General features: G+C 65.1%; 50 protein-coding genes (1 of these 50 running past the window's edge). 18 read left to right on the forward strand and 32 right to left on the reverse strand.

The genetic code is table 11. The features are described 5' to 3' along the window. Positions 1-60 precede the first annotated feature (60 nt). Complete coding sequence (locus NX782_RS22090) at positions 61-945, reverse strand: LysR substrate-binding domain-containing protein (protein WP_258847649.1); 885 nt, start codon at positions 943-945, stop codon at positions 61-63. A gap of 110 nt (positions 946-1,055) precedes the next feature. On the opposite strand from NX782_RS22090, the gene NX782_RS22095 reads away from it, so the two are divergent. Then, on the forward strand, positions 1,056-2,438 hold the full coding sequence (locus tag NX782_RS22095) for an MFS transporter (protein WP_258847650.1): 1,383 nt from the start codon (positions 1,056-1,058) through the stop codon (positions 2,436-2,438). Continuing rightward, positions 2,435-2,815, forward strand: coding sequence for a DUF4440 domain-containing protein (locus NX782_RS22100; protein WP_258847651.1), 381 nt, complete (start codon positions 2,435-2,437; stop codon positions 2,813-2,815). The genes NX782_RS22095 and NX782_RS22100 overlap by 4 nt, the downstream gene beginning before the upstream one ends. A 95-nt stretch (positions 2,816-2,910) precedes the next feature. On the opposite strand, the gene NX782_RS22105 is transcribed toward NX782_RS22100, so the two are convergent. The 5 genes from NX782_RS22105 to NX782_RS22125 form a co-directional block, all read right to left on the reverse strand. Beyond that, on the reverse strand, positions 2,911-4,605 hold the full coding sequence (locus NX782_RS22105; RefSeq protein ID WP_258847652.1) for a methyl-accepting chemotaxis protein: 1,695 nt from the start codon (positions 4,603-4,605) through the stop codon (positions 2,911-2,913). Between the two features lie 207 nt (positions 4,606-4,812). Beyond that, on the reverse strand, positions 4,813-7,506 hold the full coding sequence (locus NX782_RS22110; RefSeq protein ID WP_258847653.1) for a DNA topoisomerase III: 2,694 nt from the start codon (positions 7,504-7,506) through the stop codon (positions 4,813-4,815). A gap of 274 nt (positions 7,507-7,780) precedes the next feature. Further along, the gene (locus tag NX782_RS22115) at positions 7,781-8,251 is read right to left on the reverse strand and encodes a Smg family protein (protein WP_258847654.1); all 471 of its coding nucleotides are present in this window, start codon (positions 8,249-8,251) and stop codon (positions 7,781-7,783) included. A 107-nt stretch (positions 8,252-8,358) separates the two neighbouring features. Further along, positions 8,359-9,471 (reverse strand): DNA-processing protein DprA, encoded by a 1,113-nt coding sequence (gene dprA, locus NX782_RS22120; protein ID WP_258847655.1) that lies wholly within the window; start codon positions 9,469-9,471, stop codon positions 8,359-8,361. Positions 9,472-9,541: 70 nt separating this feature from the next. Then, positions 9,542-10,675: a LysM peptidoglycan-binding domain-containing protein gene (locus NX782_RS22125; protein ID WP_258847656.1), complete on the reverse strand. Its 1,134-nt coding sequence runs from the start codon at positions 10,673-10,675 to the stop codon at positions 9,542-9,544. Positions 10,676-10,940: 265 nt separating this feature from the next. Here NX782_RS22125 and def point away from each other — a divergent pair, with 265 nt between their 5' ends. Further along, positions 10,941-11,477: a peptide deformylase gene (gene def / locus NX782_RS22130; protein ID WP_258847657.1), complete on the forward strand. Its 537-nt coding sequence runs from the start codon at positions 10,941-10,943 to the stop codon at positions 11,475-11,477. An 11-nt stretch (positions 11,478-11,488) separates the two neighbouring features. Beyond that, positions 11,489-12,436: a methionyl-tRNA formyltransferase gene (fmt, locus tag NX782_RS22135; protein ID WP_258847658.1), complete on the forward strand. Its 948-nt coding sequence runs from the start codon at positions 11,489-11,491 to the stop codon at positions 12,434-12,436. Positions 12,437-12,511: 75 nt separating this feature from the next. Here the strand turns inward: fmt and NX782_RS22140 are convergent, their stop codons facing one another. After that, complete coding sequence (locus NX782_RS22140; RefSeq protein WP_258847659.1) at positions 12,512-12,742, reverse strand: BrnA antitoxin family protein; 231 nt, start codon at positions 12,740-12,742, stop codon at positions 12,512-12,514. 331 nt (positions 12,743-13,073) lie between these two features. Between NX782_RS22140 and metH the strand changes: the two genes are divergently transcribed. Continuing rightward, a complete protein-coding gene (gene metH, locus NX782_RS22145) occupies positions 13,074-16,841 on the forward strand; it encodes a methionine synthase (protein WP_258847660.1) in 3,768 nt (1,255 codons plus the stop codon). Between the two features lie 119 nt (positions 16,842-16,960). On the opposite strand, the gene NX782_RS22150 is transcribed toward metH, so the two are convergent. From NX782_RS22150 to rsmB, 10 genes are all read right to left on the reverse strand, one after another. Continuing rightward, positions 16,961-18,244, reverse strand: coding sequence for an ABC transporter permease (locus tag NX782_RS22150; protein ID WP_258847661.1), 1,284 nt, complete (start codon positions 18,242-18,244; stop codon positions 16,961-16,963). A gap of 7 nt (positions 18,245-18,251) precedes the next feature. After that, positions 18,252-19,193, reverse strand: a complete 942-nt coding sequence (locus tag NX782_RS22155; RefSeq protein ID WP_258847662.1) for an ABC transporter ATP-binding protein — start codon at positions 19,191-19,193, stop codon at positions 18,252-18,254. A 13-nt stretch (positions 19,194-19,206) separates the two neighbouring features. Next, positions 19,207-20,523 carry an EAL and HDOD domain-containing protein gene (locus tag NX782_RS22160; protein ID WP_258847663.1) on the reverse strand — a complete coding sequence of 439 codons (1,317 nt, stop codon included), beginning with the start codon at positions 20,521-20,523 and terminating at the stop codon, positions 19,207-19,209. Between the two features lie 113 nt (positions 20,524-20,636). Beyond that, positions 20,637-21,407, reverse strand: a complete 771-nt coding sequence (locus NX782_RS22165) for a class II glutamine amidotransferase (RefSeq protein WP_258847664.1) — start codon at positions 21,405-21,407, stop codon at positions 20,637-20,639. A gap of 71 nt (positions 21,408-21,478) precedes the next feature. After that, on the reverse strand, positions 21,479-21,736 hold the full coding sequence (locus tag NX782_RS22170) for a BTH_I0359 family protein (RefSeq protein ID WP_230020237.1): 258 nt from the start codon (positions 21,734-21,736) through the stop codon (positions 21,479-21,481). Between the two features lie 149 nt (positions 21,737-21,885). Then, positions 21,886-22,278, reverse strand: coding sequence for a GTPase (locus tag NX782_RS22175; protein ID WP_258847665.1), 393 nt, complete (start codon positions 22,276-22,278; stop codon positions 21,886-21,888). After that, positions 22,275-23,009 (reverse strand): response regulator, encoded by a 735-nt coding sequence (locus tag NX782_RS22180; protein WP_258847666.1) that lies wholly within the window; start codon positions 23,007-23,009, stop codon positions 22,275-22,277. Before NX782_RS22180 ends, NX782_RS22175 begins: the two co-directional genes overlap by 4 nt. Positions 23,010-23,080: 71 nt before the next feature. Continuing rightward, on the reverse strand, positions 23,081-25,411 hold the full coding sequence (locus tag NX782_RS22185; protein ID WP_258847667.1) for a sensor histidine kinase: 2,331 nt from the start codon (positions 25,409-25,411) through the stop codon (positions 23,081-23,083). A 3-nt stretch (positions 25,412-25,414) separates the two neighbouring features. Further along, a complete protein-coding gene (locus tag NX782_RS22190) occupies positions 25,415-25,978 on the reverse strand; it encodes a DUF4390 domain-containing protein (RefSeq protein ID WP_258847668.1) in 564 nt (187 codons plus the stop codon). Positions 25,979-26,017: 39 nt separating this feature from the next. After that, complete coding sequence (rsmB, locus tag NX782_RS22195) at positions 26,018-27,592, reverse strand: 16S rRNA (cytosine(967)-C(5))-methyltransferase RsmB (protein WP_258847669.1); 1,575 nt, start codon at positions 27,590-27,592, stop codon at positions 26,018-26,020. Positions 27,593-27,749: 157 nt separating this feature from the next. Here rsmB and argS point away from each other — a divergent pair, with 157 nt between their 5' ends. The 7 genes from argS to NX782_RS22230 all read left to right on the forward strand — a co-directional run bounded on the left by argS (position 27,750) and on the right by NX782_RS22230 (position 34,846). Continuing rightward, positions 27,750-29,462, forward strand: a complete 1,713-nt coding sequence (gene argS / locus NX782_RS22200; RefSeq protein WP_258847670.1) for an arginine--tRNA ligase — start codon at positions 27,750-27,752, stop codon at positions 29,460-29,462. A gap of 22 nt (positions 29,463-29,484) precedes the next feature. Next, on the forward strand, positions 29,485-30,210 hold the full coding sequence (locus NX782_RS22205) for an SPOR domain-containing protein (protein WP_258847671.1): 726 nt from the start codon (positions 29,485-29,487) through the stop codon (positions 30,208-30,210). Between the two features lie 5 nt (positions 30,211-30,215). After that, a complete protein-coding gene (locus NX782_RS22210) occupies positions 30,216-31,001 on the forward strand; it encodes an SDR family oxidoreductase (protein ID WP_258847672.1) in 786 nt (261 codons plus the stop codon). Continuing rightward, complete coding sequence (locus tag NX782_RS22215; RefSeq protein WP_258847673.1) at positions 30,998-31,762, forward strand: biotin--[acetyl-CoA-carboxylase] ligase; 765 nt, start codon at positions 30,998-31,000, stop codon at positions 31,760-31,762. Before NX782_RS22210 ends, NX782_RS22215 begins: the two co-directional genes overlap by 4 nt. Positions 31,763-31,778: 16 nt before the next feature. Further along, positions 31,779-32,510, forward strand: coding sequence for a type III pantothenate kinase (locus tag NX782_RS22220; RefSeq protein ID WP_258847708.1), 732 nt, complete (start codon positions 31,779-31,781; stop codon positions 32,508-32,510). 9 nt (positions 32,511-32,519) lie between these two features. Next, positions 32,520-33,260, forward strand: a complete 741-nt coding sequence (locus NX782_RS22225; protein WP_258847674.1) for an SPOR domain-containing protein — start codon at positions 32,520-32,522, stop codon at positions 33,258-33,260. A 170-nt stretch (positions 33,261-33,430) separates the two neighbouring features. After that, positions 33,431-34,846: an FAD-binding oxidoreductase gene (locus NX782_RS22230; protein ID WP_258847675.1), complete on the forward strand. Its 1,416-nt coding sequence runs from the start codon at positions 33,431-33,433 to the stop codon at positions 34,844-34,846. 1 nt (position 34,847) lies between these two features. Here NX782_RS22230 and NX782_RS22235 read toward each other — a convergent pair whose 3' ends face one another. The 6 genes from NX782_RS22235 to NX782_RS22260 form a co-directional block, all read right to left on the reverse strand. Beyond that, positions 34,848-35,858: a septal ring lytic transglycosylase RlpA family protein gene (locus NX782_RS22235; protein WP_258847676.1), complete on the reverse strand. Its 1,011-nt coding sequence runs from the start codon at positions 35,856-35,858 to the stop codon at positions 34,848-34,850. A gap of 46 nt (positions 35,859-35,904) precedes the next feature. After that, entirely contained in the window at positions 35,905-37,023 is a 1,119-nt protein-coding gene (gene rodA, locus NX782_RS22240) for a rod shape-determining protein RodA (RefSeq protein ID WP_258847677.1), read from the reverse strand. 3 nt (positions 37,024-37,026) lie between these two features. After that, on the reverse strand, positions 37,027-39,015 hold the full coding sequence (gene mrdA, locus NX782_RS22245) for a penicillin-binding protein 2 (RefSeq protein ID WP_258847678.1): 1,989 nt from the start codon (positions 39,013-39,015) through the stop codon (positions 37,027-37,029). 9 nt (positions 39,016-39,024) lie between these two features. Beyond that, positions 39,025-39,540 carry a rod shape-determining protein MreD gene (gene mreD / locus NX782_RS22250; RefSeq protein WP_258847679.1) on the reverse strand — a complete coding sequence of 172 codons (516 nt, stop codon included), beginning with the start codon at positions 39,538-39,540 and terminating at the stop codon, positions 39,025-39,027. Then, positions 39,540-40,817: a rod shape-determining protein MreC gene (gene mreC / locus NX782_RS22255; RefSeq protein ID WP_258847680.1), complete on the reverse strand. Its 1,278-nt coding sequence runs from the start codon at positions 40,815-40,817 to the stop codon at positions 39,540-39,542. Before mreC ends, mreD begins: the two co-directional genes overlap by 1 nt. A gap of 129 nt (positions 40,818-40,946) precedes the next feature. Next, the gene (locus NX782_RS22260) at positions 40,947-41,990 is read right to left on the reverse strand and encodes a rod shape-determining protein (RefSeq protein ID WP_047827025.1); all 1,044 of its coding nucleotides are present in this window, start codon (positions 41,988-41,990) and stop codon (positions 40,947-40,949) included. Between the two features lie 333 nt (positions 41,991-42,323). Here NX782_RS22260 and gatC point away from each other — a divergent pair, with 333 nt between their 5' ends. From gatC to NX782_RS22285, 5 genes are all read left to right on the forward strand, one after another. Continuing rightward, positions 42,324-42,623: an Asp-tRNA(Asn)/Glu-tRNA(Gln) amidotransferase subunit GatC gene (gene gatC, locus NX782_RS22265; RefSeq protein ID WP_258847681.1), complete on the forward strand. Its 300-nt coding sequence runs from the start codon at positions 42,324-42,326 to the stop codon at positions 42,621-42,623. A 24-nt stretch (positions 42,624-42,647) separates the two neighbouring features. Beyond that, positions 42,648-44,123, forward strand: coding sequence for an Asp-tRNA(Asn)/Glu-tRNA(Gln) amidotransferase subunit GatA (gene gatA / locus NX782_RS22270; protein WP_258847682.1), 1,476 nt, complete (start codon positions 42,648-42,650; stop codon positions 44,121-44,123). Further along, a complete protein-coding gene (gene gatB, locus NX782_RS22275; protein ID WP_258847683.1) occupies positions 44,123-45,682 on the forward strand; it encodes an Asp-tRNA(Asn)/Glu-tRNA(Gln) amidotransferase subunit GatB in 1,560 nt (519 codons plus the stop codon). The genes gatA and gatB overlap by 1 nt, the downstream gene beginning before the upstream one ends. A 197-nt stretch (positions 45,683-45,879) precedes the next feature. After that, a complete protein-coding gene (locus NX782_RS22280; protein WP_258847684.1) occupies positions 45,880-46,167 on the forward strand; it encodes a helix-turn-helix domain-containing protein in 288 nt (95 codons plus the stop codon). 5 nt (positions 46,168-46,172) lie between these two features. Further along, a complete protein-coding gene (locus tag NX782_RS22285) occupies positions 46,173-47,513 on the forward strand; it encodes a HipA domain-containing protein (protein WP_258847709.1) in 1,341 nt (446 codons plus the stop codon). Between the two features lie 7 nt (positions 47,514-47,520). Here NX782_RS22285 and pyrE read toward each other — a convergent pair whose 3' ends face one another. After that, a complete protein-coding gene (gene pyrE / locus NX782_RS22290) occupies positions 47,521-48,180 on the reverse strand; it encodes an orotate phosphoribosyltransferase (RefSeq protein WP_258847685.1) in 660 nt (219 codons plus the stop codon). A 35-nt stretch (positions 48,181-48,215) separates the two neighbouring features. Then, positions 48,216-50,813 (reverse strand): ATP-binding protein, encoded by a 2,598-nt coding sequence (locus NX782_RS22295; protein ID WP_258847686.1) that lies wholly within the window; start codon positions 50,811-50,813, stop codon positions 48,216-48,218. A 166-nt stretch (positions 50,814-50,979) separates the two neighbouring features. On the opposite strand from NX782_RS22295, the gene NX782_RS22300 reads away from it, so the two are divergent. Continuing rightward, positions 50,980-51,750: an exodeoxyribonuclease III gene (locus NX782_RS22300; protein ID WP_258847687.1), complete on the forward strand. Its 771-nt coding sequence runs from the start codon at positions 50,980-50,982 to the stop codon at positions 51,748-51,750. Here NX782_RS22300 and NX782_RS22305 read toward each other — a convergent pair whose 3' ends face one another. From NX782_RS22305 to NX782_RS22335, 7 genes are all read right to left on the reverse strand, one after another. Further along, a complete protein-coding gene (locus tag NX782_RS22305; protein ID WP_258847688.1) occupies positions 51,751-52,701 on the reverse strand; it encodes an RluA family pseudouridine synthase in 951 nt (316 codons plus the stop codon). It lies immediately after the preceding gene. Further along, the gene (locus tag NX782_RS22310; RefSeq protein WP_258847689.1) at positions 52,685-53,581 is read right to left on the reverse strand and encodes a M48 family metallopeptidase; all 897 of its coding nucleotides are present in this window, start codon (positions 53,579-53,581) and stop codon (positions 52,685-52,687) included. The genes NX782_RS22305 and NX782_RS22310 overlap by 17 nt, the downstream gene beginning before the upstream one ends. Before the next feature lie 60 nt (positions 53,582-53,641). Beyond that, positions 53,642-54,259, reverse strand: coding sequence for a methionine biosynthesis protein MetW (gene metW, locus NX782_RS22315; RefSeq protein WP_258847690.1), 618 nt, complete (start codon positions 54,257-54,259; stop codon positions 53,642-53,644). Continuing rightward, the gene (gene metX, locus NX782_RS22320; protein WP_258847691.1) at positions 54,256-55,410 is read right to left on the reverse strand and encodes a homoserine O-succinyltransferase MetX; all 1,155 of its coding nucleotides are present in this window, start codon (positions 55,408-55,410) and stop codon (positions 54,256-54,258) included. Before metX ends, metW begins: the two co-directional genes overlap by 4 nt. Positions 55,411-55,422: 12 nt before the next feature. Continuing rightward, a complete protein-coding gene (ptsP, locus tag NX782_RS22325; RefSeq protein ID WP_258847692.1) occupies positions 55,423-57,180 on the reverse strand; it encodes a phosphoenolpyruvate--protein phosphotransferase in 1,758 nt (585 codons plus the stop codon). A 163-nt stretch (positions 57,181-57,343) separates the two neighbouring features. Continuing rightward, a complete protein-coding gene (locus NX782_RS22330) occupies positions 57,344-57,613 on the reverse strand; it encodes an HPr family phosphocarrier protein (RefSeq protein WP_258847693.1) in 270 nt (89 codons plus the stop codon). Positions 57,614-57,645: 32 nt separating this feature from the next. Continuing rightward, on the reverse strand, positions 57,646-57,671 hold the 3' portion of the coding sequence (locus tag NX782_RS22335; protein ID WP_258847694.1) for a PTS sugar transporter subunit IIA. 379 nt of this gene lie beyond the right edge of the window; only the last 26 of its 405 coding nucleotides appear in the window; its start codon lies beyond the right edge, outside the window; the stop codon is at positions 57,646-57,648.

Here is a 57,671-nt window from a genome sequence, read left to right on the forward strand (position 1 = left end):
GCGTTTACAACAGCCTCATCCCGGAAACCCGCGATGAACCTTTTTTTATGCCCTGCACTCTTAGATTCGCTTGCGTAAAAAGTCGATGAAAGCCCGGACCTTTTCCGGGACATGCCGGGTGTCGGGATAAACCGCATAAATGCCCTGTTGCGGAAATTCGAACTCAGGTAATACATGGCACAGTTTTCCGCTTTTTACCGCTGAGTTCACGAGCCATTCCGGAAGCAGCGCGACGCCGCCTCCTTCCAATGCGAACGCCATCAGTGCGGAAGCGCTGTCGGAAGTGAACATTGCCGACTTCGCTATTTCAAGCGCATACGGCACCTGTCCCGGCCCGCTGAGATGCCAGCGAAAGGGATTGTTCAGACGAGTGTGAATTCCCCAGTCGGCCTGTTCCAGCATCTGCGGCGACCTTATCGGATTGTCTTCGAGCCAGCCTGGCGATGCCACCAGCAGTATCCGAAACCGCGCCAATAGCGCGGCACGGTGAGAGGAATCCGCCAGGCTGCCCAGGCGAACCGCCAGATCGAAGCGTTCCGAAATGAGGTCTTCATGCTGCGATGACGAGACGTGGCGGACTTTCAGCGCGGGATGGAGGCGTCTGAATGCCGCCAACGCGGGAACGATCACACGAGCGCCATATTCCGAGGTGCTGGTTATATGCAGCTCTCCCGACAGTCCCCGATGTTCGCAGCGAACATCGTCCACGATCGCTTCCGCTTCTTTCAGGAGCCGTACGCTGCGCCGGTAAAAGCTTTCCCCGGCTTCCGTCAGCGTCAGGCGACGCGTGGTACGTAAAAGCAGCGCCACGCCAAGCTCGGCTTCGAGCTGACGGACATTAAAGCTGACGACTGCTTTCGTCTGGCCCAATGCCCCTGCCGCGGCCGTGAAACTTTTCGCGTCCACAACCGCGACGAACGCGGCAACCCGCTGCAAGTTCAGCAAAGCTTCCCCACCATTTGTCAAAATTATTTTGACAGTATATCAAGCCATCGCCTGTTTATTCGAACGGCCGGCGGGCATACATTACGTCTCCTGCAATCCGGAGAAACCTGATGTCCTATCGCCGCAAGGTGGCCGCTGTCTATCTGCTTGGCTTTTTTATCGACTTGATCAATATGTTCATCGCTGGGGTCGCTTATCCGGCAATTGGCGAAAGCCTGCATGCCTCCGTGGCCGAGTTGGCATGGGTAAGCAATAGCTACATCATGGGCCTGACCCTGGTGATTCCGCTCAGCGCATGGTTGACGCAACGCGCAGGTGCGCGCCGCGTCATCCTGCTTTCCCTCTCGCTGTTTACATTCGCTACCGCTGCATGCGGTCTGGCGAATTCGCTTGGATCGCTCATTTTCTGGCGGCTGGTCCAGGGCGCCGGCGGCGGCTTGCTCATACCGGTGGGTCAGGCGCTCGCCTGGCAGCTCTATCAAAAGCATGAACGGGCCAGACTCTCATCGGCCGTGATGCTGGTCGGCCTGATTGCGCCCGCGTCCTCGCCCGTCATTGGTGGATTGTTGATCCAGGCGCTCGGATGGCGCTGGACATTCTTTGCGAGCCTCCCGGCCGCCGCGATCACGCTGGGACTCGCTTTCCGTTGGCTCCAGGCCGATAAAGCGGACGCCAAAGCAAAACCGCTCGACCATATGGGACTTCTGCTTGGATGCAGCGCGCTGGCGCTTGCCCTGGTCGGCATGGCAAAGCTGGGAGAAGGCGGAAACGAAACGCTCGCTGGCGCATGTCTCGTCACATCCCTTGTTCTCCTGGCCCTTTTCATACGACATTGCAAGCTGCATCCTTTTCCCCTTGTCGACATAAGGCTGTCCAGGGATCCGCTGATGCGTTTTTCCATGCTGGTGTATCAATGCGTACCGGGTATGTTCACCGGCATCAGCTTGATCGGCATGCTTTATCTGCAGGACTTGCTATCGATGTCGCCGACGGCCGCGGGGAGCCTGATGCTGCCCTGGACTTGCGGTTCTTTCCTCGCCATCTGGTTCGGCGGAAGAAGCTTTGGCCGGCTTGGCCCCCGCCCTTTGATCATTGCCGGATGTCTTATACAAGCATCCGGAATCATGCTGCTGACACTGGTCGGCCAGGGCGATGCACACGCCCGCCTGATGGCCGCATTCGCGCTGATGGGAACCGGCGGCAGCCTTTGCAGCAGCACCGCGCAAAGCACCACCTTCCTTAACGTAAAAAATGCTTCATTACAGGACGCTACCGCTGTTTGGAACATCAACCGCCAACTCAGCTTCTGTTTTGGCGTGGCGCTGCTCGGCATGCTGCTCAATCAGTTTTCCAGGCATGCGATGCTGCTGCAGGCTTATCACTGGACTTTTTATTGCGCAGCTGCCGTTACCCTGGTGCCTATCGTGGCCAGCATATTTATCAGAAACAGCTCAGTGAAACTGGGTCTCGCCTTTGAACAGGAAAAAGGATGAACATTTATTTCAAGGAAGTGTTGAACGCGCACACGGCAATCGAGAACTGGCTCGGCAAAGGCACAGGCGCCCTGCAAGACGTTTTAGGCCGGTTCAGCCCTCGCTTTTCGATGATTACGCCCACAGGAAACTGCCTCGACCATGAGGCGCTGAGCCGGCTGTTCACAGCACAGCGGCATGGCAGGCCGGGCCTCGTTATCCATATCGACAGCATGATCCTGCTCGAAGAATGGCCTCACGGCGCACTGGTCAAATACCGTGAACACCAGCATTCATCGCAGACCGGGACAACCGTGCGGTGGTCGACCGTTGCGTTCGTCATGGAGAATGGCGGGCCGCTATGGCGTCATCTGCATGAAACCTGGGCATGCAGTTGAAACTGCTGAGTTTCTGCTGGGGCGTAACACGCCGCTATCGGCAATACTGATGGGTATTGCCGATTTATCGGTTTATCTTCTGAATCGCTAAACGCTCAGAAGGTTTCCCACTCGTCGCCGGCCGGCATCTTCTCCACCCTGGTGCTGGCGCTGCGGACCGGCTGCGCGGCCCGCACCGGCGCTACTGCGCGCGAGGCGCTGACTTGACGCGCTTGCGCCAGGGCAGCCGCCGTACGGCCCTCATCGCCGGTACGGAAAGTGCCCACCAGCGCGGCCAGCCCGGCCGCCTGGTCCTGCATCGACTCGGCGGCCGCTGCCGCCTCTTCGACCAGCGCCGCATTTTGCTGGGTCACCTGGTCCATCTGGGTGACGGCCTCGTTGATTTGCTCGATGCCGGCGTGCTGCTCGTCGCTGGCGGCGGCGATTTCGCTGACGATGTCGGACACACGCTTGACACTGCCGACCACTTCTTCCATCGTCCTGCCGGCCTGGTCCACCAGGCGTGAGCCGGTGTCGACCTTCTCGACCGAGTCGCCGATCAGCGCCTTGATCTCCCTGGCAGCGGTGGCCGAACGCTGGGCCAGGCTGCGCACCTCGCCGGCGACGACCGCGAAACCGCGGCCCTGCTCGCCCGCACGGGCCGCCTCGACGGCAGCATTCAGCGCCAGGATATTGGTCTGGAAGGCGATGCCGTCGATGACGCCGATGATGTCGGCAATCTTCTTCGACGAAGCGTCGATCGCGGCCATGGTGTCGACCACCTGGGCCACGACCTCGCCGCCGCGCATGGCGGTCTCGGAGGCGGTCGCCGCCAGCTGGTTGGCCTGGCGCGCGTTGTCGGCATTCTGCTTCACGGTCGAGGTCAGCTCTTCCATCGACGAGGCGGTTTCTTCCAGCGAGCTGGCCTGCTCCTCGGTGCGCGTGGACAAGTCCTGGTTGCCGGCGTTGATCTCGCTGGAGGCGGTGGCGATGGTGTCGGTGCCGGCGCGCACGCGGGTCACGATGTCCAGCAGCGCGGCGTTCATGTCCTTGAGCGCCCCGACCAGCTGGCCGGTCTCATCCTTCGAGCGGACTTCGACCCGGGCCGTGAGATCGCCTTTGGCGACACGCTGTGCAAGCTTGACCGCATACCTGAGAGGATCGGTAATGTTACGCGCCAGCCAGATCGCAACCCCCAGCGCCAGCAGCACGGCAACGATGCCGCCAATGACCAGGGTACGTGCCATGGTCGTGCCCAGCGTTGCTACGGCCTGGGCGCGCTCGCCCATCAGGCTCGATTCCTCGGCCTTGATCTCGGCCACCAGTTTGCGCATGGCATCCATTCCCCGCTTGCCCTTGCCTGCCTGTACGGCAGCGACGACAGCCCCCATGTCGCTGTCCTGGGTGTTGCGGCGCAGTGCGATCACCGGCTCGATCGCGGTGTCCATCCATTTCTGCTGCTCCTCGGCCACGCGTTGCAGCCGGGCTTGCTGGCGCGGATTGTCGGCAGTCAGCTTGCGTGCCGACGCCAGGTGCTGGCGAAAGCCTTCCTTGCCAGCCAGATAGGGTTCCAGCGACGGTTCCTTGCCGGTCAAAGCAAAGCCGCGCTCGCCTGTTTCGATGTCGCCCAGACTCATCAGGATACCGTCGACTTCGCCCAGCACCTGGTAGGTGTGAATGTTCATGTCGTTCGCCGTGCCCAGGCGCGTGAAGTTGGCGTAGGCCAGGCTTACCAGCACGATGAGAAGCGCCACGACGACGCCAAAGCCCAGGTATAGGCGATTAGCAATTTTCAGATCAGAAAGTTTCATGATGAATGTGCGAGGGGAAATATGCGTCGATGCGAACTGCATCCGGGGTGAAATTGCTACCTGGAAATATACACGACATTGTTTCGAAACTTTACATTTCTTGCTCTTCTCACCATGCCGACTGTGGCCTCCATGGCACACAGGGGCGAAAAAAAACCGCGAACCAAAGGTCCGCGGTTTTTGTCAGGCAGGAAGCCCTCGATGCCGTTATTTTGCCGTGCTGGCTGCGCGCTTGGCAGCCGGCTTCTTCGCCGCCACGGTCTTGGTCGCGCTCTTGGCAGCGGTTTTGGTGGCCGCCGTCTTGGTGGCGGTCCTGGCGGCAGCCTTGGCCGGCGCCTTGCGGGCCGTGGTCTTGGCAGCAACTGCGACGTCGCCCTCGCCTTCATCGGCAGTTGCGGCAGCCTTGCCCTTGGCGGCAGCGCCCGGCTTGGCCTTGCGCTCCTCGAACTCGAAGCTGATCTTGCCATCCTTGCCGCGCACGAGGAAAGCCTTGAAGGCACGACGCGTACGTTGCGACACGAAGCCCGGCAGCAGATCGGTCTTGCCGTCGTTCAGCAGCTTGGCCATCTGCTCGGGCAGGATTTCCTGCTGCAGGATGATGCGGCTGCTGCGGAAGTCGCAGGTCTTGGGCTTGGCCACGCTGTTTTCGCACACATAGGCCAGGGGCATCTCGTAGACGCCGCCGAAACATTTCGGGCAGGGGCCGAGCGCGGTCTGGCCGGTGAAGTCGACGCCTTCGCCGTCCTCGCCCTCGTCCTTGTCCTGGCCGAAGTCGAATTCCAGCTTGTAGTTGTGGATGTCCTCGTCGCGCACGATGCGCAGCACCGCCGCGAACGGACGGCCCATCTTCGAGCGGAAGCCCTGCAGCGGGCCGATGGTGCGGTTCTGCAGCAGTTCTTCGACTTCCTCGATCTCGAACTGGCGGCCGCCCGGCACCTTGCTCATCGAGAAATCGCACTTGGTGCAGGCGAAGCGGCGGTAGTTTTCCTTGACCACGCCGGCGCAGTTCGGGCACGGCGTCTTCAGGGTCGCGTACTCGCCCGGGATCGTGTCGTTGTCGTATTCCTTGGCACGCTTGACGATGATCTGGGTCATCTGGGCGATCTCGCGCATGAATTCCTCGCGCGAGATCTGGCCCTTTTCCATCTGCGACAGCTTGTATTCCCACTCGCCGGTCAGTTCCGGCGCCGTCAGTTCGTTCACGCCCAGGCCGCGCAGCAGCGTCATCAACTGGAAGGCCTTGGCGGTCGGGATCAGCTCGCGGCCTTCGCGCAGCAGGTATTTCTCGGTCAGCAAGCCTTCGATGATGGCGGCGCGGGTCGCCGGCGTGCCCAGACCCTTGCCGGCCATGGCGTCGCGGAGTTCGTCGGAGTCGACCAGCTTGCCGGCGCCTTCCATGGCCGACAGCAGCGTCGCTTCGTTGTAGCGTGCCGGCGGCTTGGTGACCAGGCCGTTCGGCGTGACCTTGTCGGCCAGGACCTTTTCGCCCTTGGCGACCGGGACCAGGCTGGCGCCGTCCTTGTCGTCGCCGGTGGTGTCCTTGCCGTACACGGCCAGCCAACCCGGGTTGGTCATGACCTTGCCTTCGGTCTTGAACTGGTGGCCCGAGACTTCGGTGAAGCGGGTCGTGACCAGGAACTCGGCGGCCGGGAAGAACACGGCCATGAAGCGGCGCGTGACCAGGTCGTACAGTTTCTGTTCCGGCTCGGACAGGTTCTTCGGCACCACGCCGGTCGGGATGATCGCGAAGTGGTCCGAGATCTTGCTGTTGTCGAAGATGCGCTTGTTCGGCTTGACCCAGCCTTTATCGAGGATCTGCTTGGCGAACTGGTGGTAGTTCGAGTTCCCCTTCAGCACTTCCAGGGTCTGCTTGACCGTGTTCAGGTAGTCTTCCGGCAGCGCGCGCGAATCGGTACGCGGGTAGGTCAGCACCTTGTGCTTTTCGTACAGCGCCTGGGCCAGGCCCAAGGTGTTCTTGGCCGAGAAGCCGAAGCGGCCGTTGGCTTCGCGCTGCAGCGAGGTCAGGTCGAACAGGGCCGGGGCCATCGAGGTGGTCGGCTTCGATTCCTCGGTGACGATACCCTGCTTGCCTTCGCAGGCGACGACGATGGACTCGGCCGCGGCCTTGCTCCACAGGCGTTCCGGACGCTTTTCCGGATCGTTCTCGTCCTTCTTGAATTTGGTGTCCAGCCAGCGCCCTTCGTAGACGCCGGCGGCGCAGACGAACTCGGCGCGCACTTCCCAGTAGTCGCGCGGCACGAACTTGCGGATTTTTTCTTCGCGCTCGACCACGATCGACAGGGTCGGCGTCTGCACGCGGCCGACGGTGGTCAGGAAGAAGCCGCCCTCCTTCGAGTTGAAGGCGGTCATGGCGCGGGTGCCGTTGATGCCGATCAGCCAGTCGGCTTCGGAGCGGCAGCGTGCGGCATCGGCCAGCGGCATCATCTCTTCGTCGCTGCGCAGATGGGCGAAGCCGTCGCGGATCGCGTTCGGCGTCATCGATTGCAGCCACAGGCGCTTGACCGATTGCTTGGCCTTGGCGTTCTGGGCGATCAGGCGGAAGATCAGTTCACCTTCGCGGCCCGCGTCGCATGCGTTGATCAGGGTGGTGACGTCTTTGCGCTTGATCAGCTTGTTCAGCACCTTGAGGCGCGATTCGGTCTTGGCGATCGGGTTCAGCGCGAAGTACGGCGGGATCATCGGCAGGTGGGTGAAGCTCCACTTGCCGCGCTTGACGTCGTACTCTTCCGGCACCGCGATCTCGAGCAGGTGGCCCACCGCGGACGACAGGACGTATTCGTCGGATTCGAAATACTCATCGTGCTTGGTAAAGCCACCGAGCGCCTTGGCGATGTCGTTCGCCACGGAGGGCTTCTCGGCAATGATGAGGGCTTTGGTCATATGGTTTCTCTATGTGTTCGATAGTCGCGGCTCGCGCATCATACATGACGGCGGCCAGACGGCTCGGGATCGCTGCTCCGCGATGCCCCGTCCGTTGGTAGCTTATTGGTAACAATTGGCGCAGTGCGGCAAATGATAAGCGGGTTGCATCGCACTCCGCAAGTAGACTGTGCCTGCGGTACGCAGAGGCAAAATACGCCTCAGCTTGCTTTATTGCAAGAAAAAACGGGGCCGCAGCCCCGTTTTAGTCATGACATTTGTAAAATCTCAATGCTTAATGCAAGAGGCGCGGTTCCGCATCCTCGTCGTCATCTTCGGCGCCGAACAGGTCGTCGAACATCAGCGCGTCCGGCTCCTTGCCCTGGCTCCACAACAGCATCAGGATGATGATCTTCAGCTTGCCCAGCGTAACCGGCGATTCGTCCAGCGCCAGCGCGCGTTCGATGACGATCTCGCGCTGCGAGGCGGTGAGCAGACCGGCCAGCTCGAGGAACTGGATGAAACCGACGGCGGAAGTGCCGAGGGTATCGAGTTCCTGCGATACATAGAAGCGGGTGCCGCTGGATTCAAGGGCGGGGTTGGTGGTGCCCGCCATTTCGGTGAGGCCATTCAACCAGTCCAGCGCTTCGGTAATCTCGATATCGTCGAAACCGACAGCGGAGAGCTTGCGTGCAAGCGCTTCCGGCTCGGGGCAGGCATCGGGACGGTAGTACGTCTCGTAAAGGTAGACTAGGATGTCGAACATGGTGACGCTACTGTAGCAGCTAAGTTCGCCCCGGCACAAGTGCGTCACAAAGTCAGCTGCCCTCCAGAAACATCAGCGTTGTTTATCGGCCTTATTCGCTTCTCTACTCACTTCGCCACTCTTTGCACCCTGCCACCGGGCCGGCGTTCCAGCATGCCAACAAGCTCGAGTTCGAGCAATTGGCTGCTCAATAAGGCCGGGCTGACGGCGAGCGATGCCAGCAAGATATCGGGTTCCACCGGATCATGGCCGAGGGCCGCCAGCAGGGCTTCGGTGCCGGCCGGGACGCTGCTTCCAGAACGCTGCGCCGGCACCGCCGTCGCCGCCTTGCGCACCAGCGGCGACCAGGCCATCGCCTCCAGCACGTCGGCCGCGGTATCGACCAGCTTGGCCCCCTCGCGGATCAGGATGTGGCAGCCTTTGGCCAGCGACGCATGGATCGAACCGGGAATCGCAAACACGTCCCTGCCCTGCTCGGCCGCCTGGCGCGCGGTGATCAGTGAGCCGGACTGGGCCGCCGCCTCGACCACCAGCACGCCGGCCGCCAGCCCGCTGATGATCCGGTTGCGTTTCGGGAAATTGCCGGACAGCGGAGGCGTGCCGACCGGGTATTCGCTGACGATGCAACCGTCGATGGCGATGCGTTCGCTCAGCGCGCGGTTGCGCGCCGGATAGATGAGGTCGGGGCCGGTGCCGATCACGGCGACCGTCGAGCCCTGCGCCTTCAACGCGCCCTCATGGGCGGCGGCATCGATGCCCAGCGCCAGGCCGGAGACGATGCACAAACCGGCACCAGACAGCGCCTCGGCAAAGGCCAGCGCATTCGTCTTGCCCTGGGTGCTGGCGTTGCGGCTGCCGACCATGGCCAGCATGGGCCTTGCCAGCAATTCCGCGCGCCCTTTTATATAGAGCAGCAATGGCGGATCGGGTATGTTCGCCAGCAACTCGGGATAGCCGGGCTCGCCCAGCGCCAACACCTGGTGGCCCGGCTGTTCGCGCCAGCGCAGCGTGGCCTCGAGCAGGCGTGCCGTCTCGGCGGACGCGGGCGCGCACAGCGCGCGGACCTGGGCCGGGCCGATATGGGCGCCGAGCGCCTCACGGCCGGCGTCAAGGATGGCGTCGACGCTGCCGAAGGCATCCAGCAGCTTGCGCACGGTACGCGGGCCGATGCCGCTGGCGCGCTCCAGGCGCAGCCTGGCCGCCAGTCTGGCATCGCTCAAAAACGCAGCGGCCGCTGAAGTGTCTGCAGCGGCCGCTTGTAGGGGGAAGTCCGTGTGCTGCACGGCGGGATTACTCCGGTGATTTCGCCACGTCGCCGACCTGCACCGGCAACGTCACTTGCATGACCAGTCCATACGAGACATGGCCGAACACCCGGAAAATGAACAGTTCGCCATACTGCTCGTCCGGCATCCGTATCGTCTTCTTGCCGATCCCCAGGAAGCCTTTGGGGCCGCCCGGATCATGGATCTTCTTCCCGAGATGATAGAGCTGCAGGACGGCGCCGACATCGAGTCCGTCAAGTGCGCCACGGTTGACAGTCACGACCTGGTTCTGCGCCGCGTAATTCGATTCGCTGGCGATGGCCATCACGCGGCCGGCGACCGGCGCGATCGGCGCGTGCGGTACATAATTACGCACCGGCATGGGCGGGGCCGGCAACAGGCGGTCGCCGATGCCCATTTCCTGCACCGAGCGGGTCACGACGAAGGTGTGTACGTCGACGCCGGGCCCGGCTTCCTTGACCAGTTTGGCGGCGCCGACATAGGCGGCCTCGTGAGCGATCACCTTGCCGGTGTCGGGGTCGACCAGCTTCTTGCCCGGCCGGAAGACCTGGAAACTGATGGCGCCATGCAAGGCGCCGCGCACGTAGAAGCGGTTCCCTTCGGCCAGGTAGACCTGGGTTTCCGGCGCGGCGGCGATGCGCGGGGCAGCCTCCAGTTCGCGCGGCTCGACCACCAGCGGCTGGGTCAGGAAGGGCTCGATCGCGCTGGCCGGAATCGCGGGGATGGCCTCGCGCTCCAGTTCTTCGGTACGGATCTGGGGCGACAGCTTCGTCACCGGCGGCAGGCCGGCATCCGGGTCCGTGCTGCCCGGCCTGGTAAGCGTCAGGCGGCCGTGCGCGCGGTCGAAATAGATGATCTGGCCCGGGTAGATCCAGTGCGGATTGCGGATCTCGTCGCGGTTCATGCCCCAGACATCGGGCCAGCACCAGGGATGCTCGAGAAACTTGCCGGAAATATCCCACAGCGTATCGCGCTTGACGACGACGTGCTGGTCAGGCGCATTCGGGCGGAAACTGCAGTTGGGGCTGGCGGCAGCCGGTGCGGCCTGCGCAGGGATGGCGAGGACGGCAGCGGCCAGGGCCAGCGCGCGAGTAGAGACCGTGAGCGATCGGGCAGCGCCTGTGCTAAAATTTTTCATCAAAGAGTCCGTAAAGTGCGGCTACGAGCGTACACGGCAAACAATCCCTGACCGCACGCCGGATCACAGGTTGCTGTACTAAAGGGTTGCCGAACTGAATCAAATTCTGCCCACAAATCCATGAACTAGCAAGACAACCGCGTCCTGCTGCAGGCGCGGCGTGTTGCTTTTGTGTCTGTGCGGAAACAATTGTACAGGCTTGAATGGGCACGACCTACCCCCCATCTACGCATCACCACAGAATAAACAGAGCAAACAGAGAACCATGGCCTTACTGAACATCCTCCGCTATCCCGACCCGCGCCTGCACAAAGTCGCCCAACCGGTGACCGAATTCGGCGCGCGCCTGCAAAAACTGGTCGAGGACATGGCCGAGACCATGTACGACGCCCCCGGCGTGGGCCTGGCAGCCACCCAGGTCGACGTGCACGAGCGCGTGATCGTCATCGACGTCACCGAGACCCACGACCAGCTGCTGGTCTTCGTCAATCCGGAGATCACCTGGTCGAGCCCGGAAAAGCAGGTGTATGACGAGGGTTGCCTGTCGGTGCCCGGCATCTACGACGGCGTCGAGCGTCCGGCCCGCGTCAAGGTCAAGGCGGTCGACCAGCACAACAAGCCGTTCGAGATGGAATGCGACGGCCTGCTGGCGGTCTGCATCCAGCACGAGATGGATCACCTGATGGGCAAGGTCTTCGTCGAATACCTGTCGCCGCTCAAGCGCAACCGCATCAAGACCAAGCTCCTGAAAGAAGAGCGCGCCCAGCAGAACAGCGGGCCACGCGCGGCCGGTCGTCGTTGATGGCGGCGCGCATGAAGGTCGTGTTTGCCGGCACGCCGGAGTTTGCCGCTGTCGCCCTGCGCTCGCTGATCGATGCCGGTTTCGCTGTCCCGCTGGTGCTGACCCAGCCGGACCGTCCGGCCGGGCGCGGCATGCAGTTGCAAGCATCAAGCGTGAAACAGGTCGCGCTGGCGCACGGCATCGAGGTGCTCCAGCCCCTCTCTTTACGCATGGATGCCAGGGATCCCCAACGTGCCGAGGAAGCGAAAGCTGCCCACGAGCGCCTGCTGGCCACGGATTACGACGTGATGGTGGTGGCGGCCTACGGCCTGATCCTGCCGCGCTCGACCCTGGACATCAAACCCTGCATCAATATCCACGGTTCGCTGCTGCCGCGCTGGCGCGGCGCCGCACCGATCCACCGCGCGATCGAGTCCGGCGACCAGGAAACCGGCGTGACCATCATGGAGATGGAAGAAGGCCTCGATACCGGCCCGATGCTGCTGATGGAGCGCCTGCCCATCCTGGACACGGACACCACCGGCAGCCTGCACGACAAGCTGGCCGCGATGGGCGGCCGCATGATCGTCGAGGCCCTGCAGCGGATGGCGGACGGCGGCCTGACGGCCGAGCCGCAGCCGGAAGAAGGCGTGACCTATGCCGCCAAGATCAGCAAGGAAGAGGCGAAGCTGGATTTGCGCCGCCCTGCCCTCGAACTGGCGCGCAAGGTGCGGGCCTTCAATCCCTTCCCGGGTGCGCATGCGCAGGCGGGTGGCATCGTCGTGAAATTCTGGAATGCGCAGGCGGTGACTGGCGCGGGCCAGCCCGGCCAGGTCTTGTCCGCCGATGCCCAGGGGGTCGTGGTGGCTTGCGGGGAAGGCGCGCTGCGCCTGACGGAGCTGCAGAAACCGGGCGGCAAGCGCCTGGCGGCTGGGGAATTCCTGAAGGGATTCCCGCTCGACGGACTCTCGTTCGAATAAGCGTCGAACAAAAAACGAAGGGGGCTTGATAGCCCCCTTTTTTTCGCTTGGTGATCCTCGCTTAGTGCTGCTCGCTTAGTGCTGCTCTACCTGAGCACGCACGCGATTCGCTTCCATGTATTCGCGCAGAACCTGGTTGATGCGGGTCTGGTAGCCCGGACCTGCCGACTTGAACCATTCCAGCATGTCGACGTCCAGACGGATGGTCACGATCTGCTTCACGCCGCTCACGGCGTTCTTGTTCACAGTGCTTTCTTCAGTGCGGGCTGCCGGCTGGTCCCACTCAGGCACGTATTCTTTGTTCATTACAATTCTTCCCATTGAGGCGGCGGACGACGGGTCCGCACATTCCGTTCGATTTGGATTAGGTACCGCGCCAGCGGCGGCTCCATGGAATTAATTGTCGTCTGTGTATGTATCCGGGAAATTGCTATTTGCCCTCGTTTTGTATCGCACTGTAACAATCTCGCGTTTGATACAGTGCGTTACAAACGTCTTTACGGTAGATGTTTTTTTACCAGCGTTTTACGCGTGCCTTGACCTGCTTGGCAGCTGCCGCTTGACAGCGGAACAAACTCTGCTAGTAAAGGTATAATCTTAGACCCGCCTCAAAAAAATCCGCCCTGGAAAAACCACGATGACCACCGCTGCCCACGCCTACTCCCCTGCCGACGCCCAGCTGCGCGAGATTCTCGCGCGCCGGATCATGATCCTCGATGGCGCGATGGGCACGATCATCCAGCAGTACAAGCTCGACGAAGCCGCCTACCGCGGCGAGCGTTTCGCCGGCTTTGCCGCCCCCGAAGGCAGTGGAGCACGTGAGCTGTTCGTCAAAGGGAACAACGAGCTGCTGAACCTGACGCAGCCGCAGATCATCCAGGAGATCCACGAGCGCTACCTCGCCGCCGGCGCCGACCTGATCGAGACCAACACCTTCGGCGCCACCAGCATCGCCCAGGACGACTACCACATGGCGCACCTGGTCTACGAGATGAACGTGGAAGCCGCCAAACTGGCGCGCGCCGCCTGCGCCAAGTACTCGACGCCGGACAAGCCGCGTTTCGCCGCGGGCGCCCTGGGCCCGACTCCAAAGACCGCCTCGATTTCGCCAGACGTCAACGACCCGGCAGCGCGCAACGTCACCTTCGACCAGCTGGTCGCTTCTTATTACGAGCAGCTGCGCGGCCTGGTCGACGGCGGCGTCGACCTGCTGCTGGTCGAGACCATCTTCGACACCCTGAACTGCAAGGCCGCGCTGTTCGCGATCGACCAGTACTTCGACGAGCATCCTGAAACGCCGCGCCTGCCGCTGATGATTTCCGGGACCGTCACCGACGCTTCCGGCCGCATCCTGTCGGGCCAGACCGTGCCCGCCTTCTGGAACTCGGTGCGCCATGCGAAGCCGATCACCATCGGCCTGAACTGCGCACTCGGCGCGGCCCTGATGCGCCCGTATGCGCAGGAGCTCTCGAACATCGCCGACACCTATGTCTGCATCTACCCGAACGCCGGCCTGCCCAACCCGATGAGCGACACCGGCTTCGACGAACTGCCGGCCGATACGTCCGCCCTGCTGAAGGAGTTCGCGGAAGCCGGCTTCATCAACGTCGCGGGCGGCTGCTGCGGCACCACGCCGGAACACATCAAGGCGATTGCCGACGCCATGGCCAAGGCCACGCCGCGCGCCGTGCCGGAGGTGTCGGTCGCGCTGCGCCTGTCGGGCCTGGAGCCCTTCACCGTCGACGACAGCTCGCTGTTCGTGAACGTCGGCGAGCGCACCAACGTGACCGGCTCGAAGGCCTTCGCGCGCATGATCCTGAACGAGCAGTTCGACGAGGCCCTGTCCGTGGCGCGCCAGCAGGTCGAGAACGGCGCCCAGGTCATCGACATCAACATGGACGAGGCGATGCTGGATTCGCAGGCGGCCATGACGCGCTTCCTGAACCTGATCGCGTCCGAACCGGACATCTCGCGCGTGCCGATCATGATCGACTCCTCGAAGTGGAGCGTGATCGAGGCCGGTCTGAAGTGCGTGCAGGGCAAGGCCATCGTCAACTCGATCTCGATGAAGGAAGGCGAAGCGGAATTCATCCGCCAGGCCAAGCTGTGCCGCCGCTACGGCGCCGCGGTCATCGTCATGGCCTTCGACGAGCAGGGCCAGGCCGACACCTTCGAGCGCAAGACCGAGATCTGCAGCCGCGCTTATCAAGTGCTGACCGAGCAGGTCGGCTTCCCGCCGGAAGACATCATCTTCGACCCGAACATCTTCGCGATCGCCACCGGCATCGAAGAGCACGACAACTACGCGGTCGACTTCATCAACGCCACGCGCTGGATCCGCGAGAACCTGCCGCACGCGAAGGTGTCGGGCGGCGTGTCGAACGTCTCCTTCTCCTTCCGCGGCAACGACCCGGCGCGCGAAGCCATCCACACCGTGTTCCTGTACCACGCCATCAAGGCCGGCATGACCATGGGCATCGTCAACGCCGGCATGATCGGCGTGTACGACGACCTGTCGCCGGAGCTGCGCGAGCGCGTCGAAGACGTGGTGCTGAACCGCCGCAAGGACGCCACCGAGCGCATGATCGAGTTCGCCGGCACACTGAAGGCCGGCGGCAACAAGCAGGAAGCCAACCTGGAATGGCGCGAGGCCCCGGTCGGCAAGCGCCTGGCGCACGCGCTGGTGCACGGCATCACGCAATGGATCGTCGAGGATACCGAGGAAGCGCGCGCGCAGATCGCTAGCGAAGGCGGCCGCCCGATCCAGGTGATCGAAGGCCCGCTGATGGACGGCATGAACATCGTCGGCGACCTCTTCGGCCAGGGCAAGATGTTCCTGCCGCAGGTGGTCAAATCGGCGCGTGTGATGAAGCAGGCCGTGGCCCACCTGATCCCCTTCATCGAAGCGGAAAAGGCGGAAGAGGAAGCGCGTACCGGCATCGTCGCGAAACCGAAGGGCAAGATGGTGATCGCCACCGTCAAGGGCGACGTGCACGACATCGGCAAGAACATCGTCTCGGTGGTCCTGCAATGTAATAACTTCGAGATCGTCAACATGGGCGTGATGGTGCCCGCCGCCGAAATCCTGGCCAAGGCCAAGGAAGAGAATGCGGACATCATCGGCCTGTCCGGCCTGATCACGCCTTCGCTGGAAGAGATGGCCTACGTGGCGCGCGAAATGCAGCGCGACCCCTGGTTCCGCGAGCGCCAGACCCCGCTCTTGATCGGCGGCGCCACCACCAGCCGCGCCCACACCGCGGTCAAGATCGCGCCGCATTACGACGGTCCGGTGGTGTACGTGCCGGATGCTTCGCGCTCGGTGTCGGTGGGCCAGGCCCTGGTCACCGCGGATACGCGCGACGCCTGGGTGGCCGAACTGGCCGAGGACTACGAGCGCATCCGCGAGCAGCACGCCAACAAGAAGGCGCTGCCGATGGTGAGCCTGGAACAGGCGCGCGCCAACAAGGCCCAGCTGGACTACGCGCCGGTGAAGCCGAAGTTCATCGGCCGCCGCGTCTTCAAGAACGTCGACCTGGCCACGCTGGCACGCTACATCGACTGGGGTCCCTTCTTCCAGACCTGGGACCTGGCCGGTCCCTACCCGGCCATCCTCGGTGACGAGATCGTCGGCGAAGCAGCACGTAAAGTGTTCGAGGAAGGCCAGGCGATGCTGAAGAAGATCGTCGACGGCCGCTGGCTGACGGCCAACGGCGCGGTCGCGCTGCTGCCGGCCAATACCGTCAACGACGACGACATCGAAGTCTACACGGACGAATCGCGCAGCGAAGTCGCCTTCACCTGGTACGGCCTGCGCCAGCAGGGCGTCAAGCCGGTGGTCGACGGCGTGCAGCGGCCGAACCAGTGCCTGTCCGATTTCATCGCGCCGAAATCCTCGGGCATCGCCGACTACATCGGCATGTTCGCGGTGACCGCCGGCCTGGGCGCCGAGAAGATCGAGAAGCGCTTCGAGGCCGAGGGCGACGACTACTCGTCGATCATGGTCAAGGCCCTGGCCGACCGCCTGGCCGAAGCCTTTGCCGAGTACATGCACGAGCGCGTGCGTACCGACCTGTGGGGCTACGAGCCGCTGGAAGACCTGAGCAACGAGCAGTTGATCAAGGAAGCGTATGTGGGCATCCGTCCGGCGCCGGGCTACCCGGCCTGCCCGGAGCATACGGTCAAGGCCGAGCTGTTCAAGACCCTGCAGGCCGAAGAGATCGGCATGGAACTGACCGAATCCTTCGCGATGTACCCGGGCGCGGCGGTGTCGGGTTTCTACTTCTCGCACCCGGAATCGAAGTACTTCGTGGTCGGGAAGATCGGCCAGGATCAGGTGGATGACATGGCGGCGCGGCGTGGCGTCAGCAAAGAGGATCTGGAGCGCTGGCTGGCGCCGAACCTGTGATTCGTCATTCCGGGCATTGCCCGAAATGACTTCCCGCGAAGGCGGGAATCCAGGTTTGTATGCGTTTCGATAAATCACGCAGAACTTGGGTTCCCGCCTTCGCGGGAACGACGGGCTAACTAGGCGCGCTTGAACTTCCACACGGCCAGCAGCCCGAACACCAGCGCAAACCCCAGCTGCACCCCCATCGCCGGCGCCGCCGCCACGGCATCCATGCCGCGCCAGGTAATCGCATCCAGGCCATCGATCGCCCAGCGGGTCGGCACCGCCATGGTCAGCGTCTGCATCCATTGCGGGAACAGGAAAGAAGGCATCCAGGCCCCGCCCAGCATCACCATCACCAGGATGGCGAACATGGCGATCTTGCGCGCCGCTTCCGGGGTCTTGCCGAAGGCGGCAATCACCAGGCCCAGGCTGGCGGTCAGCACGCCGAAGCACAGCGCCATGCCGATAAAGCCCGGCAGGCTGGCGATGTGCACGCCAAAGCCGAACACTCCCACCGCAAACACCACGCATAGCAGCGCAAAAGCGATGATGGCGCCCGAGGCCGCGCGCGCCAATAGCACCTGGGTCAGGCTGACCGGCGCCGCCAGCAGGCGGTTCCAGACGCCGCTGCGGCGCGCCAGCAGGATGCCGATGCCCATGTCGATGCCCATGAACAGGATGAACTGCACGCCCATGCCGGCAAAGGCGTGCGCGTAGGCGTTGTAGCCCTGCTCGGCGATGCCGCTGGAAAGCTGCTGGTCGGCGGTCGTGAAGGGCATGCTCAGCCCCCGCGCCGCGCCGCCCTCGCCCGCCTGGGCATCGGTCTTCTTCGGCAAGGACTGGTATTTCTGCACGCTGGCCAGCAAGTCGCGTAAAACCTTGCTGTCGGGGTCGGTCCTGGCCTGCTCGTCGAGCTGGTGCAGGCTGCGCTCGGTCATCGCCTGCCCCATCTTCCCGCCGAACATCTCCGCGCTCACGACCGACATCACCTGCTGGGTCAGCATGCCTTTCACCATCGCCAGCACGGCCGGCTGCGAAGGGTCGTACAGCAGCGGAATCGACGGCTTCCGGCCGCCGCCGAACAGCGCCGCACCGGCCGCTTCGCCAAAGCCCGCCGGCAGCACGATCGCCACTTTCTGGTCGCCCTTGCGCACCGCTTTTTCGGCCTCGGCCAGCGCCAGCGGCGTGATGTGCAGGTTCGGGTCCGCTTTCAAACCGGCGGCGATGCGGTTGCCGATCTCGCTCGTGTCCTGCTGCACCAGGGCGACGTCGATGGCGCTGGTCTTGGCCGTACCGCCAAACAGAGAACCGAAGAAGGCCGCGATCACGATCGGCAGCGCCAGGCTGATGACGAGCGCGCGGCGGTCGGACAGGAACAGGATCAGATCCTTGCGGATCAGGGCGAAGAAAGCAGTCATTGAAATCTCAGTCGCGCAGGGTGCGTCCGGTCAGGTTCAGGAAGATATCTTCCAGGCTGGTGCGCGCGGTGGCAAAGTGCAGCGGCCGGCAGCCGGCCTGCTGCAGCCAGCCCATCACCGGCAAGGCGTCGGCGGCCTGCGCCAGGCCGATGTCGAGCGCGCCGCCGTCGGCGTTGATGGAGGTGACGCCGCGCTGGCTGCGCAGGCCGTCCAGCAGCGCCGCATGGGCCGGCTCGGCCAGTTCCACGCGCAGCGCGGCCTGGGCCGCCAGGCGGCTGTGCAGCGAAGCCGGGCTCTCGTCGGCCAGCACCTTGCCGTGGTCGATGATGACGATATGGTCGGCCAGGCGCTCGACTTCTTCCATGTAGTGGCTGGTGTAGATCAGGGCCTTGCCCTGGGCCTGCAGCGCTTCCAGGGTATCGAAGATGGCGTTGCGGCTCTGCGGGTCGACGCCGACGGTGGGTTCGTCCAGAATCAGTAGCTGCGGATCGTGCATCAGGGCGGCAGCGATGTTCAGGCGCCGCTTCATGCCGCCCGAGAAGGTCGCCGGCTTGTCGCGTGCGCGGTCGGCCAGGTTCACCTGGCCCAGCACCTTGTCGACGCGTTCCATCAGCAGCTTGCCGCGCAGGCCGTACAGGGCGCCGAACAGCTTCAGGTTTTCCAGCGCCGACAGATCGTCGTACAGCGCCAGGTCCTGCGGCACCACGCCGATCTTGCGCTTGACCGCCGCCGCGCCCGGCGTCACGCGTTCGCCGCCGAGGACGATGTCGCCGCCATCCGGTGCCAGCAGGCCGCACAGCATGCCGACGATGGTCGACTTGCCGGCGCCGTTCGGGCCCAAGAGGCCAAGGGTCTGGCCGGCCAGCACGCGGAAGGAGACGCCGTCGACTGCCCGCCGCGTCCCGTAGTTTTTTACCAGATTGGTAACGCTCAGCAGGACGGACGGCATGCCTGGCCTTTCGCTAGATCGCGTAGCGGACTACGCTGTCGGACCACTGGAACGCGGCCATCTCGAGTTCGACCATGTCGTCGCCCGAAATCGCCAGGCCGCGCAGCGAGGGCAGCACGTCGTCCTGGCTGTCCGGCGCCTCGATGCATTCGGCCAGTTTGAGCAGTTCGCCGAAGAAGCCGGTGCGGCGCAGCAGCGCGTTGACGATGTCGTCGCCGACCGGGATCTGCTCGACGATGTCGGCCATCGGGATGCCGAACAGGACGTCCATCAGCGACATGATGCCGACCGTGAAGGCGATCTCGGACAGGTAGCGCTGGCCCGGACGCAGGCGCTGGGCCAGCAGCTCCATCAGGCGGCCGCGTGTCGTGGCCAGCATCAGCAGCGGGGTCTGGTTGTGGCCGCGCGTGCCCGGCTCGGCGTAGAGCATGATCTGCAGCCAGCGCTGCAACTGGCGCCGGCCCAGCACCAGCAGCGCCTGCGACACCGAATCGATGCGCTGGCGCGCGCCGACCGCCGGCGTGTTCACCAGGCGCAGCAGGTTCATCGCCACCGTCACGTCGCGCTTCACGGCGCGTTCGATGTCGGCGTTGTCGACGTCCGAGGTGACCAGCTTCATCAGCTCCAGCACCGCCGCCTGCGAGGGCGAGAGCTTGCGGCCGCCCAGCACCGAGGGCCGGGCGAAGTAATAGCCCTGGAAGTAGTCGATGCCGAGCGCGAGACAGGCCTGGTATTCGTCGCGGGTCTCGACCTTGTCGGCGACCACGGTTTTATGCATGCCATGCAGGCGCGCCACCAGGGCGGCCAGCGCCGGCTGCGCCGTGTTGCGCAGGTCGAGCTTGACGAAGCGCGCCAGCGGCAGCAACTTCTGCAGCCTCGCCGTGTCCCCGGCACTGCCGCTGCCGATGCCGTCGAGGGCGAACTGGAAGCCGTGGCCGGCCAGTTCGGCGATGCGCGCCAGCACGGCGTCGTCCGGCATCACCGAGGGTGCGAGTTCGAGCACGGTGCGCTCGCGCGGCAGGAAGGCGTAGATGTCGCTGCCCAGCACGTCGGCGTCGACGTTCAGGAAGCAGGTGGCGTCGCCGATCGCCCGCGCCAGGCCGAGCTGGGCGGCATGGGCGATCACGGCAGCGGTGGCATTCAGGCCCGGCGCGGCGGCACCGGCGGCCGTGGTCTGCCCGATATCGGCTTGCCCGACGGGCGCACTGCGAAACAGCAGTTCGTAGCCGAACAGCGCCTGCTGACGGTCCAGCACCGGCTGGCGGCCCAGGTAGAAATCCCGCACCCGCAGGGGATGGTCGGCTTGATCCTGGCTCGGGGTATCGATCATCTCGGACTCGTCGGCAGCTTGTAGACCGGCCTACTTTACCGCATTCCTTGTCCCCAGTGGCTTTTAGGCACTAATTTCCAAGAAAAAACGTGCCAATTCAATCACATCTGTCGCTATTCCGGCTGCGGCAGACCGTCGACGAAGACCTTCAGCTCGCCCGGGGCAAATTCGGTCCAGGTTTCGTTGGTCGTCAGCGGTGTGGTGACGATGATGGCGACGCGGTCGTCCGGTGTGGTGACCTGCGAGAAGTCGACCGACAGGTCTTCGTCGGCGAGGCTGGCCTTGTCGAAGGGGTGTTTGCGGACCACGTAGCACAGCTTGGTCGAGCAATGGGCGAACAGCGCCGTGCCATCCGACAGCATCATGTTGAAGGTGCCGTGGCGGGCGATCACGTGCACCAGGTCGCGGATCGCCGCGCGCAGGGCCGGCATGGCGGGCGGCTGGTCGCCGAAGCGCTCGCGCAGTTGCTGCAGCAGGAAGCAGAAGGCGCGCTCGCTGTCGGTGTTGCCGACCGGGCGGAACGGACCGTCGAGGGTGGGGTTGAAATCCTTGAGATCGCCGTTGTGGGCGAACACCCAGTAACGGCCCCACAGCTCGCGCACGAAGGGATGGCAGTTTTCCAGCGCGACCTGGCCTTGCGTGGCCTTGCGGATATGGGCGATGACGTTCAGCGACTTGATCGGGTACTGCTTGATCAGTTCGGCGATCGGCGAGGCGATGGCGGCCTGGTGGTCGACGAAATGACGTACCCCGGCGCCCTCGAAGAAGGCGATGCCCCAGCCGTCGTGGTGGGTATCGGTGCGGCCGCCGCGGTGGGCGAAGCCGGTAAAACTGAAGACAATGTCAGTCGGGACATTGCAATTCATGGCGAGTAATTGACACATGCGTCAAGCTTACCATGTGCCGGCTGCCGGGCCCCTTCCTGAAAAAAGGCGGGCCCGGAGCGATGCGGGTTTCAATGCAGGACGACCGGCTGGCTCATGAGGGTGTCGTAGGAACCCAGGAACTCGTCGATCTCTTCCATGGTCGGTTCGCTTGCAATCAGGTTGTTCACGTCGCGACGGAACGATTGCGCCAGTTTGCCGCCGATGAAAGCTTCGCGACGGCCGGATTTGTCGACGATCTCGTAGCCGCCGAAGCGCAGGGCTTCGAGGTTGTGATCGACGCCAAATTCGACGACGCTGTACTGCTCGCTGTTATAGATCATGTTCATGATGACTCCTTCACTCGATCAGATTGGCGAAGCTTGGTGCCCGGCGGCGGGCAGCCAATGATGACTTGCGGTCCACTTCAATGCAGAGGTGGGGCTGTCACAACCGATTTCAAGTATCCGGAAACGCTTGAGTCCCTGTAGGCGCCATCCTATGAAGATGCCTTGAGATCAGGTGTCAGCCTTAGCAGCTGATCGTATGGCTCGGCCTGCAGCCACGATCGCAACTGATCAAGGTGCTCGCTGCGGGCGACGACGATGAAAAGATGTTCGGGTCGTTGGCGCAGCATGCGATTCAATGTTACACGCAAAACCAAATTGCCGGTGCAGCACAGGCAGCCGGGGGCAATGCGCGCGCGCAGCACATGCGCAGGTAGGGTGTCCAAAGGGGAATTGCCGGGTGCGAGGCCTTCGAGGATCACGCCGGATTTTGCACTATCATGGTGCAAATTTGACAACTGCAGCTGCGCGAAAACCGCCTGTTCGCGGACACCTGCCGAAGGACCCGTGACCAGCGTAACGGTCACGGGCGAAGGCAAAGTCATTGTGCGGCGTTCTTCTTGCCCAGCTTGCCGGGCTCGACGCCGAGCTGCTTGAGCTTGCGGTACAGGTGGGTACGTTCGAGACCGGTCTTTTCGGCCACTCGGGTCATCGAACCGCCCTCGCGGCCGAGGTGGTGTTCGAAGTACATGCGCTCGAAGGCGTCGCGCGCCTCGCGCAGCGGCAGGTCGAAGGACAGCGTGTAGCCGTGGGCATGCGCTTCGCCGTTGCTGACCGGGCGGGCGATGCCGATCGCGCCGCTCACCGGCGGCTGGGCCGCGTACATCGGCGCGCTGGGCACGCTCGGCTCCGGCACCGGCGCACTGGCCACCGCCGGGCGCGGCGCGATGGCCGGCGCGCGCGCCACTTCCTGGGCACGGGTCAGGCCCTGCTGCACCGCCTTGAGCAGCTTCTGCAGGGCGATCGGCTTTTCGAGGAAATTCAAAGCGCCGATCCGCGTTGCCTCGACCGCGGTATCGATCGTCGCATGCCCCGACATCATGATGACCGGCATGGTGAGCAAGCCATCGCGCTGCCACTCCTTCAGCAGCGTGACGCCGTCGGTGTCGGGCATCCAGATGTCGAGCAGGACCAGGTCGGGCGCGCCCTGCTGGCGTGCGTTCCTGGCCTGCTGGGCATTTTCTGCCAGCTGCACCACGTGACCCTCGTCGCCGAGGATCTCCGAGAGCAGCTCGCGAATTCCCATTTCATCGTCAACTACGAGTATGTTCGCCATCTTGTCTTGCCTTCCTGTCTGACCCTGTCTGACCTTGTCTCGACCTTCACAGCCCAGATTCTATGCGCGAATCACCCTTCCGCCAAATTCGCGGCCAAGTTCGCCTCAGGAGCTAACTTTAACAGCAAAATCGATACCGAAGCGCCAGATCCATCCGCGCGGTTGGCGAGGTCGATCCGGCCGCCGTGTTCGTCGATGATCTTCTTGACCATCGGCAGGCCGAGACCGGTACCGCGGGCCTTCGAGGTCACATACGGCTCGAAGGCGCGCGACAGGATGCGCGGAGCGAAGCCGGGGCCGTTGTCGACGATCGCCAGGCGCACCGCGGTGCCGGCGGCGCCGTCCGCGCCTTCGTAGTGGATCGCCTCGGTCAGCACGTCGATGCGCGGCGCGGCGCCGTCCGGCGGCGGGGCGTCGGCTAGCGCATCCTGGGCGTTGGCCAGCAGGTTGTGGATCACCTGGCGCAGCTGGGTGGCGTCGCCCATCACGCGCGGCAGGCGCGGCGCCAATGCGGCGTGGATGACGTCGGAGCCGTCGCCGGACAGGTAGAGGTGCAGGATCTGCGAGATCAGGTCGTTGAGGTCGAGCGGGTGCAGCACCGCCGGCGGCGCCTTGGCGTAGTCGCGGAAGTCGTCGACCATGCGCTTCATGGCGTCGACCTGCATCACGATGGTGTCGGTGCCCTTCTTCAGCAGCTCCGCGCCCTGTGGATCGAGACGGTCGGCCAGCTTCATCTGCATGCGCTCGGCCGACAGCTGGATCGGCGTCAGCGGGTTCTTGATCTCGTGCGCCAGGCGCCGCGCCACCTCGCCCCAGGCCACCGAGCGCTGGGCCGAGATCACGTCGGAGATGTCGTCGAACACCACGATGAAGCCGTTGCCCGCCCCCACCGGCAGGCGCGAGCCGCGCGCCAGCAGGGTCAGGTCGTGGTCGTCGCTGGAGCCCGGACGGCGCGGCACCTCGATCTGCTGCTGCCAGTGGGCGCGCAGGTCGCCGTGGCGGCGGCCGTGGCGCGCCGCCGAGTGCGCGCTCTGGGCCGCGCTCTGCGCCGAGAAGGCGCGCGTGACCGCGCTGGCGAAGGCTTCCAGGCCCTCGATCGCATCCAGCGGCCGGCCCGCCAACGCATGCGCGTCGACCTGCAGGATGCGGTGCACGGCATCGTTCGAGTTCACCACCACGCCGTCGGCATCCATCACGACCACGCCCGCCGACATGTTCGCCAGCACCGATTCGAGGTGGGCCTTGGCGCTTTCCAGCGCGGCGCGGTTGCGCTCGACGGCGGAGCGGGCCTCGAACAGCTGGCCGGTCATGGCGTTGAAGGACTGGGTCAGCGTACCGAGTTCGTCCTTGGTCTCGACGATCGGGCGCGGCGACAGGTCGCCCTCGGCCACCGCGCGCGTGCCTTCGGCCAGCACCAGCAGCGGCTGCGCCAGGTTGCCGGCGATGAGGAAGGCGCTGCCGATGGCCGAGAAGATCGCCAGCAGCAGGGTCAGCGTCAGGGTGCCGATGTACATCTTGCGCAGGCCGGTGCGCGAGAAGGCACGGCTCTGGTAGGTGCTGTAGGCGTCCTGCAGCACCTGGGCATTCGAGGCCACGTTGATCGGCACCGACTGCATCAGCTGCAGGTAGCGCGGCGCCGTGCCGGGCGGTTCGGGCACGGTCACCACTGCGCGCAGGCGCAGGCCGGTGGCCATGTCCAGGCCGCTGGGCGCGCCGTTGCCCTGGAAGTCGCGGAACTCGCGCTCGGCGCTGCCTTCGGATTGCGCGTAGCCGCCCGGCAGCGAGGCGCGCTTGAGCATCTGCGCGGTCGGCAGATCGGGGGTCAGGTCGACCTGCGGATCTTCGGCGGCCGAGGCCAGCACCTGGCCTTCGGCCGACAGCAGCAGCGCGCTCTGCATGCCGGTTTCGCCGCCGACCACGCGGGTCAGGATCGCGCGCGCGCTGGCGGCGTCCTGGCCGGCCAGGGTCGCGGCCGCGGTACTGGCGGTCACGACCAGCTGCGACTTCGATTCGTCCAGCGCCGCCTGCCCCAGGTTCAGGCCGGACGCCAGCGCGGCCTCGATCTTGACGTCGAACCAGGAATCGATCGAGTGCGACACGAAGCGCACCGAGACCATGAAGATCACCAGGCCGGGCAGGATGCCGATGCCGGCGAACAGCAGCATCAGGCGCGTCATCAGGCGCGAACCGAACTTGCCGGCCTTGTAGCGTGCGTACAGGCGCGTCAGGGCCACGATCACGAGGATCAGCAGCGCGCCGGCGACCGCGGTGTTCAGCCCCAGCAGCCAGGAATAGTTACGGGTCAGGAAGCCCGAGTTGTCGGAGGCGGAGGCGAGCAGGAACAGCAGGATCGAGCCGATCGCGCTGCCGATCACGAGTGCGTAGCGCAGGACCTGGGTCACGGCTTACTCCGCCCGGTAGGTGAAGGTCTTCTTGTGCGAAGCCAGGCGCAGGTCGGAATTGTTGAAGGCGTCCACCTGGAGCGGCTTCTGCAGGTAATCGCGGTCCATGAACATGCGTAGCGTGACGTTGTAGGTTTCGCCCGGTTTGAGCTCGCCTTTCGGGGCGATCAGCCAGCGGTTGGGCCGCCGGATCAGGAACAGCGCTTCGTCGAGCGTCGGATAGCTTTGCTGGATGCTGCCGACCACCAGCACGGTGTACTGGCGCGTCAGCAGATCATAATGCAGGCGCACGGTGCGGCGCTTGGAGACGGCCTTGTCGTCGTACCACCACCAGCGCGGCCGCGTCAGTTCGATCTCGGTGGTGAAGTACAGCGGCACGCCGTGCATCACGGCCTGCTCGAGGCCGGGCGTGAGGTCGAAGGAATAGGTGGCGTTCAGGCGGTAGCCGTCATCGGATGCTTCGATGCCGGCACGGGTGATCTCGATCCCCTCGGCCGCATGCGCGGTGGCGCATGCGAAAACCAGCAGCAGCTGGCAAACGAGCAGGCGGAAAAATCGAGCAGTCACTAGGGCCAGAACCTTAAAAAAGCGTGTAATCGGGAAGTCTCACGCCCCGGCCTTCTGGAACAGGGCATAGAACAGACCATCATGATCCTGCCCGGCACCGCTCGTTGGAAGAAGCTGGCCCGGCGCATCGAGTCGGACCGCGCCATGGCGCGCCGCGAAGGCGGCGGCCTGCGCTTCCGATTCCTGCGGCCAGAGCGAACATGTCACGAACAGCAATTTACCATCGGGCCGCAGCATCTGCCAAAGGTTGTCGAGTATTTTGGTGGAAAGTGTTGCAAGTTGGTGGGTATCGCTCTTGCGACGCAACCAACGGATGTCCGGATGGCGGCGCACGATGCCCGAGGCCGTGCACGGCACGTCGGCCAGGATGCGGTCGTATTGCACGCCGTCCCACCAGTCCGCGTTCTCGGCGGCGCCGGTCTTGACGGTGGCCTGCAGGCCCAGGCGCTGCAGGTTCTGGTCGACCCGCGCCAGGCGGCGGCCGTCCACATCGAGCGCGGTCAGGGCCACGTCGGCGGTCTCGAGGATGTGGCCGCTCTTGCCGCCGGGGGCCGCGCAGGCATCCAGCACGCGCATGCCGTCACGCAGGTCGAGCAGCGGCGCGGCCAGCTGGGCGCCGGCATCCTGGACCGACACCAGGCCCTGCTCGAAGCCCGGGATCTGGGCCACGTTCATGGCCTGGGCCAGACGCAGCGCGGACGGGCCGACGCGGCTCGCTTCGATGCCGCTTGCCGCCAGCGTCCGCAGGTAATCGTCGACGCTGGTCTTGCGCAGGTTGACGCGCAAGGTCAGCGGCGGCTGGCGGTTGCCGGCCAGGAGGATGTCCTGCCACTGCTGCGGATAGGCGCCCTGCACCGCATCGATCCACCACTGCGGGTAGTTCCAGCGCGCCGGCGGCTTCGACATCACGATGGCGCGCAGGCTGTCGCGCTCGCGCAGGAAGCGGCGCAGCACCGCGTTCACCATCGCCTTGGCATGGGCGAAATCCGGATGCGCGCCCGCCGCGCCGACCGCCTGGTCGACCACGGTGAAGGCTTCGTAGGGTGCCTGGCTGCCCTCCGGCGGATCGAGCAGCGCCAGCGCCGCGCACAGCAGGCCGGCCAGCATCGCCGGTTCCGGCGCCTTGCTCGTCATCAGGTCCAGCAGGGCTTCGCTGCGGCCCAGCTGGCGCATGCTGCGGTAGGCGATGTCCTGCATCGCGCCGCGCGCCTGCGGCGTGGCGTCGTAGGCCTGGAACACCTCGCCCAGCGCCTGCGGCAGCGCCGTGCCGGTGCGCACGCGGGCCAGGCTGCTGGCCGCGCCGAGCAGCGCGAAAGCCAGCGAATCGCCCTTCAGCGCCGGCCGGAAATCGAGCTGGGCCGGCACTTTCACCTCGTGGCTCTGGCGCAGGCGCGGCGCCTCGTCGATGCTCGATGGGGCTTTCGCCTGTGGGATCGGGGCCGGTGCCTTGGCCGGGGCTGGAGCCGGGCGCTTCTGCGGCGCGGGGCCGCGCGGCTGGTCGGTGCGGGGGCCGGCGCTCTTGCCCGGTCCTCCCTTGGCCTGGGGCCTTGCGGGCCCGGCGGGTTTGGCCTTGGCCTTGGGTTTCAGGGTGAGCGTCGGGCGCTTTTCAGTCATGGCGAATCGGACAATGCATAAAGACGCACATTGTAGCGGTTAAGCGTTGCGCAGGCTTAAACGAAGCTTTGGAGCAACAGCCAGAACGTATTCCGCGTTGCGTCAAACCAGTATAATGAAGGGTCCCCCAGATTTATTTCATTTTCGACCACAGCCCATGCTCGCCCAACAAAAACAAGAAATCGTTGCCCTGTTCCAGGCCGCCCTGGCCCCGATCGTCGAAGGCAGCGGTTTGACCCCGAATATTGCCCTCGAGCGCCCGCGCGACCCGACCCACGGCGACATCGCCTGCAACATCGCGATGCAGCTGGCCAAGCCGCTCAAGATGAATCCGCGCGAGCTGGCCACCCGCCTGCTCGCCGCCCTGCAGGCCGATCCGAAGGCGCAAGGCCTGATCGCCTCGGCCGAGATCGCGGGTCCGGGCTTCATCAACCTGCGCGTGGCCGACGCCGCCAAGCAGTCGGTGGTGCGCACCGTGCTGCAGCAGGGTGAAGCCTTCGGCCGCGGCGATGCCGGCGCCGGCCACCACGTGATCATCGAATTCGTCTCGGCCAACCCGACCGGCCCGCTGCACGTCGGCCACGGCCGCCAGGCCGCGCTGGGCGATTCGATGTCCGCGCTGTTCGAATCGCAGGGCCACAAGGTCACCCGCGAGTTCTACTACAACGATGCCGGCGTACAGATCGCCACCCTGGCGAACTCGGTGCAGGCACGCGCCCGCGGCTTCAAGCCGGGCGACGCCGAATGGCCGGAATCGGCCTACAACGGCGACTACATCCAGGACATCGCCGACGACTTCCTGGCCAAAAAGACCGTCGCCGCCAGCGACGGCCAGCCGGCCACCGCCTCCGGCGACGTCGACGACATCGAATCGATCCGCCGCTTCGCCGTCACCTACCTGCGCAACGAGCAGGACCAGGACCTGCAAGCCTTCGGCGTCAAGTTCGACAACTACTACCTCGAATCCTCGCTGTACAGCGACGGCAAGGTGGAAGCCGCCGTGCAGGCGCTGGTCGATGCCGGGGTCACCTACGAGCAGGACGGCGCCCTGTGGCTGAAGACCACCGACTACGGCGACGACAAGGACCGCGTGATGCGCAAGTCCGACGGTACCTACACCTATTTCGTGCCGGACGTCGCTTACCACATCCAGAAATTCCGCCGCGGCTTCGACCAGGCCATCAACGTCCAGGGCAGCGACCACCACGGCACCATCGCGCGCGTGCGCGCCGGCCTGCAGGCAGTAAATATTGGTATCCCGCGCGGTTATCCTGATTATGTGCTGCACAAGATGGTCACCGTCATGAAGAACGGCGAAGAGGTCAAGATCTCCAAGCGCGCCGGCTCCTACGTGACCGTGCGCGACCTGATCGAATGGTCGGGCAACGGCGACGTCACCCGCGGCCGCGATGCCGTGCGCTTCTTCCTCATCTCGCGCAAGGCCGACACCGAATTCGTGTTCGACGTCGACGTCGCCCTGGCCACCAACGACGAGAACCCGGTGTATTACGTGCAGTACGCCCACGCGCGTATCTGCTCGGCGCTGGCCAACTGGGGCGGCGACGTCGCCAGCCTGACGAACGCCGACCTGTCGCCGCTGACCCAGCCGCACGAGCAGTCGCTGCTGGCCAAGCTGGCCGCGTATCCGGAGATGCTGCAGCGCGCCCAGCAGGAACTCGGCCCGCACCAGGTCGCGTTCTACCTGCGCGAACTGGCCGGCGAACTGCACAGCTACTACTTCGCGCACAAGTGGCTGCTCGACGACGACGAAGCGCTGAAACTGGCACGCCTGGCCCTGGCCGTGGCTGTCCGCCAGGTGCTGCGCAACGGCCTGGCGCTGATCGGCGTCTCGGCCCCGGAAAAGATGTAATCAACGTTCACCTCAACAAGCAATGACCGCCTTCCGTTCCAGCACCAACCGCGCTTGTGCCCGCCAGCGCGGCAGCACGCTCACCGGCCTGATCATCGGCCTGATCGTCGGCCTCGGCATCGCCGTCGCCGTGGCCCTGACGATCACCAAGGGCGCTTCGCCGTTCACGGAGAAGATCGCCAAGTCCGGCCGTCCGGCCGACCCAGCCCCGGGCCAGGCCATGGACCCGAACAAGCCGATGTACAGCAGCCGCGAGGCGGTGCGTGAGGCGAACAAGGAAGTGACCGAGAAGGCGGCGGCGCGCAGCGCCAGGCCGGCCGAGCCGGCCGTCGCGGCGGCCCCGGCGCCGGTGGCACCTGCCGCACCGGCCGCTTCGGCGGACCCGCTGGGCCAGGCGATCGCCAGCATCGAGGCCCGTCAGCCGGGCGCATCGGCGCGCGACAGCCATCCGGTGGCGGCACCGGCCGCCGCACCCGCAGCGGCCGCCCCGGCGGCTGCGGCGGGTACCGGCGAATACGTCTACTTCCTGCAGGCCGGCGCCTTCCGCAACATGCCGGATGCGGAAGCGACCCGCGCCAAGCTGGCCCTGCTCGGCTTCGAAGCGGCGATCAGCGACAGCACCCGCGACAGCGGCGTCCTGCACCACGTGCGCCTCGGCCCGTACAACCAGGTCGAATCGATGAACAAGGCACGCGCCAAGCTGCTCGACAACGGTGTCGACGTCGCCATCGTGCGCAAGCAGCGCTGAGCGTGATGAGCGCCACGCCGCTGCGCGTGTTCATCACCGGCGCGTCCAGCGGCATCGGCGCGGCGCTGGCGCGCGAATACGCGGCCCGCGGCGCGGTCCTCGGCCTGCTGGGCCGGCGCCGCGCAGCGCTCGATGCCCTGATTGCCGCCCTCCCCCATCCGGAACGCCACCGCGCCTATGCGGTCGACGTCACCGACCACGCCGCGCTGGCGCAGGCCGCGCAGGATTTCATCGGCACGCACGGCACCGCCGACGTCGTGCTCGCCTCGGCCGGCATCTCCTACGGCACCCTGACCGAGCGGCTTGACGACCTGCCGCTGTTCGAATCCGTGTTCGCCACCAATCTCACGGCCACCATCGCCACCTTCGCCCCGTTCATCGAGACGATGAAGGCGGCCACAGGCCCGCGCCGGCTGGTGGCGATCGGCAGCATGGCGGGGATTCGCGGGATGAAAGGCGCCGGCGCCTACTGCGCCTCGAAGGCGGCGGTGCACAGCTATGCCGAATCGCTGCGCCTCGAAATGCGCCGCTACGGCATCCGGGTCGTGACCATTGCGCCCGGCTATATCGACACACCCATGACCAGTAATAACCACTTTCCCATGCCTTTCCTGATGCCGGCCGACCGCTTTGCCGCGCAAGCGCTGCGCGCCATCGATGCCGGCGCTTCCTTCCGTGTGATCCCCTGGCAGATGGACGTCGTCGCCCGCCTGCTGCGCCTGCTGCCGAATGGCCTGTTCGACCTGCTGTTCGCGCGTGCGCCGCAGAAGGCCAGAAAGGAGGCCGCATGAATGCGCAGCAGATCATGGCGCTGTCCCGGGCCGGCGTCGCGGTCGAAGTCGTGCCTGAAACCGGCTCGACCAACGTCGACCTCCTGGCCCGTGCATTCACACTGCAGGGGCCAGTCCTGCTGGTGGCCGAACACCAGACCGCCGGCCGCGGCCGCGCCGGGCGCAGCTGGCTGTCGAGCCCCGACCACTCCCTCACCTTCTCGCTGGCCTGGAAGTTCGGCGGCGGCCTGCAGTCGCTGACCGGCCTGCCGCTGGCGATCGGTACCGCGCTGGCCGAGACCCTCGGCCGGCTCGGCCAGCCGGTCCAGCTGAAGTGGCCGAACGATGTCCTGAAGGATGGCGACAAGCTGGCCGGCATCCTGGTCGAAACGGCATCCGCCGCCGACGGCGGGGTCTGGGCCGTGATCGGCATCGGCCTGAACCTGGCCATGCCGGACGAGCTGGAAGCGCAAATCGGCCGCTCGGTGGCCGCCGTGCCCTGGCTGGCACGCATGGAGCGCGACACCCTGCTGGCGGCGATCCTGGACGGTCTGGCAGAAGCGCTGCGCCTGTTCGACCAGGCCGGCTTCGGCGCCTTCAGCGCGCGCTGGAACCTGCTGCACGGCTGGCAGGGCCAGTTGGTCGTCATCCTCGACCGCGGCGAGGTCCTGCACGAAGGCCTGGCCGCCGGCGTCGACGATGCCGGGCGCCTGCTGCTCGACACGGAAAACGGGCGCATCGCCATCGTCGCCGGCGACGTTTCGCTGCGCATCAAGACATGAGGTCCGCGCCATGACGATGCTGCTGGTCGACGCCGGCAATACCCGGGTCAAGTGGGCCATCGCGCACGCGGATGCGGCGCCGGGCGAGTGGACCGCGCATGGCGCCGTGGTGCATGCGGAACTGGACGGTTTGAAAGACGCCTGGGCCGGCCACGGCGTCACGCGCGCCCTCGTTTCGAACGTGGCCGGCACGGCGATCCGCGAACGCCTGGCGGCCTTGCTGCCGCTGTCGCAACCCGAATGGTTCGGCGCCCGGCCCGAACTGGCCGGGCTGCGCAACCGCTATCGCAATCCGAGCCAGCTCGGCGCCGACCGCTTCGCCGCCGCGCTGGGCGCTCGCACCCTGGCGCCCGGCCAGGCGCTGGTGGTCGCCACCTGCGGCACCGCGACCACGGTCGACGGCGTGACAGCAGGCGGCGACTTCGTCGGCGGGATGATCCTGCCCGGCCTGGGCCTGATGCTGTCCTCGCTCGCACGCGGCACCGCCCAACTGCCCGACACCAGCGCGCAGGAAGCCCTGCCGCCGACCTTTGCCGACAACACGCTGGACGCGATCCGCGCCGGCTGCGTGGCGGCCCAGGCCGGCGCCATCGAGCGCGCCTTTGCCGCCCTGCCGGCCGCGCTGTGCATCGTCTCCGGCGGCGCGGCGGGCCACGTGGCGCCGGCGCTGTCGGTGCCGTACCGGATGCTGGATAATATCGTGCTGGTCGGCCTGCATGCGGCCGCCATCGCCTCCACTACACCATAGGGAAACGCCGTGTTGAGATTCGTCTTCTGGTCGCTGCTGTTCCTGAACGCCGCCCTGTTCGTCTACGCCCAGGGCTTCATGGGCTCGAGCAAGGGCAGCGAGGAAGAGCGCGCGCGCATCAAGCCCCAGCTCGAACCGGCCAGGCTGACCCTGCTGACCAGCGAACAGGCCGAGGCGGCAAAAGCGGCGCCGGTGGCCGCATCCGCAGCGGAAGCGGAAGCCAGCGCGCCGGCCGCGCAGCAAGAAGCGCCGGCCGAACCAGTGCCCGCCCCTGCGCCTGCGAAGCCGCTGGCCTGCATCGACGTCGGCACCTTCAGCGCCGGCGAATCGAAGCGCTTCGAATCGCGCCTGGCCTCGCTCGATCTGGGCGAGCGCCAGTCGCGCCAGGCCGTGCAGGCCCAGGACGTGACCAGCTACCTGGTGAACATCCCGCCGCAGGCGAGCAAGGACGCCGCCGAGCGCAAGGCCGGCGAACTGCGCGAACGGGGCGTCACCAATTTCTTCATCATGTCGGGCGATTCGCCCATGAAGTGGGCGATCTCGCTGGGCGTGTTCAAGACCGAGAGCGGAGCCCAGACCCTGCTGGCGCAGCTGAACAAGCAGGGCGTGCACAGCGCCCGCATCACGCCGCGCGGTCCCCAGACCACGCGCTACAGCTACCGCTTCCGCGATATCGAGGCGGCGCAGCGCGAGCGCATCGTGTCGGTGGCGGATGCGGTGTCGTCGGCGGAAGTCAAGAACTGCCGCTGAGCGGTCATCCGCCGGGAATTCGCTACACCCTTTGACGCCGGCAACCGGTATCGGCCGGCACGACCCCGGGGCGCAGTTTTCGAGACTTGCGCCATAGCGGCAACGGCGCCGGCATCCGGGTGCAAAGCCGGTGCTAGGATGCCTGCACACTCCACGTCCAGACCATCCTGATGCCGACGACCCGCCGCAGCTTTCTTGCCCAGTCCATGGGCGCCGCAGGGCTGCTCGCCCTGAATCCCCTCTCCGTACTGGCCCGTCCATCCTTCGTGATCGCCAATGTCAGTCAGCTCTATCCGGTCGAAGTGGCCCGCATCGCGGTTCCCGAATCGACCGAAGAAGTGGCGCGCGAAGTCGCGGCATGGAGCGGCAAGATAGCGGTCGGCGGAGGACGATACAGCATGGGCGGACAGACTGCGGCCGCTCTCGGGCTGCACCTCGACATGCGGCGGATGAACCGGCTGCTGCACTTCGACCGTATGGCGCGCACGGTGCGGGTACAGGCCGGCATGACCTGGCGCGACCTGCAGGACACCCTGGATCCCGCCGGTCTTTCGGTCAAGAGCATGCAAAGCTTTTCGAACTTTACGATCGGCGGCGCCGTGTCCGTCAACGCGCACGGCCGCTACACCGATACCGGTCCGGTAGGCAGCACTGTCAGGGCGCTGCGCGTCGTGTTGTCGGATGGTTCGGTCATCGACGCCAGCCCGAACGAGAACACGGAACTGTTCCGCGCCGCTGTCGGCGGATACGGCGCTGTTGGCGTGATCACGGAGGTGGAACTCGACCTGGCAGAGAACTGCCGCATCGAACGGCTCGTCGTGCCGCTGACACTGGCCACCTATCGTGCATACTTCACACGGCACGTCCGCGATGCGGCCGATGTCGTCATGCATAACGCAGACCTGCTGCCGCCCCATTTTGACGAGCCGATGGCCGTGACGTGGCGCCGCACTGAAAAACCGCTGACCGAAACGGCTCGCCTGGTCCCGCGCGGCCAGCGCTACCGCGCAAGCCGGACCGCCCTGGCGGTGGCGACGGAAGCGCCGCAGGGCGACCTCCTGGTCAGGTATGTGCTGCATCCCCTGATGCGCTCGAACGGCGTGGTGAAATGGCGGAACCATGAGGCGAGCCTGGACGTGAACGAGCTCGAGCCGGCATCACGCACGGTTTCCACCTATGCGCTGCAGGAGTACTTCGTGCCGGTGGCCCATTTTGAATCCTTCACGCGCGAGATGGCGGCACTGATCCGGAAGCATGATGCACAAGTGCTGAGCGTCTCCGTGCGACATGCGAAAGCCGATCCGGTCCCGCTACTGGCGTGGGCGAAAGAGGAAGTGTTTTCCTTCGTGGTCTATTACAAACAACAGACCAGTGCGGCGGCATGTACCGCTGTGGGCGAGTGGACGCGGGCGATGATCGCGTCGGCCCTGCGTCACGGCGGCCGCTATTATCTTCCCTATCAGCTGCATGCCACGAGAGCGCAGTTCGAACAGGCCTATCCCGAGATCGAAGCGCTCAGGCGCGTGAAGCATAGGCTGGACCCCGCCGGCAAATTCTCGAACGCGATGTGGGCCAGGTATCTTTGAATCAGCGCCGCACGACGATCGGCTTCAAGCCCAGCGACGAAGGCAGCGCCCGCATCGCCTCCTGCGCCATCGCACGGGTCTCGAACGGGCCGCTGTAAAGGCGGTTGACGGCACCCGAACGCACCACTTCCAGCGCCTGCGCGACGCCGGACTTCTTCAGCATCTCGCCGATCTCTTCGGCCTTGCCTTCGCGGCCGTAGGCGCCCAGCTGCAGGTAAAAGCCCGACTTGACGGCGGCCGGCTTGGCCGCGGCATCCGGACGCGCCACCGCGGCGCTGTCCATCGCGACCCGGTCTTCCAGCATCAGCGCGGCGATTTCGGACGGTGCCGGCGCGGTCTGCGCGGCCGAGGTGGCGGCGCGGCGCACGGTGGCGATGCGGGTCGGATCGTCCGGGAACAGGCGCTCGACCTCGACCTGGTGGCTGCCCTTGCCCAGCAGGCCGAGCTTGAGCGCGGCCGTGTACGAGACGTCGACGATGCGGTCGGAATGGAAGGGGCCGCGGTCGTTGATGCGCACCACCACCGACTTGCCGGTTTCCAGGCTCGTGATGCGGGCGTAGGACGGGATCGGCAGCGTCGGGTGCGCGGCCGTCATCTTGTACATGTCGTAGGCTTCGCCCGACGAGGTGCGCTGGCCGTGGAACTTCACGCCATACCAGCTGGCGACGCCGCGCTGGCTGAACGGCTCGTCGTTGAGCAGGGGCGTGTAGGTCTGGCCGAAAACCGAGTACGGCCGGTTGGCGAACTTGGCATAGGGTTCGTATTTGACGAGCGCATCGGGCAGGTCCTGCAGGCCGGGCGGCGGATTGTCGCCGGGGCCGTCGTCCTGGTAATAGCCGCCGCGGCCGGAGCCGGCTTTGGGCAGCTTCGGGAGCTTGGGGTCGATATCGCCGTGCCGCGTCGCCACTTTGTGCTTCCAGGGCAGCGGAATCAGGCTTTTGTGTTCGCCGTCGCCGGTTGTACCGCAACCGGTCATCAGCGCAGCCGAGGCTATCGCGATGACCGCTGGCACAAATCGGCCTCGCAATGCGCGAGCGGCCATCGCGTTGTCTTTCATGTCAGGTCTGCACCAGTTTGCGGTGTCTTTGAATACTCATCAATATACCACTGCCGAGCCCCAAAGTAATCAACGCTGTGCCGCCATAGCTCATGAAAGGCAGCGGAACCCCGACCACCGGCAGGATGCCGCTGACCATACCCATATTGACGAAGGCATAGACGAAGAACATCATCGCGATCGATCCCGCAAGCAGGCGCGTGAACAGGTTCGGTGCGTTCGCCGCGATCATCATGCTGCGCCCGATCAAGAGCAGATATAAGAACAACAGGATCAGGTTGCCGACCAGGCCGAATTCTTCCGAGTACACCGAGAAAATGAAGTCGGTGGTGCGCTCCGGGATGAACTCCAGGTAGGCCTGCGTGCCCTTCAGATAGCCCTTGCCGGTCACGCCGCCGGAGCCGATCGCAATCGTCGACTGGATGATGTGGAAACCCTTGCCGAGCGGGTCGGACGTCGGGTCGATCAGCGTCATCACGCGCTCGCGCTGGTAATCGTGCAGCATCGACCAGGCCACCGGCAGGCCGGCGCAACCGGCCGAGAACAGCGCCAGCAGCGCCTTCCACGACAGGCCGGCCAGGAAGATCACCCAGAAACCCGCGGTGCCGACCAGCAGCGCGGTGCCGAGGTCGGGCTGCCTGACGATCAGGCCGAACGGGATCAGGAGCAGGATTGCGGCGATGATGAAATTCTGCCATTTCATGAAACCGGCGCGGCTCTGGAAATACCAGGCCAGCATCAGCGGCGTGGCGATCTTCAGGATCTCGGAAGGCTGGATGTCGATGCCCAGGTGCAGCCAGCGCCGCGCGCCCTTCTTGATGGTGCCGAACAGCGCCACCGCCACCAACAGCGCCACGCCGAAGGTATAAATCGGCACCGCGAGCCGCAACAGCATTTGCGGCGGGATGTTCGCCGCGATCCACATCACGGTGAAGGACAGGATGATGTTGCGCATCTGGCCTTCCATGCGGCCCGGGAAGTCGTGGCCGGCCGAGCTCATGGTCAGGGTGCCGACCGAGAACAGCAGGAACAGGATCATGGCCAGCGGGCCGTCGAACACCAGCAGGTAAGGTTTCAGGCGCCGGCTCAGCGAGCGCCGTTCGGGGATATGTGCCGGCATCGCTTACTCCTTGTTGCCCGGGGTTTCACCGCCCGGCGGCTTGGGCAGGCCGGCGTGCGGCCCGAAGGCTTCCTCGGGCACCGCCAGGTCTTCCTTCTGCACGGCCGCACTCGGCACCGGCTTGGCCTTCTCGCCCGGACGCTTGCCCAGCAGGTAGTAGTCGAGCGCCTTGCGCACGATCGGCGCCGCGTAGGTCGCGCCGAAGCCGGCGTTCTCGACCACCATCGCGATCGCGATCTTCGGCTTGTCGGCCGGGGCGAAAGCGGTGAACAGCGCGTTGTCGCGCAGGCGTTCCGGGGTCATGTTGTGGTTGTACTTGGCGCCTTTCAGGCCGACCACCTGGGCGGTACCGGTCTTGCCGCCGGCGACATAACCGGCGTTCTGGAAGGCCCTGAAACCGGTGCCGCTCTGGTCGCTCATCACGCCCACCATGGCGCGCTTGATGATGTCGATGTTTTCCTGCTTGAGCGGGATGCGGCCGGATTCCTTCGGCACCGTGAGCGTGCGCTGCTTGGTACCGCCGTCTTCCAGGATCTTGACCAGGTGCGGCTTCATGATCACGCCGTTGTTCGCCAGCGTCGATACCGCGTGCGCCAGCTGCAGCATGGTGTAGCTGTTGAAGCCCTGGCCGATGCTGATCGAGATGGTGTCGCCGCCGACCCACTTCTGGGCGGCGCGGTTCTTCTTGAAGCGTTCGCGCTTCCACTCCTGCGAAGGCAGCACGCCGCCTTTCTCGTGCTCGAGGTCGATGCCGGTCGGCGAACCGAAGCCGAACTGCCTCATGAAGCCGCTGATGGCGTCGATGCCCATATCGTTGCCGAGCTGGTAGTAGTAGGTATCGCAGGACATCACGATCGAACGGTACATGTCGATGTAGCCGTGGCCGCCGGGTTTGTCGTCGTTGAAGCGGTGCCCGCCCAGCATGTAGAAGCCGGCGTCGTTGATGCCCTGCTCAGGCCTGCGCTTGCCCAGTTCGAGGGCGGCCAGCGCCATGAAGGGCTTGAAGGTCGAGCCGGGCGGATAGGTGCCCGACAGCGGACGGTTCATCAGCGGACGGTCGAGCGAGGTATTCAGCTCGTTCCAGCTCTGCGAGTCGATACCGTCGACGAACAGGTTGGGGTCGAAGCCCGGCCGCGACACGTAAGCCAGCACGTCGCCGGTTTCCGGTTCGATCGCCACCAGCGCGCCGCGGAAGTCGCCGAAGGCTTCCTCGATCACCTTCTGCAGTTCGATGTCGATCGACAGCACCAGGTTCGTGCCCGGCACCGGCGGCGTGCGCGACAGCGTGCGGATCGCGCGGCCGCCGGCCGAGCGCTCGACTTCCTCGTAACCGGTCACGCCATGCAGCTGCTTTTCGTAGCTCTTCTCCAGGCCTTCCTTGCCGATATGGTCGGTGCCGTTGTAGTTGGCCGCGTCCTCGCCTTCTTCGATCGCCTTGGCTTCTTTCTGGTTGATGCGGCCGATGTAGCCCAGCACGTGCGAAGCGATCTCGCCCAGCGGGTACTGGCGGAACAGGCGCGCCTGCACCTCGACGCCCGGGAAACGGAAGCGCTGCGCGGTGAAGCGCGCGACTTCGTCGTCGGTCAGGCGGGTGCGGATCGGCACGCTGGCGAAGTTCTTCGACTCTTCCAGCAGACGCTTGAAGCGCTTGCGGTCCTTGGCTTCGATGGTGACCAGCTTGGACAGCTCGTCGATCACCGAATCCATGTTCGCTTCCAGCTTGGAGGGCGTGATCTCCAGCGTGTAGGCCGAGTAGTTGCTGGCCAGGACCACGCCATTGCGGTCCAGGATCAGGCCTCGGTTCGGGACGATCGGCACCAGCGCGATGCGGTTGTCCTCGGCCTGGGCCATGTACTGGTTGTGCTTGACCACCTGCAGCCAGACGAAGCGGGCCACCAGCAGGCCGAAGCAGATGAACACGAGCACCACCAGCGCCGACAGGCGCATACGGAAGTGGTGGATCTCGCGATCGCTGTCTTTAATTTCGGTCATGCGACTAGATCAGATTGGACGCGTATGGTCTTTGTCCACCGCGCGGCGCTGCGGCGCCAGCAGCAGCCAGGTAATGGCCGGCCACAGGGCGACTGCGATCACGCTCTCGATGAAGTGCAGCCAGCCCGGGAAGCGCCCGGTCACGGCAAAGCGCACCATCACCTGGATTGCCTGCGTCATCAGCAGCAGCGGGAACACGTGCATCGCCTGCGTCACCAGCGGGAACCACAGCACGCGGCGGTGGATCATGATCGCCAGATAGGATAGCAGCGTGTAGGCCAGCGCGTTCTCGCCAAGCAGCGTGGCGTCGTGCACGTCCATCAGCAGGCCCATCGAAAAGGCGATGCCGATGCCGACCTTGCGCGGCTGATGGATGCCCCAGAACACCAGCACCAGCGCGACGAAGTCCGGCGCGCCGATCCAGCGCCCCCAGGGCATCAGGTTGAGCATGAAAGCGCAGATCAGGCTGAACGCGATGAACAGCGGGCTGACCGGCAGCAGGATGTAATGCGGACGGTTCGGCATCAGGCGCCCTCCCCGGTCCGTGCGGCCGGCTGGCGCGCAGAGGTGTTGGCAGCCGGCGGCGTGGTCGTTGGCGGCGGCACGGTGCGGGCCGGCGCGGCGGGACGGTTCTGCGTGGCCGGTGCGGTTCCGGCCGGTGTCGTCGCTGCCGGTGCCTTAGCCGCCGGTGCGGTTGCCGCCGGCGCGGTGCCAGGACGTGCGGTACCAGGACGCGCAGTGCCCGGCGCGGCGGTGGCCGGTGCCGTCGCCGCAGCCGGTGCGGTAGCGGTCGGCGCAGTGCTGCCGGGTGCGGCAGCTGTACCCGCAACAGCGGCAGGCGGCTGGGCCGGCGGCAGCGGCTGCGCAGGCAGCGGCGGCAGCGGAATCGGCGCCATCTTCGGCAGATTGCGGCGCGAGGTGTTGTTGCCGTTGTTCTTGGGCCCCTCCGCGGGCGGACGCGGTACCGCCTGCTGGTCGGACATCACGATCAGCAGCTGGCGGTGGCGGTCGATGCCGGCCAGCGGCTGGCACACCACGCGGCCGAAGGCGCCCTGGGCCACGCTCTCGACCTGGGTCACCTTGGCAACCGCCAGGCCGGCCGGGTACATGCCGTCCAGGCCGGACGTGACCAGCACGTCGCCGACCACGATGTCGGCGTTTGGTGCGACGAAGCGCAGGTCGAGCTGGCCGGACTGGCCGCGGCCGTAGGCGACGCTACGCAAGCCGTTCCTCAGCACCTGCACCGGAATCGCCTGCTCCTTGTCGGTCAGCAGCGTGACTTCGGAAGTGAACGGGAATACGCGCGTGACCTGGCCGACCACGCCGGCGTTGTCGATCACGGGCAGGCCGAGCTTGACGCCGTTCTGCGAGCCGCGGTCGAGCACCACGCGGCGCGTCGACGGGTCGCGGGCGTCGTACAGGATCTCGCTCATCATCGAGCGCACCGGCAGGTGTTCGCGCGCTTCCATCAGCTTGCGCAGGTGGCCGTTCTCGGCCATCTGGAGCTGGGCCTGCTGCATGGCCTGGGCCATCGCCACCTGCTGGCTCTTGAGATCGCGGACCTCTTTCTGCAACGCGGAAATCGAGGAGAAATAGCTGCCCATGTTGCTCATCGCATCGCGCGGCATCAGGGCGACCATCTGGAGAGGATAAAGGACCGTCGCCGCCACCTGGCGGACCGACGTGAGCGTATGAAACCGCGCGTCGACGACAAGCAGGGCGATCGAGATCAGAGCGAACACCGTCACCTTGACCCTGGCGGGAGCGCCTTGCTTGAAGAGCGGCGGAGGACTGTATTCCATGACTTCCAATAATGAGGGCGACCGCTCCGGAAACTACCGGCCGCCGACGTGAAGACACACTGGCATTACACAAAACAGGATAGGCGGAGCGATCCGCGTATCCTGCTTTCGGTTTTCTTATCTGCCGGCTTACTCGTACGAGAAGATCGAACCCAGCTTGTCCATGCGCTCGAGCGCCATGCCCGAACCGCGCACCACGCAGGTCAGCGGATCTTCCGCGACCAGCACCGGCAGGCCGGTTTCTTCCATCAGCAGGCGGTCCAGGTCGCGCAGCAGCGCGCCGCCGCCGGTCAGCATCATGCCCTTCTCGGCGATGTCGGCGCCCAGTTCCGGCGGTGCCATCTCGAGCGCGTTCTTGACGGCGGAGACGATGTTGTTCAGCGGGTCGGTCAGGGCTTCCAGGATTTCGTTGCTCGAGATGGTGAAGGAGCGCGGGATGCCTTCCGACAGATTGCGGCCCTTGACTTCCATTTCCTTGACTTCGGAACCCGGGAAGGCCGAACCGATGGCCTTCTTGATCGACTCGGCGGTCTGTTCGCCGATCAGCATGCCGTAGTTGCGGCGGATGTAGTTGACGATGGCTTCGTCGAACTTGTCGCCGCCCACGCGCACCGAACCCTTGTACACCATGCCGCCCAGCGAGATGATGCCGACTTCGGTGGTACCGCCGCCGATGTCGACCACCATCGAGCCGGTCGCTTCCGATACCGGCAGGCCGGCACCGATCGCGGCCGCCATCGGCTCTTCGATCAGGTAGACCTGGCGGGCACCGGCGCCCAGCGCCGATTCGCGGATCGCGCGGCGCTCGACCTGGGTCGAACCGCAGGGCACGCAGATGATGATGCGCGGCGAAGGACGCAGGAACTTGGAGTCGTGCACCATGCGGATGAACTGCTTCAGCATCTGCTCGGTGACGGTGAAGTCGGCGATCACGCCATCCTTCATCGGGCGGATGGCTTCTATATTGCCCGGCACCTTGCCGAGCATCTGTTTCGCTTCCTTGCCGACTGCCTGGATCGTCTTCTTGCCGTTCGGGCCGCCTTCCTGGCGGATCGCGACGACCGAGGGTTCATCCAGCACGATGCCCTGGCCGCGGACATAGATCAGGGTATTCGCGGTACCCAGGTCGATCGCCAGATCGTTCGAAAAAAGTTGCGTAACAAAACCAAACATGTGTGTCCTGATGCGCATCCAAGTGCGCCTAAAGCGGACCTTGCCTGAGCAAGATCCCAAACATTAATCGGGGAATCCTCGCCGCGATTGATGAATCCGCACCGCGGGCTTTCATGCGCGGTCCGTCTGCTTTCGGCGCCGGAGAACGCATTAGCCCGCCATTCTACCTTATAATTTGCCGATTAAACGCTGAAAAACGGGTGGATTCGCCCCTATATCAGACTGCGAGTTCGACGGCATTAGCAAGCATTTATCAGCTTTAGCACGCCGTTAACCAAATTTCATTATTCGCACAACCATCCTTGAACGCGGCCTGAAGCCGCGCCTTATGCCATGTCCCTGACTCTCTCAGACGTAAAACGGATCGCCAACCTGGCCCAGCTCGATATGATTGATGCCCACGCCGAGATCGCGCTGACCGAATTGAACGGCATTTTCGCCCTGGCCGAGCAGATGCGGGCGGTCGATACCACCGGCGTCGAGCCGCTGTCGCAGCCGCTGGCCGCCATCCTGCCGCTGCCGCTGCGCCTGCGCGAAGACGTGGTCTCGGAAGAAGACCGCCGCGCCGATTACCAGGCGCCCGCCCCGAAAGCCCAGGACGGTTTGTACCTGGTGCCGAAAGTCATCGAATAAACAAAGCTGGGGATTTTCTGAATTATGCATAACAAGACTATCAAGGAGCTCTCGACGCTCCTGCATTCGAAACAGATCTCGTCGACCGAGCTGACCCGGCACTACCTCGACCGTATCGCGGCAAGCCAGCACAACGCCTTCCTGCACGTCGATGCCGAGCTGTCGCTGGCCCAGGCCAAGGCGGCCGACGCGCGCTTCGCGGAAGGTTCGGCCGGCCCGCTGACCGGCATCCCGATCGCGCACAAGGACATCTTCGTCACCAAAGGCTGGCGCTCGACCGCCGCCTCGAAGATGCTGGGCAACTATGTCAGCCCCTTCGACGCGACCGTGGTCACGAAGTTCGGCGACGCCGGCATGGTCACGCTCGGCAAGCTCAACTGCGACGAGTTCGCGATGGGCTCGGCCAACGAAAACTCGGCCTTCGGCGCGGTGCAGAACCCGTGGGATACGCTGGCCGTGCCGGGCGGCTCGTCGGGCGGCTCCGCTGCCGCGATCGCCGCGCGCCTGGCGCCGGCCGCCACCGGCACCGACACCGGCGGCTCGATCCGCCAGCCGGCCGCCTTCTGCGGCATCACCGGCATCAAGCCGACCTACGGCCGCGTGTCGCGCTTCGGCATGATCGCCTTCGCCTCCTCGCTCGACCAGGGCGGCCCGATGGCCCGCACCGCCGAGGATTGCGCGCTGCTGCTGAACGAGATGGTCGGCTTCGACGAGCGCGATTCGACCAGCCTCACCGCCGAACAGGGCAATGCCCGCGAAGATTTCACGCGCGAGCTGAATCAACCGCTCACCGGCCTGCGCATCGGCGTGCCGAAAGAATACTTCGGCGAAGGCCTGGCGGCCGACGTCGAGCAGGCCGTGCGCGCCGCACTCGACCAGTTCGTCAAGCTCGGCGCCACCCTGGTCGAGATCTCGCTGCCCAAGACGTCGCTGTCGATCCCGGTCTACTACATCATCGCCCCGGCCGAGGCCTCGTCCAACCTGTCGCGCTTCGACGGCGTCCGCTACGGCTACCGCACGCCGGAGTACAAGGACCTGCAGGACATGTACAAGAAAACGCGCGCGGAAGGCTTCGGCAAGGAAGTCCAGCGCCGCATCATGGTCGGCACCTACGTGCTGTGCCACGGCTACTACGACGCCTACTACGTGCAGGCGCAGAAGATCCGCCGCCTGATCGCGGACGACTTCCAGGCCGCCTTCAAGGACAAGTGCGATGTCATCATGGGCCCGGTGGCCCCGACCGTGGCCTGGGACCTGGGTTCGAAATCGGATGATCCGGTCGCCAACTACCTGGCCGACATCTTCACGCTGTCGACCAGCCTGGCGGGCCTGCCCGGCATGTCGATCCCGGTCGGCTTTGGTGCCGGCGAGAAGAACGGCAAGCGCCCGGTCGGCCTGCAGATCATCGGTAACTATTTTGCCGAAGCCAAGCTGCTGAACATCGCGCACCAGTACCAACTTGCCACCGACTGGCACCAGCGCGCCCCGGAAGGCGTCTAATGAGACGTGGGCACGGGGTGCCCACCCTACCGGAAACGAACCGTAGGGTGGGCTCTCCGAGCCCACGCAAGCCGGCACAGACAACAAGAGAGAACACTATGCAATGGGAAGTCGTCATCGGTCTTGAGAACCACGTCCAGCTCACGACCAATTCGAAAATCTTCAGCGGCAGCTCGATCCGTTTCGGCGCCGAGCCGAACACGCAGGCCAGCCCGGTCGACCTGGCGCTGCCGGGCGTGCTGCCGGTGCTGAACCGCGGCGCCGTCGAACGCGCCATCCGCTTCGGCCTGGCGGTCGGCGCCAAGATCGCGCCGCGCTCGGTGTTCGCGCGCAAGAACTACTTCTACCCCGACCTGCCGAAGGGCTACCAGATCAGCCAGTTCGAGGACCCGGTGGTCCAGGGCGGCACCATCAGCTTCGCCTACGAGAAGGACGGCAAGATGGTCACCAAGACCGTCAACCTGACCCGGGCTCACCTGGAAGAGGATGCCGGTAAATCGCTGCACGAAGACTATGCCGGCATGAGCGGCATCGACCTGAACCGCGCCGGCACGCCGCTGCTGGAGATCGTCTCCGAGCCGGAAATGCGCAGCGCGAACGAGGCGGTGGCCTATGCCAAGGCCCTGCACTCGCTGGTGATGTGGCTGGGCGTCTGTGACGGCAACATGCAGGAAGGTTCCTTCCGCTGCGACGTCAACGTCTCGGTGCGCCCGGTCGGCCAGAAGGAATTCGGCACCCGCTGCGAGATCAAGAACCTGAACTCCTTCCGCTTCATGGAAGAGGCGATCCACTACGAAGTGCGGCGCCAGATCGAGCTGATCGAAGACGGCGGCAAGGTGATCCAGGCGACCCGCCTGTGGGACCCGGACAAGAAGGAAACGCGTTCGATGCGCACCAAGGAAGACGCGCAGGACTACCGCTACTTCCCGGACCCGGACCTGCCGCCCCTGATGATCTCGCAGGACTGGATCGACCGCGTGAAGGCCGACATGCCGGAACTGCCGGCCGCGATGCGCGAGCGCTTCGTGGGCGACTACGGCCTGCCGGAATACGATGCGCTGATCCTGACCTCGTCGCAGGCGATGGCCAACTACTACGAAGCGGTGGTTGCCAAGGGCGGCAAGGAAAACGCCAAGGCCGCCGCCAACTGGATGATGGGCGACGTCTCCTCGGCCCTGAACCGCGCCGACCTCGACATCGTCGATTCGCCGGTCGAGGCATCGCAGCTGGCCCTGCTGCTGAAGCGCATTGCCGACGGCACGATCTCGAACAACGCCGCCAAGAAGGTGTTCAGCCTGATGTGGGAAGCCGGTTCGGAGGACGAGAACCTGGCCGACGTCATCATCGAGCGCGAAGGCCTGAAGCAGATCTCGGATACCGGCGCGATCGAAGCGATCGTCGACGAAGTCCTGGCCAACAATGCGAAATCGGTCGAGCAGTACCGCGCCGGCAAGGAAGCGGCGATCAACGCGCTGATCGGCCAGTGCATGAAGGCCTCGAAGGGCAAGGCCAATCCGGCGCAGGTGACTGAGCTGTTGAAGAAGAAGCTGGCTGGCTGATTTTTCTGATTTTTTGCCAGTTGTAAAAAAACCGGAGCCTGCTCCGGTTTTTTTATGTTCGCCGATGAGTGTTTCGGATTTTCAGAAATTTCCCTCTGAAACAGCAAAAATCGACTGCAGTTTCGGAATTTAAGAAATCTCGTTGACGCTTCTAGCGAAACTGGGGTATTTTCTGGAATTCCGAAACAGGGTGAACGATGGATACAATACCAAGCATTCTCAGCTCTCCGGGCGATTTGGGGCCTTTGGTACGCCAGCGGCGCCGCGGACAGCATCTGCGCATCGATGACGCGGCCAGCCTGCTTGGCGTGTCGGTCGACCTGATGTCGCGACTGGAAAACGGTCAGGGTAGTGTACGCCTGGATAAAGCGCTGGCGATCCTCGACGGTCTTGGTCTCGCACTGATGGTGGTGCCCAAGGAACATCCATGGGTTCGGCAGACCGAAGCGTCTTCCTCACAGCGCGAGCCCGGGGGCCAGCCTTGAGCTTCGTGCTCGATGTTTTCGCAGGCGATGTTCCGATGGCGCACATCGGCCACGCGCCGCGGACCGATGCATGGACGCTGGCATACGCTGCCAGCTGGCTGGGCGATCCGAACGCCTATCCCCTCTCTCCCGCCCTGCCGCTGATCGCTCCGCTCGGAGGTTACGACTCGCGGAGCATCAAGCGCTTTATCGAACATCTGCTGCCCGAAGGCCAGGCGCTGGATGTTGCCGTGGCCTCGCATGGCCTGGCGAAGTCGAATGTGTTCGGTCTGATCCGTGCGCTTGGCGCGGAAACCGCCGGGGTCCTGCGTTTCCGCGACGCCGACAACGCCACTACCCCTGCCGAACACGGCATGCGCGAGATTCCGCTGACCGAACTGAATGCACGCATCGCCAACCGCGAGATGCCGTTTAGCGTATGGGACGGCAAGGTCCGCATGTCGGTCGCGGGCGTACAGGACAAGCTTCTGGTCTACCTCGACGCGCCGCTGGATCGAGGCGGCCGGATGTTTCTGGTCGACGGTCCGCATCTGGCTTCGACCCATATCCTCAAGCCCGACCTGGGTCAGGCGGCCTTGCCTCACCTCGCGATCAACGAACATTTCTGCATGACCCTGGCGCGGCACATGGGTTTGCCGGTGGCAGACGTACAACTGCTGCGTGCGCCCCGACCCGTACTCGTCGTGCGGCGCTTCGATCGCATCGTGCAGCAGCAGGACACGGAAATCCGGATCGGACGCCTGCACATCGTGGACGCCTGCCAGGCCTGCGACCTGCCTGTCGCCTTCAAATACGAGCGCAACCTGGGAAATGGACCGGAGGTGCGCGACATACGCGATGGCATGAGCTTCAGGCGCCTGTTCGAACTGGAAGCGCTCACCGCCAACAAGGCAGCAGCGAAGCTGGCGATGCTGCATTGGGCCCTGTTCCAGTTCCTGATTGGGAACAGCGACGCCCACGGCAAGAATTTTTCGTTTTTTGTCCGCCCCGGCGGTTTTCTCGAACCGACGCCCTGGTACGACCTGGTCAGCGTCGTGCAGTACGAACACTTCGATACCGAGTTGGCCATGGCTTTTGGGGACGCCTTCACGTTCGGCGAGGTCAAAGGATTTGCCCTCGCCGAATTTGCCGAAAGTTGCGGTATCGGCCGCAAGCTGCTGCAGCGTGAAGCGAAGCGTCTGGCCAAACTGGCCGTGGCCGCAGCCGCCGAGCTGGTCCGCTCGGACCAGTATCTGGACAGCGAGCTGGCGTTCGTGACACGCTTGGCCGACTTCATCGGTCAGCAGGCGCAACGCCTGGCCGACTACGCGGACCAGGCAGCAAAAATCCGTGCCGAGTTTCTTTAGGCGCGCCTCACTCCGCCACGCCGTACTGCGCCCGATACGCCGCCACCGCATCCTTGTGCTGCGCCATCGCCGGATCGGCCGACAGGTAGGTGAACAGGTCGGCCAGGTTGGCGATCGAAATCACCGGGATGCCGTAGGTCTGGCTGACTTCCTGCACCGCCGACAGCGGCGACAGCACGCCATCGCGGCCAGCCCGTTCCATGCGGTCCAGCGCGATCAGCACGGCGGCCGGTTCGGCGCCGGCGGCGCGGATCATCTGCACCGATTCGCGCACCGAGGTGCCGGCCGAGATCACGTCGTCGATGATCACGACCCGGCCCTTGAGTCCCGCGCCGACGATGGTGCCGCCTTCGCCGTGGTCCTTGGCTTCCTTGCGGTTGTAGGCGAAGGAGGTGTCGCGGCCTTTCGCGGCCAGCGCCACCGCGGTGGCGGACGCCAATGTGATGCCCTTGTAGGCCGGGCCGAACAGCATGTCGAATTCGATGCCCGAATCCAGCAGGGTCTGGGCATAGAACTGGGCCAGCTTGCCCAGCGTGGCACCGTCGTGGAACAGGCCGGCGTTGAAGAAATACGGCGAGTTGCGGCCGGCCTTGGTGACGAACTGGCCGAACTTCAGTACTTCGGCCTCGACGGAAAACGCAATGAACTGCTGGCGCAGATTGTCCACGACTTACCCCTGATCTAATCTGTAAAGCCGCTATTTTAACCGTGAGATGCGCTTGGCGATGCGCTGGGGTCGGATGCCGCCAGGTCGACCACCAGGTCAGGATTGACCGGCTTGACCAGGTGCCGCTCGAAGCCGGCCTGGCCGCTCCTGGCCTTGTCGGCTTCCTGGCCGTAGCCGGTCAGCGCCACCAGGCGGCAGGGATGGCCGTCCAGCAGCGTGCGCATGCGGCGCGCCAGCTCGTAACCGTCCAGCACCGGCAGGCCGATGTCGAGCACTGCGAGGTCGGGGCGGAAGGCGCGCACCGCCGCCAGCGCCGCGATCGGCTCATGGAAGACGCGGACCTCGTGGCCGTGCGCGACCAGCAGGCGCGCCAGGGTCTCGGCACCGTCGACGTTGTCGTCGACCAGCATGATGCGGCGCCGTGCGGCGCTCGGTGCCGATAGCGGCAGCACCGCGCTGTCTTCCGTGGCGCCGCCCGGCGTCAGCAGCGGCAGCAGGACCACGAATTCGCTGCCTCGGCCCTTGCCCTCGCTCTTCGCCTCGACGCGGCCGCCATGCAGTTCGACGATGTTCTTCACCAGCGACAGGCCGATGCCCAGGCCGCCCTCGGCGCGGTCGATGCTGCGCTTGCCCTGGAAGAACAGGTCGAACACCTGGGCGCGCAGTTCCGGCGCCATGCCGACGCCATCGTCCAGCACGCTGATGCGCAGCCAGTCCGCATCCGCGCGGCCGGCGCGCAGGCGCACGTGGCCGCCTGGCTCCGTGTAGCGCGCCGCGTTCGTCAGCAGGTTCGAGACCACCTGCGCGAGGCGCACCGGATCGCCTTCCCAGGCCAGGCCGTGCTCGATCTCGACGTCGAGCCGGTGCTGGCGCTTCTCCAGCAGCAGGCTGGCCATTTCGATCGCCTTGTCGAGCGGCTGGGCGATGTCGACGCGTTCGAACTTGAGGTCGATCTTGCCGCGCGTGACTTTAGAGATGTCCATCAGGTCGTCGACCAGGCGCACCAGGTGGCCGACCTGGCGTTCGATGATCTCGCGTTCGCGCAGGGCGCCTTCTTCGCCGCGCAGGCGCATCAGCTGCAGCGAGGTGACGATGGGCGAGAGCGGATTGCGCAGCTCGTGGCCGAGCATGGCCAGGAACTCGTCCTTGGCGCGATTGGCCGCGGTCAGCTCGGCCAGCAGTTCGGCGCGTTCGGCGTGGGCGCGCTCGATCTGCTGGCGGCTGCGCACGTGGTCGGTGACGTCGACCGCCACCAGCATCACGCCCTGCTCTTCCTCGTCGATCGCGGCCAGCGGTTCCAGGCTGAATTTCAGGAAGCGTTCGCGCGGGCGGCCGTCGGCGCCGCTCAGGACGATGCGCAGCTCTTCGGCACGCGCCATCAGGCGGCTGCGGTAGACCTGCTCCAGCAGGTGCTGGGTTTCGCTGTCGCGCAGTTCCGGGAAGGCGTCGAGGAAGCGCCTGCCTTCCAGCTTGCTGCGTCCGACCAGTTCGCAATAGCTGCGGTTCGCCAGGCGGAACACGAAGTCCGGTCCCGTCAGGAGGGCCGCCGCCACCGGCGCGTTGAGCAGCATGCGGTCGCGCTGGGCCAGTGCCATGTCGCGCTCGTGCCGTTCGGTGGCGTCGCGCGTGAAGCAGCGGGTGTAGCGCAGCTCGCCGTTCTCGAAGTGGGCGTTCGAGTGGATCACCACGTGCCTGATCGAGCCGTCCTTGCAGCGCAGGCGCGCCGGCTGGTCGTACAGGGTTTCGCCCTCCGACAGCCGGCACAGGATCTCGCCGATCACCGGCTCGTCGACGTGGAATTCGGCGATGTTATGGCCGACGTATTCTTCCCAGCGGTAGCCGAGCATCTGCAGTTCGGCCTTGTTGGCCCACAGGATGGTGCCGTCGGCGCCGACCCGGTGCAGGCCTTCGGCCGCGTTCTCGACGAAGTCGCTGAACTCGCGCTCGTTCCGGCGCAGGATCTCTTCGAGCGCCTGGCGGCGCGCCACCTCGGCCTCGAGTGCGTGCACCTTCTGTTCGAGGCGGACCAGCTTGAGACCGGCGTCGTCGCCAGGGACCGCCATCGGCAGGTCGGCGCAGGCGTGCCCGTGCTCGGCGCATACCTGCTGGAAGGCGTTCTTCAGCCGGGCGGTCGGGAACAGGCTCCAGGGGTAGGCGCAGAACAGCGAAAATTCGAGGCGCTGCCGCAGGTCGTTCCACATCCGTTCCAGCTGCAGCGCGGCGTCGTACTGGCCGCGCGCGCACAGCAGCGCCACCATCTCGCCGAAGGCGTGCACGCGGACGCCGCCTGCGCAGGCCGCGGCCACGGCGCTGCCGACCACTTCCTCGAAACGCCGGCGGTCCGGCCAGCCGTCCACCATGAAAGCCGCCAGCGTCGCCTCGGCATCCAGCCAGAGGACTTGCGCGGGCGGTACGCTGCGCTTCTGGGCGCGCGCGAGCGCCTCCACGCGGCCTTGCAGGGCAGCGCGGTGGTCGAAGGTGGCGATCACGATCGCCTTGCCCTGGACATGCAGGGCCTGGTCGACGAAGGCGGCAACCTCGTCGAGCAGCATGGCGTCATTGTCGTAAAAGCGGACGAAATGTCCTGTATTGCCGGATTTGCCAGACAAAATATCGTCGGTCTTGATCAGCACGTGGCCTCCGGTACATTCATGAGCTCGAAAGTTTAACACGGCGAAACAAATGAATTGACAATCCCGGCTGTAAACGTGGTCATCCGCATACAGTTACCAAAAAGCAATTCGAAAACAGGCTACACTCTTGTCCTTGGATTTTTGACGCCCTGCTCTCTTCCCGACCATGCCACGAATTATCTCCGCCAACCTGAACGGCATCCGCTCCGCCCACAAGAAGGGCTTCTTCAACTGGATCGCGACGCAAAACGCCGATTTCATCTGCGTCCAGGAACTGAAAGCCCAGCAAGCCGACATGACCGAGGAATTCCTCGCGCCGCACGGCTACCACGGGCATTTCCATTACGCCGAAAAGAAGGGCTACTCCGGCACCGGCGTCTACAGCCGCACCAAGCCGGATAGCGCGAAGATCGGCTTCGGCTGCCTCGAATTCGACAACGAAGGCCGCTACACGCGCGTCGATTGCGGCGACCTGACCGTGATCTCGGTGTACTGCCCGTCCGGCTCATCCTCGCCCGAGCGCCAGGAAGCCAAGTTCCGCTTCATGGAAGTGTTCCTGCCGCACCTGCAGGAACTGAAGGCCGAAGGCCGCGAAGTCGTCATCTGCGGCGACTGGAACATCGCGCACAAGGAAATCGACCTCAAGAACTGGAAGAGCAACCAGAAGAACTCGGGCTTCCTGCCGGAAGAGCGCGCGTGGATGACGCGCCTGTTCGACGAACTGGGACTGGTGGACGTGCACCGCACGGTCGCGCCCGATGCCGCCGACTACACCTGGTGGAGCAACCGCGGCCAGGCCTGGGCCAAGAACGTGGGCTGGCGCATCGACTACCACGTCGCCACCCCGGGCATCGCCAGCAAGGCTCACGCGGTCTCGGTCTACAAGGACGAGCGCTTCTCGGACCACGCGCCGCTGATCATCGACTACGCGCTGTAATCAGGCGCCGGGCGGGTCCGGCCAGTCGAGCGTACGCCGGCTGTCGAAGCGACGCGCCGCACCGGTCAGCGGGTCCTCGAAGGCGATGCTGCGCGCCAGCAGTTGCAGCGGCGCCGAGAAATCGTCGCCCTTGCAGGGCAGCGCTACCGGATAGAAGGCATCGTTCAGGATCGGCACGTCCAGCGATGCCATGTGCAGGCGCAGCTGGTGCTTGCGGCCCGTGTGCGGATGCAGGCGGTAACGCGCCAGGCCTCCGCGGCGCTCGATCAACTCCACCAGGGTCTCCGAATTCGGTTCGCCCGCCTCTTCCTTCATCACGAAGAACTTCTCGCCGTCGACCATCCGGCTGCGGTAGGTGAAGGGGAACTCGCGGTCCGCCAGCAGCGGCGCCAGCGCCTCGTAGGTCTTGCGGATCACGCGCTTCTGGAACATCGACTGGTAAGTCCCGCGGGTCTCGATGTTGTGCGAGAAGATCACCACGCCGGCCGTCTCGCGGTCGAGCCGGTGGATCGGCGTCAGGTGCGGCAGCGCCAGTTTGCGCTTGAGGCGCACCAGCAGGGTCTCGCGCAGGAAGCGCCCGGTCGGGATCATCGGCAGGAAATGCGGCTTGTCCACCACCAGCAGGTGCTCATCCTGGAACAGGATCGCTTCCTCGAACGGGATCGGAGTTTCCTGTTCCAGCTCGCGGTAGTACCAGATGCGCATGCCCTGGCGTACGTGGCTGTCGGGCTGGAGGCGCTCGCCTTTCGCATCGACCACGTCGCCGCGCGCCATGCGCTCGTGCCAGGGCGGGCCGGCGACCTCGGCGAAGCGCTCCTCGAGGAAGGCCAGCATGCCCCCTGGACGGCTTTCCGTGATCCACAGGTAGCTGGGCGCGACGCCATCGCGCACCGGCAGCGGCACGTAGGCGTTGGCTTCGGCCTGGTGCCCTTTTCTAACGAAGCGCGACATTGGTACGGTAGGGCGGCAGCCGGTCCACCGAGGTGTTCCTGCTGCGCGCGTACAGCGGCAGCAGCACGTTCATGTGGTTCTGGATCTGCTCGATGCGGTGCGCGCCGCCGGGGTGGGTCGACAGCAGTTCGATCGGCGCGCTCTGGTTCAGGGCGGCCATCTTCTTCCACAGGGCGATGCCGGCGCGCGGGTCGTAGCCGGCGCGTGCGGAGATGTCGAGGCCGACCAGGTCGGCTTCGCGTTCCTCGTCGCGCGAGAATTTCAGGACCAGCACCTGGCCGGCCGTGTTGGCGATGCCGCGCACGTCGTAGCCCGACCAGGCCGACAACAGCGCACCGCCGAGCTGGGTCGCAAGGCCGGTCGCCGTCGCCTTGGTCTGGCGGTCGCGCCCGTGTTCGCGCAGCGCGTGCGCGATCTCGTGGCCCATCACGGCCGCGATCTCGTCGTCGGTGAGCTTGAGCTTGTCGATGATCCCGGTGAAGAAACCGATGCGCCCGCCAGGCATGCAGAAGGCATTCACCTGGTCCGACTTCACCAGATTGACCTGCCATTTCCACTGCTGCGCATCCTGGTTCCAGCGCGCGGTGTGCGGAATGATGCGCTGGGCGATGGCGCGCAGGCGCTTGACCTGCGGGTCGTTGGGCGATACCAGCACGCCCTTCTGCTGTGCCTGGCCCATCATGGCCGCATATTGCTGGGCCGCCGCCTTGTCCATCTCGCCTTCCGGCGCCAGTGCGTCGCGCAGCCAGCCACCCTTGAGCGGCTTGACGGCAATCCCATCCTGCACGACCTGGCCATTCTGGCCGCGATCCTGGGCCGGCGCCGCCTGCACGATACCGCACAAGGCCAGCACGGCCACTGTCTGCTTCAACTTGTTCATGGTCGTCTCCGATGCACTGTCATTACGCCGCATCATACACAAGCATACGAGAGCACACGGTTAGCTGACTACCAGATCCTTCTTGCGCAGCCTGAACACCGCCAGGCTGCCGCGTAGGTTCGGCAGGAAGGACACCACCTGCCCTTCCGCCAGCGCGACGTACTCCAGCACTTCCAGCCCGCATTTCTCGGCCAGGTCCTTGAAGTCGTAGATCGTGGCGTAGCGCACGTTGGGCGTGTCGAACCATTGGTAAGGCAGCGAGCGCGAGAGCGGCATGCGGCCCTTCAGCAGCGCCATCCGGTGCGGCCAGTAGGCGAAGTTCGGGAAGGACACGATGGCTTCCTTGCCGACCCGGACGATGTCGCGCAGGCGCGCCTCGACGTGCTGCATCATCTGCAGCGAGGACAGGCACAGGACCATGTCGAAGGTATCGTCGCCGAACAGGTCGAGGCCCTGCTCCATGTCGTGCTGGATCACGCTGATGCCGCGCCTGGTACTTTCCAATACCTTGTCGTCGGCGATCTCGACGCCGTAGCCGGTGCAGCCCTTGCCGCGTTCCAGGTAGCGCAGCATGGCGCCATCGCCGCAGCCGACGTCCAGCACATGCGAGCCCTGCTTGACCCAGTGGGTGATGAAGGCCAGGTCGGGGCGCAGGGTGTTCAAGTCTTCGTATTTCATGCGGCCTCCCTGCCGGTGGATTCTTCCCAGATCCGGTCGTAATAGGCGCGCACGATGTCCATGTAGCGCTTGTCTTCGAGCAGGAAGGCGTCGTGGCCGTGCGGCGCGTCGATCTCGGCATAGCTGACCTTGCGGCGGTTCTCCAGCAGCGCCTCGACGATCTCGCGGCTGCGCTCCGGCGAGAAACGCCAGTCGGTGGTGAAGGACGCGATCAGGTACTGCGCCCTGGTATTCGCCAGCGCCTTGGCCAGATTGCCGCCGTGCTCGCGCGCCGGGTCGAAGTAGTCGAGCGCCTTGGTGATCAAGAGATAGGTGTTGGCGTCGAAGTACTCGGAGAACTTGTCGCCCTGGTAGCGCAGGTAGGACTCGATCTCGAAGTCGACGCCGAAGTCGAATTTGTAGTCGTTGGTCTCGGCGGCATTGCGTAGTTTACGACCGAATTTTTCCGCCATGTCGTCGTTCGACAGGTAGGTGATGTGGCCGACCATGCGCGCCACTTTCAGACCGTTCTTCGGCACCACGCCGTGCTCGTAGAAGTCGCCGCCGCGGTAGTCCGGATCGGTCAGGATGGCCTGGCGCGCGACGTCGTTGAAGGCGATGTTCTGGGCCGACAGCTTGGGCGTCGAGGCGATCACGATGCAGTGGCGCAAGCGCTCGGGGAACATGATGCTCCAGGCCAGCGCCTGCATGCCGCCCAGCGAGCCGCCCATCACGGCAGCAAAACGATCGATGCCGAGCCGCTCGGCCAGACGCGCCTGGGCCGCGACCCAGTCTTCCACCGTCACCAGCGGGAAGGCCGCGCCGTAGGGCTTGCCGGTGGCCGGGTTGGTGTGCATCGGGCCGGTCGAGCCGAAGCAGGAGCCGAGGTTGTTGACGCCGATGACGAAGAAGCGGTCTGTGTCGACCGGCTTGCCGGGACCGACCATGTTGTCCCACCAGCCGGCGCTCTTCGGTTCGTTGGCATAGTGGCCGGCGACGTGGTGCGAAGCGTTCAGCGCGTGGCAGATCAGCACCGCGTTCGACTTGTCGGCGTTCAGCGTGCCGTAGGTTTCATACATCAGCGTGTAGTCGCCGATGGACGCGCCGCTTTGCAGGCGCAGAGGTTCGGCGAAGTGCATCGCCTCGGGTGAGACTATTCCAATCGATCCCATGGGCTTCTTGTTTTACAGGGTTTGCAGCTGCTCGACAGCTTCGGCAATGGCGGCGGGTTCCATCGTGCGCAGGATGCGGCGGGTGCGCGGGCCGAGCACCGCGAGGTCGCTGGACAGGATCTCCTGCTTCACCGCCAGCAGCTGGGCCGGATGCATCGAGAATTCGCGCAGGCCCATGCCGAGCAGCAGGCGGGTCAGCTTGATGTCGCCCGCCATTTCGCCGCACACGGCCACGTCGATGCCCGCCTTGCGGCCGGCGTCGATGGTCATCGCGATCAGGTGCAGCACCGCGGGGTGCAGCGGATTGTACAGGTGCGCCACTTCGTAGTCGACGCGGTCGATCGCCAGCGTGTATTGAATCAGGTCGTTGGTGCCGATCGACAGGAAATCCATGCGCTTGACGAACATCGGCAGCGCCAGCGCCGCGGCCGGGATCTCGATCATGGCGCCGACCTCGATCTGCTCGTCGAACTTGATGTTCTGTTCGCGCAGCTGCTGCTTGGCCTGGGCGATCATGCCGAGCGACTGGTCGATCTCGAAGGCATGCGCCAGCATCGGGATCAGGATGCGCACCTTGCCGAAGCTTGATGCGCGCAGGATCGCGCGCAGCTGGGTCAGGAACAGCTGCGGCTCGGCCAGGCAGTAGCGGATCGCGCGCAGGCCCAGGGCCGGATTCAGCGCCGTGTGCTCGCTCGGGTCGAGCGGCTTGTCGGCGCCGACGTCCAGCGTGCGGATGGTGACCGGACGGCCCTTCATCGCCAGCACCGCCTTGCGGTACTGCTCGAACTGCTCGTCCTCGCCCGGCACGCGCAGCGCATGGGCGCCACGGCCCATGAACAGGAATTCGGAGCGGAACAGGCCGACGCCGGCGGCGCCCGCGTCCAGCGCCGGCGCACAATCGTCCGGCAACTCGATGTTGGCCAGCAGCGTGACCGGGGTGCCGTCCTTGGTGATGGCCGGCGTCTTCTTCAGCTTCAGCAGGCGTTTACGCGCCTTGATCAGCGCGGCCTGGCGCGCGCGGTACTGCTCCAGCACCAGCGCGCTCGGATTGCAGATCACGACGCCGGCATCGCCGTCGACGATCACCCAGTCGTCCTGCTCGATCAGGCGCGAAGCCTGGCTCATGCCGACCGCCGCCGGGATATCCAGGCTGCGCGCGACGATGGCGGTGTGCGAGTTCTGGCCGCCGACGTCGGTCACGAAGCCGACGAAAGAGCGGTCGCGGAAAGCCAGCATGTCGGCCGGCGAGATGTCGTGGGCGACCACGATCATCTGTGGCTGGAACTCGTCCTCGCCGGCTTTCAGCACCGGCGGCGCGGCCAGCGCGGTACCCATCAGGACCTTCAGCACGCGCTCGGCCACCTGCTGGATGTCCTGCTTGCGCTCGCGAAGGTATTCGTCTTCGATCTCGTCGAACTGCGCGGACAGCTCGTCGATCTGGGTCACCAGCGCCCATTCGGCGTTGTAGTGGCGGCTGCGGATGATGTCGAGCGGGGCTTCCGAAATCATCGGGTCCGACAGGATCAGCACGTGCACGTCGATGAAGGCGCCCAGTTCGGTCGGCGCATCTTTCGGCAGCTCGGTCCACAGCTCCTGCAGGTTGCGGTGCACCGCGGCGAAGGCATCCTGCAGGCGCTTGACCTCGGCCTCGACCTGCTCTTCCGGCACCAGGTAATGCTTGACGTCGAGCGCGGCCGGCGTGAGCAGGTGCGCACGCCCGATCGAGATCCCGCGCGAAACCGGAATGCCATGCAGTGTGAACGATGCCATCGATATTCCTGGATGGTAGCGGCCGCCCCTCGAATCCGGCATCAGAGCACCTCGAAGAACCGTAGCGAGCGGAAGCACGGCTGGCCGAGAAGCGCAGCTGTACGAAGAGTACAGCGAGCATCGGAGGCCGGCTGTGCGACGCGCAGTAGGTTATTCGAGGTGCTCATTCGCCTTCGCCGAACTTGTCGTTGATGAGTGCGGTCAGGCCGGCCATGCAGGCCTCTTCGTCCGGGCCGTCCGCTTCCAGCGTGACCTTGGCGCCCTTGCCGGCGGCCAGCATCATCACGCCCATGATGGACTTGGCATTGATGCGGCGCCCGTTGCGGGTGAGCCAGACGTCGCTCTTGAATTTCGCGGCCAGCTGGGTGAATTTGGCGGATGCGCGGGCATGCAGGCCCAGCTTGTTGATGATCTCGAGTTCCTGCTGAATCATATTGTCGTTGTCGTTGTCGTCTCGTTTATCGATCAGGTACCTACGCGGATCCGGTTAT

The sequence above is a fragment of the Massilia norwichensis genome (assembly GCF_024753245.1).
Classification (GTDB): Bacteria; Pseudomonadota; Gammaproteobacteria; order Burkholderiales; family Burkholderiaceae_D; genus Telluria; species Telluria norwichensis.

Coding starts and splice junctions, on each gene's coding strand:
- NX782_RS22095 (WP_258847650.1), top strand. CDS start 1,056: ATGTCCTATCGCCGCAAGGTGGCCGCTGTCTATCTGCTTGGCTTTTTT.
- NX782_RS22100 (WP_258847651.1), top strand. CDS start 2,435: ATGAACATTTATTTCAAGGAAGTGTTGAACGCGCACACGGCAATCGAG.
- NX782_RS22105 (WP_258847652.1), bottom strand. CDS start 4,605: ATGAAACTTTCTGATCTGAAAATTGCTAATCGCCTATACCTGGGCTTT.
- NX782_RS22110 (WP_258847653.1), bottom strand. CDS start 7,506: ATGACCAAAGCCCTCATCATTGCCGAGAAGCCCTCCGTGGCGAACGAC.
- NX782_RS22115 (WP_258847654.1), bottom strand. CDS start 8,251: ATGTTCGACATCCTAGTCTACCTTTACGAGACGTACTACCGTCCCGAT.
- NX782_RS22125 (WP_258847656.1), bottom strand. CDS start 10,675: ATGAAAAATTTTAGCACAGGCGCTGCCCGATCGCTCACGGTCTCTACT.
- def (WP_258847657.1), top strand. CDS start 10,941: ATGGCCTTACTGAACATCCTCCGCTATCCCGACCCGCGCCTGCACAAA.
- fmt (WP_258847658.1), top strand. CDS start 11,489: ATGAAGGTCGTGTTTGCCGGCACGCCGGAGTTTGCCGCTGTCGCCCTG.
- NX782_RS22140 (WP_258847659.1), bottom strand. CDS start 12,742: ATGAACAAAGAATACGTGCCTGAGTGGGACCAGCCGGCAGCCCGCACT.
- metH (WP_258847660.1), top strand. CDS start 13,074: ATGACCACCGCTGCCCACGCCTACTCCCCTGCCGACGCCCAGCTGCGC.
- NX782_RS22150 (WP_258847661.1), bottom strand. CDS start 18,244: ATGACTGCTTTCTTCGCCCTGATCCGCAAGGATCTGATCCTGTTCCTG.
- NX782_RS22155 (WP_258847662.1), bottom strand. CDS start 19,193: ATGCCGTCCGTCCTGCTGAGCGTTACCAATCTGGTAAAAAACTACGGG.
- NX782_RS22160 (WP_258847663.1), bottom strand. CDS start 20,523: ATGATCGATACCCCGAGCCAGGATCAAGCCGACCATCCCCTGCGGGTG.
- NX782_RS22165 (WP_258847664.1), bottom strand. CDS start 21,407: ATGTGTCAATTACTCGCCATGAATTGCAATGTCCCGACTGACATTGTC.
- NX782_RS22170 (WP_230020237.1), bottom strand. CDS start 21,736: ATGAACATGATCTATAACAGCGAGCAGTACAGCGTCGTCGAATTTGGC.
- NX782_RS22175 (WP_258847665.1), bottom strand. CDS start 22,278: ATGACTTTGCCTTCGCCCGTGACCGTTACGCTGGTCACGGGTCCTTCG.
- NX782_RS22180 (WP_258847666.1), bottom strand. CDS start 23,009: ATGGCGAACATACTCGTAGTTGACGATGAAATGGGAATTCGCGAGCTG.
- rsmB (WP_258847669.1), bottom strand. CDS start 27,592: ATGACTGAAAAGCGCCCGACGCTCACCCTGAAACCCAAGGCCAAGGCC.
- argS (WP_258847670.1), top strand. CDS start 27,750: ATGCTCGCCCAACAAAAACAAGAAATCGTTGCCCTGTTCCAGGCCGCC.
- NX782_RS22205 (WP_258847671.1), top strand. CDS start 29,485: ATGACCGCCTTCCGTTCCAGCACCAACCGCGCTTGTGCCCGCCAGCGC.
- NX782_RS22210 (WP_258847672.1), top strand. CDS start 30,216: ATGAGCGCCACGCCGCTGCGCGTGTTCATCACCGGCGCGTCCAGCGGC.
- NX782_RS22215 (WP_258847673.1), top strand. CDS start 30,998: ATGAATGCGCAGCAGATCATGGCGCTGTCCCGGGCCGGCGTCGCGGTC.
- NX782_RS22220 (WP_258847708.1), top strand. CDS start 31,779: ATGCTGCTGGTCGACGCCGGCAATACCCGGGTCAAGTGGGCCATCGCG.
- NX782_RS22230 (WP_258847675.1), top strand. CDS start 33,431: ATGCCGACGACCCGCCGCAGCTTTCTTGCCCAGTCCATGGGCGCCGCA.
- rodA (WP_258847677.1), bottom strand. CDS start 37,023: ATGCCGGCACATATCCCCGAACGGCGCTCGCTGAGCCGGCGCCTGAAA.
- mrdA (WP_258847678.1), bottom strand. CDS start 39,015: ATGACCGAAATTAAAGACAGCGATCGCGAGATCCACCACTTCCGTATG.
- mreD (WP_258847679.1), bottom strand. CDS start 39,540: ATGCCGAACCGTCCGCATTACATCCTGCTGCCGGTCAGCCCGCTGTTC.
- mreC (WP_258847680.1), bottom strand. CDS start 40,817: ATGGAATACAGTCCTCCGCCGCTCTTCAAGCAAGGCGCTCCCGCCAGG.
- NX782_RS22260 (WP_047827025.1), bottom strand. CDS start 41,990: ATGTTTGGTTTTGTTACGCAACTTTTTTCGAACGATCTGGCGATCGAC.
- gatC (WP_258847681.1), top strand. CDS start 42,324: ATGTCCCTGACTCTCTCAGACGTAAAACGGATCGCCAACCTGGCCCAG.
- gatA (WP_258847682.1), top strand. CDS start 42,648: ATGCATAACAAGACTATCAAGGAGCTCTCGACGCTCCTGCATTCGAAA.
- gatB (WP_258847683.1), top strand. CDS start 44,123: ATGAGACGTGGGCACGGGGTGCCCACCCTACCGGAAACGAACCGTAGG.
- NX782_RS22280 (WP_258847684.1), top strand. CDS start 45,880: ATGGATACAATACCAAGCATTCTCAGCTCTCCGGGCGATTTGGGGCCT.
- NX782_RS22300 (WP_258847687.1), top strand. CDS start 50,980: ATGCCACGAATTATCTCCGCCAACCTGAACGGCATCCGCTCCGCCCAC.
- NX782_RS22305 (WP_258847688.1), bottom strand. CDS start 52,701: ATGTCGCGCTTCGTTAGAAAAGGGCACCAGGCCGAAGCCAACGCCTAC.
- NX782_RS22310 (WP_258847689.1), bottom strand. CDS start 53,581: ATGAACAAGTTGAAGCAGACAGTGGCCGTGCTGGCCTTGTGCGGTATC.
- metW (WP_258847690.1), bottom strand. CDS start 54,259: ATGAAATACGAAGACTTGAACACCCTGCGCCCCGACCTGGCCTTCATC.
- metX (WP_258847691.1), bottom strand. CDS start 55,410: ATGGGATCGATTGGAATAGTCTCACCCGAGGCGATGCACTTCGCCGAA.
- ptsP (WP_258847692.1), bottom strand. CDS start 57,180: ATGGCATCGTTCACACTGCATGGCATTCCGGTTTCGCGCGGGATCTCG.
- NX782_RS22330 (WP_258847693.1), bottom strand. CDS start 57,613: ATGATTCAGCAGGAACTCGAGATCATCAACAAGCTGGGCCTGCATGCC.